The organism is Amycolatopsis echigonensis (genome assembly GCF_014174495.1).
Lineage (GTDB): Bacteria > Actinomycetota > Actinomycetes > Mycobacteriales > Pseudonocardiaceae > Amycolatopsis > Amycolatopsis echigonensis.
Genome location: NZ_JACJHR010000078.1, coordinates 1 through 43,004, shown reverse-complemented (window position 1 = coordinate 43,004; position 43,004 = coordinate 1). Strand labels below are relative to the sequence as shown.

At 70.6% G+C, this 43,004-nt stretch carries 37 protein-coding genes, 1 pseudogene and 1 riboswitch; of the genes and pseudogenes, 11 read left to right on the top strand and 27 right to left on the bottom strand.

Annotated elements, in window-relative coordinates:
- The 4 genes from H5411_RS36745 to H5411_RS36730 form a co-directional block, all read left to right on the top strand.
- Positions 1-1,123: carotenoid oxygenase family protein (locus H5411_RS36745; RefSeq protein WP_183126457.1), on the top strand; the 1,123-nt coding region annotated here is incomplete at its 5' end.
- Positions 1,124-1,352: 229 nt separating this feature from the next.
- The gene (locus H5411_RS36740) at positions 1,353-2,510 is read left to right on the top strand and encodes an ROK family transcriptional regulator (RefSeq protein WP_220817987.1); all 1,158 of its coding nucleotides are present in this window, start codon (positions 1,353-1,355) and stop codon (positions 2,508-2,510) included.
- Between the two features lie 325 nt (positions 2,511-2,835).
- On the top strand, positions 2,836-3,567 hold the full coding sequence (locus tag H5411_RS36735; RefSeq protein ID WP_101439133.1) for an HAD family hydrolase: 732 nt from the start codon (positions 2,836-2,838) through the stop codon (positions 3,565-3,567).
- Entirely contained in the window at positions 3,564-5,933 is a 2,370-nt protein-coding gene (locus H5411_RS36730; RefSeq protein WP_101439132.1) for a glycoside hydrolase family 65 protein, read from the top strand. The genes H5411_RS36735 and H5411_RS36730 overlap by 4 nt, the downstream gene beginning before the upstream one ends.
- A 39-nt stretch (positions 5,934-5,972) precedes the next feature.
- Here the strand turns inward: H5411_RS36730 and H5411_RS36725 are convergent, their stop codons facing one another.
- The 5 genes from H5411_RS36725 to H5411_RS48030 form a co-directional block, all read right to left on the bottom strand.
- Positions 5,973-6,176 carry a hypothetical protein gene (locus H5411_RS36725; RefSeq protein ID WP_101439131.1) on the bottom strand — a complete coding sequence of 68 codons (204 nt, stop codon included), beginning with the start codon at positions 6,174-6,176 and terminating at the stop codon, positions 5,973-5,975.
- Between the two features lie 41 nt (positions 6,177-6,217).
- The gene (locus tag H5411_RS36720) at positions 6,218-7,180 is read right to left on the bottom strand and encodes a Ppx/GppA phosphatase family protein (protein ID WP_101439130.1); all 963 of its coding nucleotides are present in this window, start codon (positions 7,178-7,180) and stop codon (positions 6,218-6,220) included.
- Between the two features lie 157 nt (positions 7,181-7,337).
- Positions 7,338-8,378, bottom strand: coding sequence for an LLM class F420-dependent oxidoreductase (locus H5411_RS36715; protein ID WP_101439129.1), 1,041 nt, complete (start codon positions 8,376-8,378; stop codon positions 7,338-7,340).
- Positions 8,379-8,462: 84 nt separating this feature from the next.
- A complete protein-coding gene (gene fahA, locus H5411_RS36710; protein ID WP_183126456.1) occupies positions 8,463-9,662 on the bottom strand; it encodes a fumarylacetoacetase in 1,200 nt (399 codons plus the stop codon).
- Positions 9,659-12,973: a DUF885 domain-containing protein gene (locus tag H5411_RS48030; protein WP_183126455.1), complete on the bottom strand. Its 3,315-nt coding sequence runs from the start codon at positions 12,971-12,973 to the stop codon at positions 9,659-9,661. Before H5411_RS48030 ends, fahA begins: the two co-directional genes overlap by 4 nt.
- 387 nt (positions 12,974-13,360) lie before the next feature.
- On the opposite strand from H5411_RS48030, the pseudogene H5411_RS49885 reads away from it, so the two are divergent.
- Together H5411_RS49885 and H5411_RS36700 are read left to right on the top strand one after the other, a co-directional pair.
- Positions 13,361-13,562, top strand: a pseudogene (locus H5411_RS49885) (AsnC family protein); the annotation flags it as partial.
- 269 nt (positions 13,563-13,831) lie between these two features.
- Positions 13,832-14,806 carry an AsnC family protein gene (locus tag H5411_RS36700; protein ID WP_376772271.1) on the top strand — a complete coding sequence of 325 codons (975 nt, stop codon included), beginning with the start codon at positions 13,832-13,834 and terminating at the stop codon, positions 14,804-14,806.
- Positions 14,807-14,859: 53 nt separating this feature from the next.
- Here H5411_RS36700 and H5411_RS36695 read toward each other — a convergent pair whose 3' ends face one another.
- Complete coding sequence (locus tag H5411_RS36695; protein WP_183126453.1) at positions 14,860-15,786, bottom strand: RluA family pseudouridine synthase; 927 nt, start codon at positions 15,784-15,786, stop codon at positions 14,860-14,862.
- Positions 15,783-16,400 carry a signal peptidase II gene (lspA, locus tag H5411_RS36690; protein ID WP_183126452.1) on the bottom strand — a complete coding sequence of 206 codons (618 nt, stop codon included), beginning with the start codon at positions 16,398-16,400 and terminating at the stop codon, positions 15,783-15,785. Before lspA ends, H5411_RS36695 begins: the two co-directional genes overlap by 4 nt.
- 260 nt (positions 16,401-16,660) lie before the next feature.
- Here lspA and H5411_RS36685 point away from each other — a divergent pair, with 260 nt between their 5' ends.
- Positions 16,661-16,972: a hypothetical protein gene (locus tag H5411_RS36685; RefSeq protein WP_183126451.1), complete on the top strand. Its 312-nt coding sequence runs from the start codon at positions 16,661-16,663 to the stop codon at positions 16,970-16,972.
- 125 nt (positions 16,973-17,097) lie between these two features.
- Here H5411_RS36685 and H5411_RS36680 read toward each other — a convergent pair whose 3' ends face one another.
- The 7 genes from H5411_RS36680 to H5411_RS36650 all read right to left on the bottom strand — a co-directional run bounded on the left by H5411_RS36680 (position 17,098) and on the right by H5411_RS36650 (position 29,111).
- Positions 17,098-18,444 carry an aminotransferase class V-fold PLP-dependent enzyme gene (locus H5411_RS36680; protein ID WP_183126450.1) on the bottom strand — a complete coding sequence of 449 codons (1,347 nt, stop codon included), beginning with the start codon at positions 18,442-18,444 and terminating at the stop codon, positions 17,098-17,100.
- A 40-nt stretch (positions 18,445-18,484) separates the two neighbouring features.
- Positions 18,485-18,599, bottom strand: a riboswitch (SAM riboswitch).
- Between the two features lie 97 nt (positions 18,600-18,696).
- The gene (locus H5411_RS36675) at positions 18,697-20,175 is read right to left on the bottom strand and encodes a potassium/proton antiporter (RefSeq protein ID WP_101439122.1); all 1,479 of its coding nucleotides are present in this window, start codon (positions 20,173-20,175) and stop codon (positions 18,697-18,699) included.
- A 99-nt stretch (positions 20,176-20,274) separates the two neighbouring features.
- Complete coding sequence (locus H5411_RS36670) at positions 20,275-20,970, bottom strand: ArsR/SmtB family transcription factor (RefSeq protein WP_101439121.1); 696 nt, start codon at positions 20,968-20,970, stop codon at positions 20,275-20,277.
- Positions 20,971-21,018: 48 nt separating this feature from the next.
- Positions 21,019-22,620 (bottom strand): penicillin-binding transpeptidase domain-containing protein, encoded by a 1,602-nt coding sequence (locus H5411_RS36665; protein WP_183126449.1) that lies wholly within the window; start codon positions 22,618-22,620, stop codon positions 21,019-21,021.
- A gap of 127 nt (positions 22,621-22,747) precedes the next feature.
- Positions 22,748-24,139 carry an amino acid permease gene (locus H5411_RS36660; protein ID WP_183126448.1) on the bottom strand — a complete coding sequence of 464 codons (1,392 nt, stop codon included), beginning with the start codon at positions 24,137-24,139 and terminating at the stop codon, positions 22,748-22,750.
- 230 nt (positions 24,140-24,369) lie between these two features.
- Positions 24,370-27,531, bottom strand: a complete 3,162-nt coding sequence (gene ileS, locus H5411_RS36655) for an isoleucine--tRNA ligase (protein WP_183126447.1) — start codon at positions 27,529-27,531, stop codon at positions 24,370-24,372.
- A gap of 230 nt (positions 27,532-27,761) precedes the next feature.
- A complete protein-coding gene (locus H5411_RS36650; protein ID WP_183126446.1) occupies positions 27,762-29,111 on the bottom strand; it encodes an MFS transporter in 1,350 nt (449 codons plus the stop codon).
- 64 nt (positions 29,112-29,175) lie between these two features.
- Here H5411_RS36650 and H5411_RS36645 point away from each other — a divergent pair, with 64 nt between their 5' ends.
- The gene (locus H5411_RS36645; RefSeq protein WP_183126445.1) at positions 29,176-29,964 is read left to right on the top strand and encodes an ArsR/SmtB family transcription factor; all 789 of its coding nucleotides are present in this window, start codon (positions 29,176-29,178) and stop codon (positions 29,962-29,964) included.
- Here H5411_RS36645 and H5411_RS36640 read toward each other — a convergent pair.
- From H5411_RS36640 to H5411_RS36590, 11 genes are all read right to left on the bottom strand, one after another.
- Positions 29,909-30,514 carry a hypothetical protein gene (locus tag H5411_RS36640; RefSeq protein ID WP_183126444.1) on the bottom strand — a complete coding sequence of 202 codons (606 nt, stop codon included), beginning with the start codon at positions 30,512-30,514 and terminating at the stop codon, positions 29,909-29,911. The genes H5411_RS36645 and H5411_RS36640 overlap by 56 nt on opposite strands.
- Before the next feature lie 152 nt (positions 30,515-30,666).
- Complete coding sequence (gene wag31, locus H5411_RS36635; protein WP_101439115.1) at positions 30,667-31,518, bottom strand: DivIVA-like cell division protein Wag31; 852 nt, start codon at positions 31,516-31,518, stop codon at positions 30,667-30,669.
- A gap of 53 nt (positions 31,519-31,571) precedes the next feature.
- On the bottom strand, positions 31,572-31,844 hold the full coding sequence (locus tag H5411_RS36630; RefSeq protein ID WP_037367937.1) for a YggT family protein: 273 nt from the start codon (positions 31,842-31,844) through the stop codon (positions 31,572-31,574).
- 115 nt (positions 31,845-31,959) lie between these two features.
- Positions 31,960-32,532, bottom strand: a complete 573-nt coding sequence (locus tag H5411_RS36625) for a cell division protein SepF (RefSeq protein WP_101439114.1) — start codon at positions 32,530-32,532, stop codon at positions 31,960-31,962.
- A gap of 80 nt (positions 32,533-32,612) precedes the next feature.
- Positions 32,613-33,356 (bottom strand): YggS family pyridoxal phosphate-dependent enzyme, encoded by a 744-nt coding sequence (locus tag H5411_RS36620; RefSeq protein ID WP_183126443.1) that lies wholly within the window; start codon positions 33,354-33,356, stop codon positions 32,613-32,615.
- Positions 33,353-34,066 carry a peptidoglycan editing factor PgeF gene (pgeF, locus tag H5411_RS36615; protein ID WP_101439112.1) on the bottom strand — a complete coding sequence of 238 codons (714 nt, stop codon included), beginning with the start codon at positions 34,064-34,066 and terminating at the stop codon, positions 33,353-33,355. Before pgeF ends, H5411_RS36620 begins: the two co-directional genes overlap by 4 nt.
- A gap of 139 nt (positions 34,067-34,205) precedes the next feature.
- A complete protein-coding gene (gene ftsZ / locus H5411_RS36610; protein ID WP_101439111.1) occupies positions 34,206-35,522 on the bottom strand; it encodes a cell division protein FtsZ in 1,317 nt (438 codons plus the stop codon).
- 228 nt (positions 35,523-35,750) lie between these two features.
- Positions 35,751-36,512 carry an anti-sigma factor gene (locus H5411_RS36605; protein WP_101439110.1) on the bottom strand — a complete coding sequence of 254 codons (762 nt, stop codon included), beginning with the start codon at positions 36,510-36,512 and terminating at the stop codon, positions 35,751-35,753.
- Positions 36,509-37,102 (bottom strand): ECF RNA polymerase sigma factor SigK, encoded by a 594-nt coding sequence (gene sigK, locus H5411_RS36600; protein ID WP_101439109.1) that lies wholly within the window; start codon positions 37,100-37,102, stop codon positions 36,509-36,511. The genes H5411_RS36605 and sigK overlap by 4 nt, the downstream gene beginning before the upstream one ends.
- Entirely contained in the window at positions 37,095-37,820 is a 726-nt protein-coding gene (locus H5411_RS36595) for a DUF1365 domain-containing protein (protein WP_167442052.1), read from the bottom strand. The genes sigK and H5411_RS36595 overlap by 8 nt, the downstream gene beginning before the upstream one ends.
- Positions 37,814-39,085 (bottom strand): NAD(P)/FAD-dependent oxidoreductase, encoded by a 1,272-nt coding sequence (locus tag H5411_RS36590; RefSeq protein WP_101441231.1) that lies wholly within the window; start codon positions 39,083-39,085, stop codon positions 37,814-37,816. Before H5411_RS36590 ends, H5411_RS36595 begins: the two co-directional genes overlap by 7 nt.
- Before the next feature lie 72 nt (positions 39,086-39,157).
- Between H5411_RS36590 and H5411_RS36585 the strand changes: the two genes are divergently transcribed.
- Both H5411_RS36585 and H5411_RS36580 read left to right on the top strand, forming a co-directional pair.
- Positions 39,158-40,396, top strand: a complete 1,239-nt coding sequence (locus H5411_RS36585) for an SAM-dependent methyltransferase (protein ID WP_183126442.1) — start codon at positions 39,158-39,160, stop codon at positions 40,394-40,396.
- A complete protein-coding gene (locus tag H5411_RS36580; RefSeq protein WP_183126441.1) occupies positions 40,393-41,172 on the top strand; it encodes a DUF1295 domain-containing protein in 780 nt (259 codons plus the stop codon). Before H5411_RS36585 ends, H5411_RS36580 begins: the two co-directional genes overlap by 4 nt.
- Here H5411_RS36580 and H5411_RS36575 read toward each other — a convergent pair.
- Complete coding sequence (locus H5411_RS36575) at positions 41,159-41,602, bottom strand: mycothiol transferase (RefSeq protein ID WP_101439105.1); 444 nt, start codon at positions 41,600-41,602, stop codon at positions 41,159-41,161. The genes H5411_RS36580 and H5411_RS36575 overlap by 14 nt on opposite strands.
- Positions 41,599-42,108 carry a DinB family protein gene (locus H5411_RS36570; RefSeq protein ID WP_101439104.1) on the bottom strand — a complete coding sequence of 170 codons (510 nt, stop codon included), beginning with the start codon at positions 42,106-42,108 and terminating at the stop codon, positions 41,599-41,601. Before H5411_RS36570 ends, H5411_RS36575 begins: the two co-directional genes overlap by 4 nt.
- A 114-nt stretch (positions 42,109-42,222) precedes the next feature.
- Between H5411_RS36570 and H5411_RS36565 the strand changes: the two genes are divergently transcribed.
- On the top strand, positions 42,223-42,657 hold the full coding sequence (locus H5411_RS36565) for an OsmC family peroxiredoxin (RefSeq protein WP_101439103.1): 435 nt from the start codon (positions 42,223-42,225) through the stop codon (positions 42,655-42,657).
- Positions 42,658-43,004 lie beyond the last annotated feature (347 nt).

Sequence of the window (43,004 nt, the reverse complement as noted above, 5' to 3'; positions counted from 1 at the left end):
CGTACGGCTCGAAAACGGCCGCGCGGCTTGGTATCGCAACCGGTGGGTGCGCACCGAAAGCTTCGACGTCCCGAATCCGGTGCTGTACAACGCCGACGGAAGCAGAAATCTCCGGTCCAGCGTCGCCAACACTCACGTCGTCAACCACGCGGGACGCACGCTCGCGCTCGTGGAATCCTCGCTGCCATACGAAATCACCACTGAGCTCGACACCGTCGGGGTCTACGATTTCGACGGCAAGCTCGCCGACGCGATGACCGCGCATCCCAAGATCTGCCCGGAAACCGGCGAGCTGCATTTCTTCGGCTACGGCAGCATCACCGCCCCGCACGTGAGCTACTACCGCGCGAACGCCGCCGGGGAACTCGTGCTGCGGCAACCGATCGACGTGCCCGGGCTGACAATGATGCACGACTTCGCGCTCACCCGGCAGCACGTGGTCTTCTTCGACCTGCCGGTGGTGTTCGACCACGGCACCGACGGCGGCATGCCGTACCGCTGGAGCGACACGTACGGCGCGCGGCTCGGCCTGCTCAGCCGTGACCGTCCCGAGGACGGCGTGCGCTGGTTCGAGCTCGACCCGTGCTACGTCTTCCACACGCTCAACGCACACGACACCGCCGACGGCCGGATCGTGGCGCACGTCGTGCGGTACGAGCACATGTTCCGGCCCGGCGTACCGGATCCGAAGGGCGCACTGTGGCGGTGGACGATCGACCCGCGCGCGGGCACGGTCGCCGAGGATCTGCTCGACGACCGCGACGGCGAGTTCCCCCGCATCGACGACCGGCTCGCCGGGCTCGACGCTCGCTTCGGGCACGTCACCGGACGACAAAGGGCGGACGGGCCGCTCGTGCTCCGCCGCTATGACCTCCACACGAACGTCGCGCGCGAGCATCTGTTCCCGGAAGGACATCTCCCGGGCGAGGCGGTGTTCGTTCCGGCGGACGACCGTCCGGACGGCGCGGGCTGGCTGCTCGCCTACGTCTACGACGGACCGAACGACCGCAGCGACCTGGTGGTGCTCGACGCGCAGGACATCGAAGCGGATCCGGTCGCGACCGTGCATCTGCCCGGCCGCGTGCCCGCGGGGTTCCACGGCAACTGGCTGCCCGACGCCTGAGCGACCTCGACTAGCGGACGGCAAACTCCGCGTGCCCTCCCCGGATCGGGTCCGCCGAGCCCGTATCGTCGGGCCGAGACCTCCGCCTGCCCCTCCGAGCCGGAAGAAAAGAAACTTTCCTGCCAAAGCGGGGCGAATCCGGTTACCGTGGCAGGACGGAAGTCCGAACGGGAAGGAAACTCAGCAGGTGGCAGGGTCGGGTACACCACCGGTCGGCACCCCGGCCGGGATGCGCATGATCAACCAGCGGGCGGTGCTCGACCTGCTGCGCCGCGGCGGGCCCGCGACGCGGCCGCAGGTGGCGAAGGACACCGGGCTGTCGAAGCCGACGGTGAGCCAGGCGCTGCTGGCGCTGGAGGCCGCCGGGCTCGCCCGCGCGACCGGGCACACGTCCACCGGCACCGGCCGTTCGGCGGTGCTCTACGAGGCGGACCCGACCGCGGGATACGTGCTGGGCCTGGACATCGGCCGCGAGCACATCCGGGTCGCGGTCGCCGACCTCGGCCGCACCACGGTCGCCCGGCGCGACGTGCGCAACACGGCCCGCTCCGGCAGCGCGCTGATCTCCGCGCTGGGCGAACTGGCGAAGGACATCGTGGCCGAGGCCGGGCTGACCGACGACGACATCGTGGTCCGCGTGCTCGGCTCCCCCGGCGTCGCGGACCCGGTGAAACGCTGCTTCCGGCACGCGCCGAACCTGCCCGGCTGGGGCCGCCCGGGCCTGCTCGACGACCTGGAGCAGGTGCTCGGGCCGGATCTGGTGGTGGAAAACGACGCGAACCTCACCGCGGTCGGCGAATGGGAAAGCGGCGCCGCGCGCGGAGCTTCGGTGGTCGGCTGCATAACCATCGGCACCGGCGTAGGCATGGGCCTGATGGTGGACGGCCGCGTCTTCCGCGGCGCCACCGGCGCGGCAGGCGAAATCGGCTACCTGCCTTACGGCCGCACACGCGTCACCGACGAACCCGGCGAACCGCCCGCGCGCGGACACCTGGAAGAGGCCACCGCCGCCCAGTCCGTGGTCCGCGGCGCACGCGAACTCGGCCTGGGCACAGCACGATCCGCCCGCGAAGTCTTCCGCCTCGCCCGTGAGGGTGACGAATTGGCCCAGCGCGCGGTATCCGCGGAAGCCGACCGCCTCGCCTACACAGTCGCTTCAGTGGCCGCGGTAATCGACCCCGAACTGATCGTCCTAGGCGGCGGTGTCGGAACAGCGGCAGACCTGCTGCTGGAACCGATCGACCGAGCGCTGCGCTCGTTCACCCCGCTCACCACCACCGTGGTACAAGGCGAACTAGGCGACGACGGCGTCCTCACCGGCGCGATCAGCGTCGGCCTGCGCGCCGCAGAACGCCTGGTCTTCGACCGCCGCGTAGGCGCCGCCTGACGTTCCGTGAAGGACCCCTTCACGGACCTAGATTCCCTCAAGGAGCCCTTCACGGACCACCCACCCGCCCACCCGACCGCACCAGCGCACCCAACAATCGAGGCACCCAGACCCACCCCCGCACCCCGATACGAAGCCTCCCTGCGGTCTGGGGGTGCTTGTCAAGGCATCTTTCCCGCCTTGACAAGCACCCCCAGACCGTCAGCACACTCCGGCTTCGGGGTGCCCCACGCAACCCCCACATGCAATGTCGCCGCCAGGCGACGAGCCGCCACACCCCCATCAACAGCCCGCAAACGACGCCCAAGACAGGTACGTTGCAGGCATGATCGGACTGCCCGACACCATCACCGCCTGCCTCTTCGACCTGGACGGCGTACTGACCGGGACGGCCGTGCTCCACCGCGAGGCGTGGAAACGGACGTTCGACGAATATTTGCGCGGCAAGGACGGCGACGGCTTCCAGGAATTCACCGACGCCGACTACGCGACCTACGTGGACGGCCGCCCGAGGGCCGACGGCGTCCGGGAATTCCTTCGCTCCCGCGGAATCGAACTCCCCGAAGGCAGCCCGGACGACCCCGTGGACGCGCCGACCGTGAACGGCATCGGCAACCGCAAGAACGAACTCGTCCTGAAAATCATCGACGAGCGCGGCGTAAACCCCTACCCGGGTTCCGTGCGCTACCTCGAAGCAGCCAAGCAAGCCGGGCTCAAGATCGCCGTGGTGACCTCGTCGGCTAACGGGGCCAAGGTCCTCGACGCGGCAGACCTGTCCCGCTTCGTGGAAGCCCGCGTCGACGGCCTCGTCATCCGCCGCGACCACCTGAAAGGCAAGCCGGCGCCCGATTCGTTCCTGGCCGGGGCCAAGGCGCTCGGCGTGGACCCGAAGCAGGCCGCGGTGTTCGAGGACGCGCAATCCGGCGTGCAGGCGGGCAAAGCCGGCGGTTTCGGTTTCGTCGTGGGCGTGAACCGGGAAAACCAGGCCGCCGAACTGCGCGAGCACGGTGCCGACGTCGTGGTGGACGACCTCGCCGACCTGCTGGAGGACAAGTGACGGAATCCGGTTACGAATGCGCGCCGTGGGAGCTGCGCTGGCGCGGCCTCGACGTGGATGCGTTGCAGCGCACCGAATCCGCCTTCGCGGTGTCGAACGGGCACATCGGACTGCGCGGCACGCTCGAGGAAGGCGAGCCGCGCGGCCTGCCCGGCACGTACCTCAACGGCTTTTACGAACAGCACGAACTCCCCTACGCCGAAGGCGGTTACGGCTACCCGGAGGAGGGCCAGACCGTCGTCAACGTGACTGACGGCAAGATCATCCGGCTGCTGGTCGAGGACGAGCCGCTGGACATGCGCTACGGCATCGCCACCGCGCACGACCGCGTGCTCGACTTCCGCCGCGGCACCCTGCGCCGTGTCACCGAGTGGTCCTCCCCCACCGGCAGGCGCGTGCGGGTGACCACCGAACGGCTGGTGTCGTTCACCCAGCGCGCGGTCGCCGCGATCCGCTACGAGGTCGAACCGCTCGACGAGGACCTTCAGCTCGTCGTGCAATCCGACCTGCTGGCCAACGAACCGGTCGAGTCCGACACGCACGATCCGCGCGTCGCCGCCGCGCTCGACGCGCCGCTGGTCGGCGAGTTCTGCCACGCCGCGGGCTACCAGGCCGTGCTGGTGCACCAGACCCGGATGTCCGGGCTGCGGGTCGCCGCCGCGATGGACCACAAAATCGAGGTGGACGACGGCCTGCGCACCCGCATCCACGCCGAGGAGGACCTCGCCCGGCTCACCGCGGCGGTCGACGTGCCCAAGGGCGGACGCCTGCGGGTCACCAAATTCCTCGCTTACGGCTGGTCCGCGCAACGGTCCGCCCCGGCTCTGCGCGCGCAGGTCGAGGCCGCGCTCGCGGGCGCCCGGCAGACCGGGTGGAAGGGCCTCGCGGCCGAGCAACGCCAGTTCCTGGACGACTTCTGGGCCACTTCGGACATCGAAATCGACGGCGATCCGGAACTCCAGCAGGCCGTCCGGTTCGCGCTCTTCCACCTGCTGCAGGCCGGTGCCCGCGGCGAAACCCGGGCTATCGCGGGGAAAGGCCTCACCGGTCCGGGATACGACGGGCACGCGTTCTGGGACACCGAGACGTTCGTGCTGCCGGTACTGACCTACACGATGCCGGACGCCGCCCGCGACGCGCTCGGCTGGCGACACTCCACAATAGACAAAGCGAAAGAACGCGCGACCCAGCTCGGCTTGCGCGGCGCGGCTTTCCCGTGGCGGTCCATCAACGGCGCCGAATGCTCCGCGTACTGGCCGGCCGGCACCGCCGCGTTCCACGTCAGCGCGGACATCGCGGACGCCGTCGTGCGGTACGTGAACGCCACTCAGGACAAGCATTTCGAGCGCACCTGCGGCGCGGAACTCCTGCTGGAAACCGCGCGGCTCTGGGCTTCTCTCGGGCATTTCGACCACCACGGGCACTTCCGCATCGACGGCGTCACCGGGCCCGACGAGTACTCCGCGGTGGCGGACAACAACGTCTACACGAACCTGATGGCGCGCAAGAACTTGCTCGCCGCGGCGGACGTGTGCCAGCGGCATCCTGACGTCGCCGAACAGTTCGAAGTGGACACTGCCGAGATCGATTCCTGGCGGGCCGCGGCCGACGCGATGGCGCTGCCGTACGACCAGGAACTCGGCGTGCACCCGCAGTCGGAAGGCTTCCTGGAGCACGACGAGTGGGATTTCGCCGCCACCGACGAGGATTTCTACCCGCTGCTGCTGAACTACCCGTACTTCGACCTCTACCGCAAACAGGTCGTCAAGCAGGCCGACCTCGTGCTCGCCCTGCACCTCTGCGGCGATTCGTTCAGCCCCGAGGAAAAAGCCCGCGACTTCGCCTATTACGAAGCACGGACCGTCCGCGACTCCTCGCTGTCCGCGGGCACGCAGGCCGTCATCGCGGCCGAGGTCGGACACCTTCAGCTGGCGTACGACTATCTCGCCGAAGCCGCGCTGACCGACCTGCACGACGTGCACAACAACGTCCGCAACGGCCTGCACATGGCGTCGCTGGCCGGTGCCTGGCAGGCCACTGTGGCCGGATTCGGCGGGTTCCGCGACTTCGGCGGCCAGCTGTCGTTCGCGCCGCGGCTGCCGGACGAACTCGGCGGCCTCACCTTCCGCCTCGCCTTCCGCGAAACGCGGTTCCAGGTGTCGGTCCAGCACGACGCGGCGACGTACCGGGTGCTCAACGGTCCGCCGCTGGACCTGATCCACCACGGCGAGCGGTTCACCGTGAGCGAGGAGCCGGTGGAGCTGCCGATCCCGAAGCTGGACCCGGGCCCCGCGCCGGTCCAGCCGATCGGCCGGGCCCCCGCGCGACGGGACGCGTCGAAGGTGCGGCAGTTCGACCGAAGCTGACTCGTGCGCGGCGATCCCGGTAAAAACCGGGATTGCCGCTCACGACGGCGTTTCGTCCGTGCCCGGCACCTTCGGCACTTCGTCGGTCCGGGAAGGGCTCAGATCCGGCCCCGGCACGTTCGCCACCTCGCCCGGCAGTTCGTCCGGCTCGGGCAGCTCGCGTTTCCGGCGCGCGGGGAACGGCGTTTCCTCGTCGTCGTCCTCGGACCGGTCACGGGGACGGAACTCGCTGCGCGGGGTCATGTCTCCGGGATACCCGGTTTACCGCCCTCGCACCAGGGAGTTCACGCGGCCGGACGCGAGCGGTGCTTGCCGGTCGCGTCCGTGAGCTGGTCCAGCAGCGTCAGCAGCAGCCCGTCCCGGGTCGACCACGGGCAGATCGTCATCTTCCCGCCCGCGACCGTCAGCAGCGCTTCCGCGACGACCGCGCCGCCGAGCGCCTGCTGTGCCCGCTGCCGCGAAATCCCCGGCAACTGCGCCCGCCGCGCGAACGGCATCGCCGACAGCCGCGGAATCCACGCGCGCACGTCGTCCAGGTGCAGCTCGCGGGCCTTGCCCGGACGGTCGCCCGCCAGCCGGGCCAGCTGCCGCAGCACCTTGGAACAGCCGACCACGCGGTGCTCGGCCAGTTCCGCCTTCACATCGCCCAAGGCCGAGGCGACTTCCTCCAGCACGTGGTCACGCAGCGCACTCACGTGCTTGCTGCGCACCGGCGGTTCGGCGGGCAGCCAGTCGCGCGTGACCGACCGGGCGCCCAGAGGCAGCGAACGCGCGAAAGTGGCCTGTTCGCCGGCCCCGGCGGACAGCTCGACCGTGCCGCCGCCGATGTCGAGCACCAGCAGCGGACCGCCGGCCGCGCCGTACCAGCGGCGCGCGCCGACGTAGGTCAGCTCCGCCTCCCGGCGGCCGGACAAAAACCGCAGTTCGACCCCGGTTTCCCGGGCGACCTCGCGGACCGCTTCCCGCGAGTTCACCGCGTCCCGGATCGACGACGTGGCCAGCGGAAACACGTCCTTGACGCCGTGTTCGCGAGCGCAGTCCATCCCGTTCGCGACGGCCTTCGCGATGGCCGCGATGCCGCATTTGCTGAGCCGTCCGTCGGCGTCGAGTTCGCGGTCGAGCCGCAGCCGGGTCTGGTGCGTGAGGGCCGGGTCGATCGGGGATCCGCCGGGTTCGAGCACGACCAGCCGGGCGCTGAACGACCCTACGTCCAGCACCGCAGCAGCGGGTCCTTCGATTCTGTGCACAGTCCGGCCTACCTCGCTTTCGCCCCGCCTGGATTCCCCGTTGAACCCGTTCTTACTCCCGAATTCGCGTCCCGCGCGGGGAGTTGACGGCATTTCGACGGCGGCATCGACCCGAAGTGCGACTTTTTCACACTCAGTGGTCCGCATCATAGCGGACCTATCCGAGCAGCTCCTTCAGCTTGGCGACGGCGGCCACCCGGGCCTCGCGTCCGGGCTGCAGCGGGTTGACCGCCAGCGTCGTCGCCCCGGCCTCCTTGAACGCCGCCAGCCGCTCCTTGACGTAGCCCGCCGGACCGACCAGCGACGTGGCGCGCAGCAGCTCCGTCGGGACCGCCGCGGCGGCTTCTTCCTTCTTGCCGTCGAGGTACAGGTCCTGGATCTTCTTGGCCTCGGCCTCGTAGCCGTAGTTGCACGCCAGCGTGTTGTAGAAGTTCTTGCCGCGCGCGCCCATCCCGCCGATGTACAGCGCGAACACCGGGCGCACCCAGTCGAGCAGGTGGTCGACGTCGTCGCCGATGGCCAGCGGCGGCGCGGCGAACACGTCCAGTTCGCCCAGCGCCGGGTCGCGCTTGGCCTTGCCCTCGGCCAGCGAGGCGCCCCAGACGTCGGCGGCCTTCTCCGGGTGGAAGAAGATCGGCTGCCAGCCCTCGGCCATCTCGGCGGCGAGCGCCACGTTCTTCGGCCCGAGCGCGGCGAGCACGACCGGGATCCGCTCGCGCACCGGGTGGTTGATCAGCTTGAGCGGTTTGCCGAGACCGGTGCCCTGGTCGGCGGGCAGCGGGATCGTGTAGTGCTTGCCGTCGTGCACGACGCGCTCGCGCCGCCACACCTGGCGGCAGATCTCGATGATCTCGCGCGTGCGGCCGATCGGCGCGTCGTACTTCACGCCGTGGAAACCCTCGATGACCTGCGGTCCGGACGCGCCGAGGCCGAGGGTGAACCGGCCGTCGGACACGAAGTCCAGCCCGGCCGCGGTCATCGCGGTAAGGCTCGGGGTGCGGGTGTAGATCTGGAAAATCCCCGACATCAGGCCGACGCGCTCGGTCTTCGCGGCGAGGAAGCCGAGCTGGCTCACCGCGTCGAAGCTGTAGGCCTCGGGGACGAACACGATGTCGAGCCCGACCCGTTCCAGCTCCACGATGTCCGCGACGCTTTCGGCGAACCCGCCCGAGTAGCTGACGCCGGTGCCGATCCTCATCGATCCCTCATTCCCGTGCCGGTCGACTGTGACTAAGCGTTTGCTCATTATGCGGCCGCTCGGGTGACCACGCTACGGCGTGGGTCACACCACAGCGGGCGCCACCGTGCCGCGCACCTCGCCGAACCCGATCCGGGTACCGCCCGGACCTGGCGCGGAGGCGCTGATGACGACCTCGTCGCCGTCCTCCAGGAACGCCCTGGTCTCTTCGCCAACCGCGAGCGGTTCGCGACCGCCCCAGCTCAGCTCCAGCAGCGAACCGCGCTGGTACTTCGCCGGACCGGTCACCGTGCCGGACGCGTACAGGTCGCCGGTACGCAGGCTCGCACCGTTCACAGTGAGGTGCGCGAGCTGCTGCGCGCCTGTCCAGTACTGCGTCGCGAACGGCGGGCTGGACACGAGATGGCCGTTGATCCGGATCTCCAGCGCCAAGTCCAGGCTCCACGATTCGGCCGAGCGCAAGTACTCGAACGGCTCCGGGTCCTGCACGGGCTGCGGCACGCGAGCGTGCTCCAGCGCGGCGAGCGGGACGAGCCAGGGCGACATCGACGTGGCGAACGATTTGCCGAGGAACGGGCCGAGCGGCTGCGATTCCCAGCCCTGCAGGTCGCGCGCCGACCAGTCGTTGACCAGGCAGACGCCGAAGACGTGGCGCGGGAACTCGTCGATCGGCACCGGCTTGCCCAGTTCGGACGGTACGCCGACGACGAAACCGACCTCGGCCTCGAAGTCGAGCCGCTTGGCCGCCCCGAACGACGGTTCCGTCGCGCGGCGCGGTTTCCGTTGCCCCGCCGGACGAACCACGGGAGTGCCGGACGCGACGACCGTGCCGGCCCGGCCGTGGTAGCCGATCGGCAGGTGTTTCCAGTTCACCGGCACCAGATCGTCCCCGCCGGTGAAGATCCGGCTGGCGTTGATCGCGTGCTGTTCGCTGGAGTAGAAGTCGACGTAGTCCGCGACCTCCACCGGAAGATGGCTCGTGATTTCGTTGCGGGGCACCAGATGTGGCCGGATCCGGTCGGCGTGCCGCGGTTCGGCGAGCCATTCGCGGACCGTCGCCCGCACCTCGGCCCAGGTGTCCGGGCCCGCGGCGAGCAACGGGTTCAGCACACCCGCGCCGAGCAGGCGGCCGAAGGACTCCCCCTCGGCCGCCGCGGTCAGGTCGAGCACCTGGTCTCCGACCGCGACACCGGCCCGGCGGGTCCGCTCGCCGTGCGAGAAGACGCCGCAGGGCAGGTTGTCGAGGCCGAAGAGGGTGTCCTCCGGAAGGTCGAGCCAGGTCACGCGGACGCCTCCGCGATCCACGCGCCGACCACGGTGTCCAATGCGGACAGCGGGAGAATTCCGTTGCCCAGCACGACGTCGTGGAACGCGCGGATGTCGAACCGGTCGCCCAGCGCCTGTTCCGCCTCGGCGCGAACGCGCTGGATTTCCAGCCGCCCCACCAGGTAGCTCAGCGCCTGGCCCGGATTCGCGACGTACCGGTCGATCTCCGCCTCGATCTCCATCTTCGCCATCGGCGTGTGCTCGACCAGGTAGTCGACCGCCTGCTGGCGGGTCCACCCCAGCGCGTGCAGCCCGGTGTCGACCACGAGCCGTCCCGCCCGCATCGAGTCCTGGACGAGCATGCCGAACCGGGCGACGTCGTCGGAGTACAGGCCCATCTCGTCGGCGAGGCGCTCCGCGTACAGGCCCCAGCCTTCGATGTAGGCGTTGAACGGCGCGATCCGGCGCAGCAGCGGCAGATCGGCGAGTTCCTGCGCGAACGTGAGCTGGAAGTGATGTCCCGGAACGGCTTCGTGGAACGCGATCGCCTCGCTGGTGAACCGCGGCCGCGAACTCGCCTCGTAGGTGTTCGCGTAGTACGTGCCGGGCCGGGAACCGTCGAACGCGGCCTGCAGGTAGTAGGCGATGGTGCCGCTCGCCGCGTCCGCCTCCGGCACCGGCTCGACCGCGCACTTCGCGTCCGGCACCCGCGAAAACCAGTGCGGGGCGACGGTTTCCGCCCGGGCGATGGCCGTGCGAGCGCCTTCCAGCAGTTCCTCGCCGTCGCGCCAGCGCAGCTCCGGGTCGTTGCGGAGGCGGTCGAAGATCTCCCGCAGATCTCCGGTGCCGAACACGCGGGAGCCCAGTTCGCGGTACTCCTCGGCGAGTTTTTCGCCCATCCGCAGCCCGGTGTCGTGCAGCTCCTGCGCGGTGCGGTCGGTGGTGGTGTGCGCGCGGATCAGGCCCTGGTACTTCTCCAGCCCGCCCGGCAGGTGGCTGATGCCCGGCTGGCTGTCCGTCTTCGCGACCGGCAGCACCTCCTCGGCGAGGAAGTTTCGGTAGCGCCGGTACGCGGGCCGCACGACCTCGGCGAGCAGCCGGTCGCGCTCCGCGGCGAAGCCCTCGACCTCCACCGCCGGCGTGACGCGGAACGGGTCGCCCTCCTCGTTCGCGAGGTACCGCTCGACGTACTGGATCCCGATGCGCACCAGGAAGTCCGGCGGCGCGAATCCGTCCGCGACGGTCGTCCGCTGCGCCTCGATCACCGCGTCGAGATAGCCGCCGATCGCCGCCAGCCTCGCGAGGTAGTCGCGCGCCTTCTCGGCGTGGTCCGGGGTCAGCGCGGGAAGGATGGTCAGCAGGTTCAGGGCGGGCGAGCTGAACCCGTCGCTCACCGCGAAGCCGGACAGCCGCGAGTCGATCGTGTCGATCGCGCCGCGGGCGTGCGTGCGCACCACTTCGCGGGTGATGACCTCGGACGCGGTCAGCCCGGACGGGTCGATCGCGTCGGCACGCTCGGCGATCGCGGCGTACCGGGCCCGGTCGCGCTCCGCGGCGGCGAGACTCGGGTCGGCGAGTTTGGTGTGGTCCCCGGGGAGGCCGAGGACGGTGCGCTCCAGCGGTTCCCGCTCGAAGTCCAGTTCGACGAGCTCGTCCGCCAAGCCGGCCACGGTGTCGCCGTGGCCAGCGACCCACTCGGTGACCACGGCGTCCAGCACCGACAACGGCAGGGAGCCGCCGGTGAGGACCGTGTCGTGGAACGCCTTGATGTCGAAGCGGCTGCCGAGCCGCTGTTCGGCCTGCTTGCGCAGCCGCTCGATCTCCAGCCGCCCCACCAGGTATGCCAGCGCCTGCCCGGGGTAGCCGAGGTACCGGTCCACCTCGGACTCGATTTCGACCCGCGCCATCGGCGTGTGCTCCAGCAGGTAGTCGACCGCCTGCTGCCGGCTCCAGCCCAGCGCGTGCAGGCCGGTGTCGACGACCAGCCGTCCGGCCCGCATCGACTCCATCGTCAGCATGCCGAGCAGCGACACGTCGTCGGAGTACAGGCCCATCTCGTCGGCGAGGCGCTCGGTGTAGAGGCCCCAGCCCTCGGCGTACGCGGTGAAGTTGCCGACGCGGCGCAGCAGCGGCAGGTCGGCGAGGTCGAGCGCGGCGCTGAGCTGGAAGTGGTGGCCCGGGATCGCCTCGTGGAACGCGATGACCTCGGCGGTGTGCCGGAACCGCTCGGTGGCCTGGTAGGTGTTCGCGAAGTAGACGCCCGGCCGGGACCCGTCCGCGGCGGGCGGCATGTAGTACGCCGGGGGCGCGCCGGGCGCGGAATCCTCCGGCACCGCCTCGACGGTCCACGGATGCTGCGGGATGCGGCCGAACCAGTTCGGCGCCTCGGCCGCGGCGCGGGAGATGGCCGTGCGGGCGGTCTCGAGGAGGTCCTCGGCGCTCGTCCAGCGGAGCTTCGGGTCGGTGCGCAGCCGCTCGAAGATCTCCGGCAGCTCGCGCGTGCCGAACACGCGCTCGCCGAGGGCCTGGTACTGCTCGACCTGGCCGGCGATCACCGCGAGACCGGTGTCGTGCAGTTCCTGCGGGGTCCGGTCGCTGGTGGTGTGGGCGCGGGCGAGGCGGGCGTAGATCTCGTCGCCGCCGGGGAGCCAGGAGACGCCGGCCTTGTCGTCCGGGCGGCCGTGCGGGAGGACTTCGGCCTCGAGGAAGTCGCGGTACTCGCGGAAACCGGGCCGGACGACGTCGCGGAGGATCTGCTCGCGACGGGCGGCGAAGTCGTCGTCCGGGGCGGGCTGGCGCAGCAGCGGGTCGTTCTCGGGCTCGGCCAGGTAGCGGTCGAGGTGCGCGATCGCGGCCTTGACCAGGCGTTCGATCGGCAGGAGCCCGGCGGCGATGCCGTCGCGGTGCCGTTGCGCGACGACACGGAGGTACTCGGGGATCTCGCTGAGCCTGCCGAGATGCACCTCCGCGGTTTCCGCGGTGACCGTGACCATCGGCAGCGCGGACAGCAGCCCGGAGGCGGGTCCGACGAACAGGTCGGTGACGGTGAAGTCGACGACCCGGCTGTCGATCCGGTCGAGGTGGCCGTCGACGGAGCTGAGCACGACATCGCGGGTTACGCGGTCGACCGCATCGAGCCCGGCCGGGTCGACCGCCTTGGCACGCTCCTTGAGCGCGACTAGCTTCTCGCGGAACGCCGCCTCCGCCGCGGCCGACGGATCGCCGAGCCCCGGCGCGTCCGGCCGGATGCCGAGAATGGCGGCGTCGAGCGGCTCGTGGTCGAACGAAACCTCGACGAGTTCGTCGGCGAGATCGGAAACGACGGTCATCGGCGTGGACCCCCGGGGTAGGTGGAGACGGTGCTGATGCCGACCCTAATCGAGACGGGGGTGCCGACGCCCGTGCCCGGGCCGGCCGGTCCCTCGGCAGGCGTACCGGCGTGCCGTGGGCGGAACTTGCCGGCGCCTCGGCGTCCGGTGCCGGTGCGGCGTTCGGCCTGGCGAGTACCGGCCACCCATCTCCTGGCTGCGGCGGTCTTCCTTGGATTTCGCCGCGGTAAAGCGAGGCGTGGGTGGCGCGAGACGCGCAGGCTGGGGCTGAAAAATCTTCCCGACACCGGCTGGCCACCGGTGTTTCCCTGACGTCGCGACGGCGCGGGGCACGCCGGGCGCGGTGGTGCGGCCGGGACGGGCGGGCAAGGCGGTAGCGTTGCGGGAGTGGCCGTGACCGATCCCGCCGACATCCGCCTGCTCGCCGCGCTCGCCGAGCTGGGCAAGGGGGCTGTGCACGAGCTGGCGGCGAAGGTCGGGATGGATCCGCGGGAGGTCGCGTACCGGCTGGTCGCGTTGTCCGGGAGCGGGTTGCCGCTGCTGGTCGGGGTCGAAAGCGACCCCCATGGTCTTCGCGCGGCGATTTCCGGGGCTCCGGCTTCGTGGCAGCGTCCGCAGGCTCCGGGGAGCGGGTATCCGGGCGGGCCCGGATCGGTGCCGTTCCCCGCGGCGGGCGGGCAGAATCCGGGCGGGATGCCCGGGGCGATGCCGTCGGGGCCACCGGGGTCGATGCCCGCTGGCCCGGGCTCAACACCGGGGTCGGCGCCGAACGGCCCGGCTTCGGCGGGAGTGCCCGTCCGGGGCGGAGCTCAGGCTCCCGGGATGCCGGGCGGGATGTCCGGCGCACCCGGCTCCGGGATGCCCGGCACGTCCGGTCCGCATTCGCCCGGACAGTCCGGGATCCCCGGTCCCGAATCGGCCGGGATGCCGGGGCACTCCGGACCGCACCCGCCTGGGCAGCACGGCATGCCCGGACCCGGAACCTCCGGCGCGTATCCGCCTGGACAGACCGGGCTCCCCGCGGGCCCGGGGCAGCACGGCATGCCTGGGCCGGGGACTTCCGGCGCGTACCCGCCCGCGCAGACCGGGATTCCGGCCACCGGACCGGGCGGGCCCGGACCCTCTGCCCCCTACGGTATTCCCGCCGCCGGTCCGGGGATGTCCGGCGCGTACGCATCCGGACCGGCCGGGATTTCAGGTGCCTATCCCCCTGGCCCGAACGGGAACCCCGCGGTCTCCGGTGCGTACTCCCCCGGACAGACCGGGATGCCGCACCAGGCACCCGCCGCCGCTAATGTCCACAATGGACCGTCCGGGCCGTACCCGGCTCCGGATCCCGCCATCAGCACGTGGGGCGTCCCGCAGACCGCTTCGTGGGCGCGCGGCGACGAACCCCGGCCCGCCGCCGCGCCTGCCAAGCAGGGGCGGATCGGCGAGACGATGCAGTCCCAGGGGCTCGAAGGGGAACAGCTTTCGGTGCAGCTGCTGGAAGTCCAGGATCCCGCCGACTTCCTCTTCGGCGCGGCCGGTTACCGGCTCGAGGAGGGCGAACGCGCGGTCGTCGTGCACACCGAGATCACCAATCGCGGGCCGATCCCGTTCGCGTCGCTGCCCGACAACTACCTCGAACTCGTCACCGACAGCGGCGAGACCATCGCGAAAGCCCCGGTTTCGCTGACGTCCCGGCCGCCGCACAAGATCGGCGTGCAGCCGGGCGAAACGCTCGGCGGGCACACCGTGTACGTCCTTCCCACCGCGACCCGGGTGGTCGCGGTGCGCTGGAGCCCGCGACCCGAGCCGGACGAGCGCACCCTGACCTGGGCGGTCGACTAGCCGACTCGTGAGTGTTTATGCCGGTTAGAACCGGCATAAACACTCACGAGGCGCTAGTTCCCGTCCCGCAGGATTTCCAGCGCACCCGCCAGGTCGTCCGGATACTCCGCTTCGAACTCAACCCACCGGCCGTCCGCCGGATGCGCGAAACCGAGCGTCCGGGCGTGCAGCCACTGCCGCGTCAGGCCGAGTTTCCGCGCCAGGACCGGGTCCGCTCCGTAGGTCAAGTCGCCCGCGCACGGATGCCGCAGCGCGGAGAAGTGCACCCGGATCTGATGGGTTCGCCCGGTTTCCAGCTTCACGTGCGCCAGCGAAGCCGCCCGGAAAGCCTCGACCACCTCGTAGTGCGTCACGCTCGGCCGTCCGCCCGCGACGACCGCGAACTTGTAGTCGTGCCGCGGATGGCGGTCGATCGGGGCGTCGATGGTGCCGCGCGTCGGGTCGGGATGGCCTTGCACGACGGCGTGGTAGCCCTTCTCGACGGTCCGCTCCTTGAACGCCCGCTTCAGCACGGTGTACGCGTGCTCGCTCTTCGCCACCACCATCACGCCGGTGGTGCCCGCGTCGAGCCGGTGCACGACGCCCTGGCGTTCGGCCGCGCCGGACGTCGAAATGCGCAGCCCGGCCGCGGCGAGGCCGCCGACGACCGTCGGTCCGGCCCAGCCCGGGCTGGGGTGCACGGCGACGCCGACCGGTTTCGAAATCACCACGATGTCGTCGTCATCGTGCAGGATCTTCATGCCTTCGACCGGCTCCGCGACGATTTCCGCCGGACGTTCCGGTTCCGGCAGCGTCACCTCGAGCAGCCCGCCCGCGGACAGCCGGTCCGATTTGCCCGCCGGACGGCCGTCGAGGAGCACGTCGCCCGCCGCGGCGAGGTCCGCGACGGCGGTGCGGGACAGGCCGAGCAGTTTGGCCAGTCCGGCGTCGACGCGCATCCCGTCGAGCCCGTCCGGGACGGGCAGCATGCGCGCGCTCACTCGGATTCCTTTTTCTTGCCGCGGGTGGAGGTGCCGTCGTAGTCCTTGCCGAGCAGGGACAGCAGCACGATGAGCGCGCCGCCGACGCAGATCGCGGAGTCGGCGATGTTGAAGATCGCGAAGCCCTGCCCGTTGGGCGCGAACGCGGAGATGAAGTCGACGACGTGGCCGCGCAGCGGCCCGGGCTCGCGGAAGAACCGGTCGGTCAGGTTGCCGAGCGCGCCGGCGAGCACGAGCCCGAGGCCGATCGCCCAGCCGACCGAGCGCAGCCTGCGCGAGATCCACACGATCGCGATCACGACGCCGATCGCGACCAGCGCGAGCACCCACGTCATGCCGGTCGCCATCGAGAACGCGGCACCCGGATTGCGGATGACCTGCAGGTAGATCAGCCCGCCCAGGATCGGCTTGGGCTCCTTGCCCTCGAGGTTGGCGACCGCGAGGTTCTTCGTGAGCAGGTCGATCGCCCACAGCAGCGCCGCGACCGCGAACACCACCCAGACCCGCCGCTTGGGCAGCGGAGCGTCGGCCGCGCCCTCCTCGACGGCCCCCCGCTCAGGCGGTTCCGCAGACGGCTCGACCTCGGATTCGGACGGCGAAGGATCGGTGCTCACACCCCCATTGTCCACACCCGCGCCCGAGCAGGTCACAGCGGCAGTGTTTGATGGCGTCGGCTCCGCCGCCGCGTGCGGGATCGCCGTTAAGCCGACGTTTGGGATGAGCGGCGCGAGGGGCCTTCGGCGTGTCACGCCGCTCACCCCAAACGTCGGCGCGATCCCGCGTTGTGGTCAACAATCCTGCCCCGCCGGTCCTCCAAGACCGGGGCCGTCAACCGACCCCGGCAGCATCAAGCGCAAACCCCGGCAGCTCGCGAGTGTCCCCCACCGGTGCCCCGGAAATCCACGACGTGCAGCGAGCGGCCCTGGCCGACTGCCGCACCCCGATCCCCACCGCGACCGACGCGGCCTTCACCCACCTGGCCCGAATGCTCCTCAACGGCCACCTCACGGAACGCAACCTCCTGGCCGCCGTGCACACAATTGTCCTCCGCACCGGCTACGCCGACAGCGCCATGAACCTGCCGCTGGCCCAAATCTGGCTACTGGAGGAAGAGTGGGGCCAGAGTTTGATGGCGTCGGCTCCGCCGCCGCGTGCGGGATCGCCGTTAAGCCGACGTTTGGGGTGAGCGGCGCGAGGGGCCTTCGGCCTGTCACGCCGCTCACCCCAAACGTCGGCGCGATCCCGCGTTGTGGTCAACAATTCTGCCGCGCCGGTCCTCCAAGACCACGCATCGTCAACAAAGCCGCATCATCAAGCGCAAAAGTCCGGCAGTTCTCGCGGGTCCCCCACCGGCGCCCACCGGCCGTCGGCCTTGGTGTATTCCCACCGGGCTCCCCGGGCCACGATCTGCCGCAGGGCCAGCAGCAGCCGGTCCACGTGTTCCTCGGTGCTGCCCAGCCCGAGGCTCACCCGAACCGCCTGCTGGCCTTCGCTTCCGGCCTCTCGGATCAACCGCCGGGCGGCCACGTGGGCACAGAACGCGCCGTCGCGGACCCCGATTCCGTACTCGGCCGACAGCACCGCCGCCAGCCAGCCCGGTTCGAACCCGTCGACCACGAAGCTCACCGTGCCGACCCGGTCCACCGGCGCGTCGAAGAACCGCAGCTCAGCGCACCCGGGCAGGCTAGCGAGCCCCTTGCGCAGCCGCTCCAGCAACGCGGCCTCGTGCGAACCCACGGCGTCCCAGTGAGCCGCCAACTGCTCGCAGGCCACCCCGAGCACATACACGCCAACGGTGTTCGGCGACCCTGCCTCGTGCCGCTCTTCGCCGCTGTTCCACACCACGGCTTCCTCGGTCACCAGCTTCGTGGCGCCACCGCCGGCCAGATACGGCTCGGCGGCGCGCAACCAGTCGCTGCGACCGATCAGCGCCCCGGCGCCAAACGGCGCGTACAGCTTGTGCCCGGACAGCGCGACGTAGTCAACGTCCAGCTCCCGCAACGAAATCCGCCGATGCGGAGCGAGCTGAGCAGCGTCGAGCGCCACCCGGGCGCCGTGTTTCCGGGCCACCGCAGCGATCTCCGCCACCGGCAGCAGCTCGCCAGTCACATTGGACGCCCCGGCAACGACCACCAACCGGGGCCCCTGCGGGCATTCGGCAAGCGCTTCGTCCACAACGGACACCGCGGCGAGCCGAGTCCGCGGCAACTGCACGCGCCGCACGTTCGGCCCGCGCCACGGCAACAGCGCGGCATGGTGCTCGCTGTCGAACACAACAACAGAAGTCTTGCGCGGCAACGCCTTCGCGAGCAGATTGAACGCGTCAGTCGTGTTGCGGGTGAAGATCACCGAGTCGCCGTTACGAGCGTCCACGAAGCGACGCAGCACATCCCGGGTTCGCTCGTACAAGCGCGTCGAGACCTGAGAAGCGAAGCCCGCACCGCGATGCACGCTGGCGTACCATGGAAGAAACTCGTCGACCGCCGAACGCACGGCGTCCAGACAGGGCGCGCTCGCCGCGTGGTCGAGGTTGGCGTAGCCGATGTCGCCGCCCGTCACCAGCGGCACCCGCAGCGTCGCACCAGCGACAGCGGGAACGGCGGGACCAGCAGAAACAGCGGCGCCAGTGTCCGTGGACCGGTCGAGTGCGAGAGTCATGACGGTGCCTCCTCGGCGTTCCGGGGGACCCCCGGCGAGGGGCCCGCGCTTGCCCGTCGCACTGCGCGACCGGCCTGGTCCTCACCCGGGGCACCCCACCGCGGTAGGAGGGTTGCCGGCCAGCAAGCCGGGGCTTCGCGCTGGCACTCATGACCTGGAGCCGACGATAGCGGAAACCCGGCGGCCGAAACCAGCCCCGTCTCGTGATCTGAGACGGCAGTCACAAGAATTGTCCACAAAGGACGGAACGGGTCAGGCTCCGGATTCGCCGTGCCAGCGCGCCAGACGGCCGGCCCGGTCGACGGCTCGGATGCGCCGTTCGGTCGCGTCGCGGTCGGTGGCGGTCGTGACCACCAGAAGCTGGTCCTCGACCTGCAAGCGGCTGGTTTTCTGCGGCGTGAAGCCCGTCCCGCCGCGGACCACGAGGCTGACCGTCGCCCCGGCGGGCAGGCGCAGTTCCGAGAGGTACACGCCGTGCAGCTTCGACCCCTCCTGGATGCGCACCTGCAGCAGTTCCGCGCCGAGTTCGTCGAGCGGCGCGGAGTCGACCTCGATCTCGTGCGCCTGCGCCGCCTTCGTCAGCCCGAGGATCCGCGCGAGCGGGCTGAGCGTCGCCCCCTGCAGCACGGTGAGCACGATGACGAGCACGAAAACGGCGTCCACGAGCCGCTGCGCACCGGGCACGCCTTCGGACAGCGGGATCATCGCGAGCACGATCGGCACCGCACCGCGCAACCCGGCCCAGGACAGGAACGTCTGCTCTCGCCAGGGCAACCGGAACGGCAGCAGCGACAGGACCACCGAGAGCGGACGGGCGAGCAGCAGCACCACCGCGCCCGCGACCAGACCCGGGATGAGCGCTTCGAGCAACCGGGTCGGCGACGCGAAGAGGCCGAGCAGCACGAACAGCCCGATCTGCGCGAGCCAGCCGAGCCCTTCGGCGAACGACAGGGTGTCCGACCGGTGCGGCAGCTGGGAGTTCCCCAGCACCAGACCGGCAACATAGGTGGCCAGCAGACCGGAAGCGTGCGCCAGCTGTCCCGAGGAGTACGCGAGAACGCACACCGCGACCGTGGCGAGCGGGTACAGACCGGTCGCCGGGAGCGCGGCCCGGCGCAGCGCCTGTGCGCCCAGCCAGCCGAACGCGAGGCCGAGCGCGAGACCGGTCAGCAGTTCGTAGACCACCAGCAGCGGCAGCGACCAGTCGACCGCCTCGCCGGACGCGAGCACGACGACCGCGATGTAGGCGGGCGCGTCGTTGATGCCGGATTCCAGTTCCAGCGCGCCGACGAGCCGTTTGCCGACCCCGGCCGTGCGCAGGACGGAGAACACCGCCGCGGCGTCGGTGGACGCCAGGACCGCGCCCCACAGCAGCGCGAGCCGCCAGTCGAGGCCGAGCAGCCAGTGCAGGGCCGCGCCGGTGACCGCGATGCTGATCACCACGGCCACTGTGGACAGCAGGATTCCGGGCCCCAGCGAGGGTTTCACCGCGGACCAGCGCGTGGTGAGCCCGCCCTCGGTGAGGATCAGGACGAGCGCGGCGAGCCCGAGGGCCTGGGTGAGCGCCGGATTGTCGAAGCGGATGCCGAACCCGGCTTCGCCGAGCACGACGCCGATCCCGAGATACAGCAGCAGCGACGGGAATCCGAGCCGGATGGACACCCGCACCGCGACGACCGAGACGACCAGAACCAGCGCTCCGACGCCCAGCAGCACGGGAAGCTCGTCCACCTTCCGCCTCCCTCCCGGTCGCCCGCAGGCGTCCAGAATAGTGAGGCAGTGCCCGGTTCCCCTGCGCGCACCACCGGTCCGGGGGACCACGCAGGTGTGTTACGACGCCTTCGCGGCACTCACCGTCGCGAGATCGACACCCAACGCCGCGAACGGACCCCTCGCGCCCGGCAGCACCCGGACCGCGCGGTGCTCGTCCCGGGTCAGCCATCCCGCTTCGAGCGCCCGCTCCAGCACCGCCGCCGGGACCGCGCCGGCCAGGTGCTCGCGCCGCTCTGTCCAATCCAGACAGTCGCGGAGCAACGGCCGCCGCGGCCGATCCGGCACCGCGACGCCGAGATCGGCCAGCACGTCGCGTCCGGTGCCGGTGAGCGCGAGCCCGTCGGACACGTCGATCAGCCCGCGGTCGGCCATTCCGTCCCGCAGGGCGACCCCGAGCGTCCCGGCCAGATGGTCGTAGCAACTGCGCGCGAACGACAATCGCCGCGCCCGCAACGAAGTCCGCAGCCCGGACGGCGTTTTCAGCTCGGCATGCTGCGCCAGATGCTCGATCAGCTCCGCGACCCGCGGATTCGCGAGCCGCACGTAAGCGTGCCGTCCCTGCTTCACCCGGGCGACGAACCCGGCCTCGGCCAGTCGCGTCACGTGCTCGCTGGCCGTCGACACCGCGATCCGCGCCGCGGCGGCCAGTTCGCCGACGGTCCAGGCGCGCCCGTCGAGCAGGGCGAGGCACATGGTCGCGCGGCTCGGATCGGCGAGCACCGCGGCGACTTCGGCCAGTGCGACGGTTTCCATGACCCCACGGTAGAGCGGGGACGCTTCGGCGGCGGCCGAAACGAGACGCTACAGCGCGTCGAGGAACTTCGCGCCCAGCGAGACGGCCGGTTTGGAGTCGTTGGCCCCCTCCAGGAACACCGCGAACGCCAGGTCGCCTCGGTAGCCGACGAACCAGCCGTGCGCCTCCGCGCCGTCGCCGAACTGCGCGGTGCCGGTTTTGCCGAACACCGAGCCCGAGTGCGACAGCCCGGTCGCCGTGCCGCCGGTCACGACCTCGCGCATCATCCCGCGCAACGCCGACAGCACCGAGGCCGACGGCGGCTGGTAGCCGGTGTTGACCTTGGTGCCGTCCGCCCACAGCCGCGGCACGACCGCGCGCCCGGACGCCGCGGTCGCCGCCATCACCGCCGCTCCCATCGGGCTGACCTGCACCTTTCCCTGGCCGATGCCGTCCTCGACCTGCTCGTCCGCGCTGGCCGCCGGGTCGACGCGGCCCATCTCGGTGGACAGGCCCTCGATCGAGAAATCGGCGTTGAGGCCGAACTGGGTGGCCGCCTTCGCCAGCCCGTCGGCGGGCAGCTGCGACGCGAGCCGGCCGAACGTGGTGTTGCAGGACTTCGCGAACGCCTGGTGCACGGTGGTCGTGCCGAGGTCGAATCCTTCGTTGGAGAGCGTGCGGGTGCCGATCCGGTCGGTCAGCGGGCACGGCACCGAGGAATCCGGCGTGACCAGCCCGGCTTCCAGCGCCGCGGTCGCGGTGACGATCTTGAACGTCGACCCCGGCGCGTACTGGCCGCTGAACGCCGACGAAGCATTGGTCACACTGCTGTTCTGCGCCACCGCGAGCAAGTCGCCGGAAGACGGCTGGATCGCGACGAGGACGGCCTTGCCGCGGTACCCGTCGACGGCGGCCTGGGCGGCGTTCTGGGTCGCGACGCTGAGCCCGGTGGCGGCCGGTTTGTGGTCGCTTTCGGCCTTGCCGAACAGCGTCTCGAGGTTCTTGCCCGAACTGTCCACGCGCTCGACCGCGAACGCCTCGGACGCCTGCCCGTGCCCGGTGAGCGCCGAACGGAGCAGCGGGAACGCCTTGTCGTCAGCCGGCTTCAGCCCGCCGCCGGCCGAGACCACCAGCGGTTTGCCGTCGCGGTCGACCACCGCCGGAACGTCCGAGGACGCGATCGCCAGCCGCTGCCCCGCTTCGAGCTTGGGGTGCAGCACCGTCGGCGCCCAGTGGACCCGCCACGTGCCCTGCGCCCGGACGAGGCCGAGAGTGCCGGAGTACGTCCAGGTGCGGCCGGGGCCGAGGTTCCACGTGACGGTGTAGGCCGCCGTGGCCTTGTCGCCCTGCGCCGGGCCGACCTCGCCGAGCTTGGCGGTCAGCTCCGTGGGCCGGAGCGCCGCCCACGTGTTCAGCAGCGCGGAAGAGGCCTCCGCCGGTGCGTCGGTGGCCTTGCTGGCGGCGTCGGCGTCCTTGGCCCCGAAGGCGAGCAGGTATTCGCGGGCCGCCGACAACGGGTAGTTCGAGTCCTCGGCGGTCGACGCTGTGTCCGAATCCGGCGAGGCCGCCGTCGATCCCCCTCCGCTCAGCAGCACGACCGCCGCCGCCACGATCGCGACCACGGCCAGTGCGGCCCCGATCAGCACGCCCTTCTTGCCGGCAGGACTCACCGTCGCATCCCCCTCGCCCACGCGGTCCGCCCGCGTCCCTGGCTCAGCTTGCCCATCGCTGCGCGGGACCGGGCGTTACCTCGGGGAACGCGACAGATTCGTGATCAACGCCGTGCCGTATAGGCCGTTATACATCCTGTTCGGCCGAACGACGCGCGCGTTGCCACCAGATCCCGGCCACGACCAGCACCGCGACGAGCACGCCCGAGCTGATCAGCTGAGTCCTCGCGCTGGCGTCGCCCGCCATCACCGCCAGGATCGCTACCATCGCGGCGAGCGTCGCCCAGGTCAGATACGGGAAGCCCCACATGCGCACGGTGAGGCTGTCCGGCGCGGTGCGCTCCAGCTGCCGACGCACCCGCAGCTGAGTGCAGGCGACCAGGATCCACACGATCAGCAGCACCGAGCCGACCGCGTTGAGCAGGTACTGGAAGACGGTGTCCGGCCACAGCGCGTTGAGCGCCACGGCGACGAATCCGAAGAGCACCGAAGCCGCGACAGCGAAAACCGGCACGCCGTTCCGGTCCACTTTGGTCAGTGCGCGAGGGGCGTGGCCGCGCCGCGCCAGCGAATACACCATCCGGGCCGCGCCGTACATGTTGGTGTTCAAAGTGGACAGCAAGGCGAACAGCACGACCACGTTCATGATCTGCCCGGTCGCCGGGATCCCGATCCGATCGAGCACCGCGGCGAACGGGCTCTGTCCGGTGTGGACACTCGACCACGGCAGCAGCGAGACGATGACCAGCATGGAACCGATGTAGAACACCGAAATCCGCACGACCGCGTTGCGGACCGCCTTGCCGACGGCGTGCGCGGGATCGTCGGATTCCGCGGCCGCGATGGTCACCACTTCCAGGCCGCCGAAGGTGAAGACCACCGCGAGCAAGCCGGTGCCGACGCCTTGCCATCCATGCGGCAGAAGTCCGCCGTGGCCGAGGAGATTGGCCGTGCCGACGAAGGACGTGCCCGGGAGCACGCCGAGGAACGCGAGCACGCCGAGCACCAGGAAGGCCACGACCGCGACGACCTTGACCAGCGCCAGCCAGAACTCGAGTTCGCCGAAGCGGGACACCGCCGTGAAGTTGACCGCGGTCAGCACGGCCATGAAGAGCAAGACCAGCGCCCACTGCGGAATGCCGGGCAGCCAGCCGTTGACGATGATGGCGGCCGCGGTGGCCTCGACGGCGAGCACGACGACCAGCGCCGCCCAGTACAGCCAGCCGATCGCGAACCCGGCCCACGGCCCGAAAGCGCGCTCGGCGTGCACGGAAAAGGACCCGCTGGACGGGATCGCGGCGGCCATCTCCGCCATCATGCGCATGACCAGCATCGCGAGCGCCCCCGCGAGCACGAAGGACAGCACGATGCCGGGCCCGGCGAGCTTGATCCCGACGCCGGAGCTGACGAACAATCCCGAACCGATCACGCCGCCCATCGCGAGCATGGCGAGGTGCCGCTGGCGCAAGCCGGCGGCGAGCCCCTCGACAGCCGGTTCGGCGGCGGCTTCTGAAGTCATGGGGAAATCCCTAGCAGACGCTTCCCGCGGCGGAGCAGCTCGGTCGGCCGAGCGGCCCACAGACAGGCGGCCGGGTGGAGACGTTCGCCTCCGCGGGCCGAGGATCCGGCGAGTTCGTCAAACGACGCCCGATCAGCCTGGGCGGCCGGTGGTCTCGCTCGGGCGCCCACGGAATTATGCGGAAACAGTCTTGTTCCGGGCACCCACGCCCGGAGCAAGACCGCCGCACCTCACGCCTTCGCGACCGCCACGCGCACCTTCACGCCCTCGCCGACCGTGCCGTCGAAGCCCTCGGCCACCTCGCCGTAGGACACCGACGTCGCGAGCGTTTCGGACGCCACGAACTCCTCGTGCTTGCGCGCCGCGGCCGTCACCTCGCCGGTGGCGTCCACGGTCAGCGAGATCCGGTCGCCGACGTCGAGACCGGCCTCGCGGCGGGCCTGCTGCACGACGCGGACCAGGTCGCGGGCCAGGCCCTCGGCCGCCAGGTCCTCGGTGACCTCGGTGTCCAGCACGACCAGGCCGGCCCCGCCGGGCAGTTCGGCCGCCGCGCCGCCGCCGGAGGCGACCAGGCGCCGGTCGTACTCGCCCTCGACGAGTTCGACGCCCGCCGCCACGACCGCGCCGGACGCGTTCGTCGTCCAGTCGCCCGCCTTGACCGCCTTGATCACCTGCTGCACGGCCTTGCCCAGCCGCGGCCCGGCCGCCCGCGCGTTCACCGCGACCTCGAACGTGCCGTGCGCGGCGACGTCAGCGGTCAGCTCCACCGACTTCACGTTGACCTCGTCCCGCAGGATCTCGGTGAACCCGCGCAGCGCTTCGACGTCCTCGGCCGCGACCACGAGCTTCGCCAGCGGCAGCCGCACCCGCAGCTTGTTCGCCTTGCGCAGCGCCAGCGCCGACGACGCCACCTGCCGCACCTTGTCCATCGCGGTCACCAGCGCCGCGTCGGCGGGCAGGTCGAGCGCGTTCGGCCAGTCGGTCAGGTGCACCGAACGGCCGCCGGTCAGCCCGCGCCACACGGTTTCGGTGGTGAGCGGCAGCAGCGGCGCGACGACCCGGCAGGTCACCTCGAGCACCGTGTGCAGCGTGTCGATCGCGTCCTGCTCGCCCGCCCAGAAGCGGTCGCGCGACCGGCGGACGTACCAGTTCGTGAGGACCTCGAGGAAGTCCCGCACGGTCTGGCACGCGTCCGCGATGTCGTAGCTGTCCATCGCGGACTCGACGTCGGTGACGAGTTCGTGCGTCTTCGCCAGCACGTACCGGTCGAGCAGATGCGGGGAATCCGTGCGCCACTGCCCCTGCTTGCCTTCGGCATTCGCGTACAGGGCAAGGAAGTAGTACGAGTTCCACAGCGGCAGCACGGCCTGGCGCACCGCGTCGCGGATCCCCCGGTCGGTCACGATCAGGTTGCCGCCGCGCAGGATCGGGCTCGCCATGAGGTACCACCGCATGGCGTCCGACCCGTCGCGGTCGAAGACCTCGTTGACGTCCGGGTAGTTCCGCAGCGACTTCGACATCTTCTGGCCGTCGGAGCCGAGCACGATGCCGTGCGACACGCAGGTGCGGAACGCCGGCCGGTCGAACAGCGCGGTCGCGAGCACGTGCAGCAGGTAGAACCAGCCGCGGGTCTGCCCGATGTACTCGACGATGAAGTCGCTCGGGTAGTGGTGCTCGAACCATTCGCGGTTCTCGAACGGGTAGTGCACCTGGGCGTACGGCATCGACCCGGAGTCGAACCACACGTCGAGCACGTCCGGCACGCGGCGCATGGTCGACTTGCCGGTCGGGTCGTCCGGGTTCGGCCGGGTCAGCTCGTCGATGTAGGGCCGGTGCAGGTTGTCCAGCCGCACGCCGAAGTCGGCCTCCAGCTCGTCCAGCGAGCCGTAGACGTCGATCCGGGGGTAGGCCGGGTCGTCCGAGCGCCACACCGGGATCGGCGTGCCGAAGTACCGGTTGCGGGAGATCGACCAGTCGATGGCGTTCTCCAGCCACTTGCCGAACTGGCCGTCCTTGACGTTCTCCGGGTACCAGGTGATCTGCTGGTTCAGCTCGACCATCCGGTCCTTGAACTGCGTCACCGCGACGAACCACGACGACACCGCGCGGTAGATCAGCGGGTTCCGGCAGCGCCAGCAGTGCGGGTACGAGTGGTCGTAGGTCTCGTGCCGCAGCAGCACCGCGCCCTGGCGTTCCGCGCCGCCGGTGCCGTTCTTGAGGTCCCGCACGATGTTCGGGTTCGCGTCGAACACCTGCTGCCCGGCGTAGTCCGGCACGGTGGCGTCGAACTTGCCGTGGTCGTCCACCGGCGTCACCGGGGAGATCCCGGCCGCGTCGGTGACCACCTTGTCCTCGGCGCCGTAAGCGGGAGCGATGTGCACGATGCCGGTGCCGTCGTCGGTGGTGACGTAGTCGGCGGACAGCACGCGGTGCGCGTTCTCCGTGCCCACGAAGTACGGGAACGGCGGCGCGTAACGGGAGCCGAGCAGCTGCTCGCCGGTGTAGCGGGCGACCACGGTCGGCTCCTCGCCGAGCTCGCGGGCGTACGCGGCGACGCGCGCCTCGGCGAGCAGGAACCGCTTCCCGTCGCTTTCCACCACGACGTACTCGACCTCGGGGTGCACCGCGGTGGCGAGGTTGGACGGCAGCGTCCACGGCGTCGTGGTCCAGATCAGCAGGTACGTGCCGTCGAGCTCGTTGTCGTTGCCCTCCAGGCGGAACCCGACCGTGACGGCCGGGTCCTGCCGGTTGCGGTAGACGTCGGCGTCCATGCCCAGCTCATGGTTGGACAGCGGCGTCGCGTCGCGCCAGCAGTAAGGCAGGACGCGGTAGCCCTCGTAGACGAGTCCCTTGTCCCACAACCGCTTGAACGCCCAGAGCACCGACTCCATGTAGGTGACGTCGAGCGTTTTGTAGTCGTTGTCGAAGTCGACCCAGCGGGCCTGGCGCGTCACGTACTCGCGCCATTCGTCGGTGTAGCGCAGCACGGACTCGCGCGAGGCCTCGTTGAACTTCGCGATGCCCATCTCTTCGATCTCGGTCGTCTCGGTGATCCCGAGCTGCCGCATCGCTTCGAGTTCGGCGGGCAGGCCGTGGGTGTCCCAGCCGAACCGCCGGTCGACGTGCTTGCCCTTCATCGTCTGGTAGCGCGGGACGATGTCCTTGACGTACCCGGTGAGCAGGTGCCCGTAGTGCGGGAGGCCGTTGGCGAAGGGCGGGCCGTCGTAGAAGACGTACTCGTTGTCGCCGTTCGTGCCCTCGGGACGGGCGTCGATGGTCGCCTGGAAGGTCCGGTCGCTCTCCCAGTACGCGAGGACGCTCTCCTCCAGCGCGGGGAACGACGGCTGGGACGGGACCGTGGTCTCTCCGCCCGGCGAAGCCTGGGGGTACATCCGGGTGCTCCTTGCGTTCGTCGCTCTCGTACGGGCGACCGGCGGCCGCCCACACGGGGACGAGACGCTCGCGCGTCACGCGGTACCACCCCGCTTGCCCGGCGCACTGCTCCCGGGCCACTCGTTGCACGGCTGTCACGGGCCGCACCCGTCCGGTTCTACTAGGGGCGGCGAACGCCCGGTTCTTCCGGAGGCTCCCCGGTGATGGCCGGATCGACGCCTTGCTGACATCAGATTAACTCGTCGCCGCAACTCGCTTTCTCCCTGCCCCGGCTGTGCACCGTCGCCGCCGCGAGCGCCGCGGCCGCCAGCCACAGCCCGGCCGAGACGAAGCCGAGCAGGTGCAGGCCGTGCACGAACGACGCGTGCGCCGCCGGTTCTCCCGCCACTGCACCGAAAACCGCCACGCCGAGTGCTCCGCCCGCCTGCCGTGCCGCGTTGTTGATCCCGCCCGCGATGCCCGCGCGCTCCCCCGGCGCGTCGGACACGGCCGCGGTCACCACAGCCGCGGTCAGCAGGCCCATCCCGACGCTGAGCACGAGCAGCGTCGGCAGCAGCGTGCCGTATCCGCTGCCGGGTCCGATCCGCAGCAGGTTCAGCATCGCCGCCGCGCCGAGCACGAGCCCGGCCAGGATCTGCGGACGCGGGCCGAACTTCGCGGTCAGCCGTCCGGTGACCGGGCCGAGCAGCACCAGCGGGACGAACATCGGCAGCAGCGCGACACCGGCCGTGATCGGGCCCGCTTTGAGCACGTCCTGCAGGTAAAGGGTGAACACCAGCACCGAACCGAGGCCGACGAAGTTCATCGCCGCGGACACCAGGTTCGCGCCCGCCGTCTGCCGGGGCCGCAGCAGCGACAGCGGCAGCATCGGTTCGGCAGAGCGCTGTTCCACCGCCACGAACGCTACTGCCGCCGCTACCGCGAGCACCCCGACCCATGGCGTCTTCGCGATCACCGCGTACACGCCGGACCCGAGCGCCAACGCGGCGGTCGCCGCCCCGGGAATGTCCACGCGGCCCGGTTTCCGGACGTCCGGCGGCACCAGCCGGCGAGTCGCGACGGCCGCCGCCGCGACGATCGGGACGTTCAGCCAGAACACCGGCCGCCACCCGGCGGCCTGCACGAGAATCCCGCCCAGCAGGGGCCCGGCGGGCAGCGCGAGCGCCGAAATCCCCGCCCAGACCCCGAGTGCCCGGGCGCGTTCCGTCCGGCCGGGGAACGTCCCGGTGATGACCGCCATCGTGCCCGGCAGCAACAACGCCGCGCCGACGCCCTGCACCGCGCGGCCCGCGACGAGCCAGCCCGCCGACTGGGCCAGCCCGCACGCGGCGGACGCGGCCCCGAACACGGCGAGCCCGGTCAGCACCACGCCGCGGTGCCCGAGGACGTCGCCGAGCGCTCCCCCGGTCAGCAGCAACGCGGCGAGCACGACCGAATAGCCGACCACCACCCACTGCAACTGCGGGACGTCCGCGCGCAGTTCGCTGCCGAGGGTCGGGAGGGCGACGTTGACGACGGTGACGTCGAGCTGCACCAGGAACATCCCGGCGCACATGGTGAACAAGATCGCGGTGCGCATGCGCCCAGCAGACACCGGGAACGCTTCCGTCGCGGTGGAAGTGTGGCGGGGGCATGCTGGAGGCATGGAAGGAGACGCCGACATCGCGCGCACCGCCGCCCTGTTCGCCGATCCGGCGCGGGTCCGCGTGCTGATGGCCCTCGCGGACGGACGGTCGCTGGCCGCGTCCGTGCTGGCCGGCGAAGCGGGTCTGACCGCGCAGGGCGTCAGCGCGCACCTGTCGAAACTGCTGGCCGCGGGGCTGGTGACCGCGGAAAAGTCCGGCCGGCACCGGTTCTACCGCATCGCCGGCGCGGCCCCGGAGTTGCTGGAAGCGCTCGCCCGCCACTCCCCCGCGCGCCCGGTCCGCTCGCTGCGGGAAGGCACGCGCGCGGAAGCCTTGCGCACCGCGAGATTGTGCTACGACCACGTCGCCGGACGGCTCGGCGTGACCGTCACGGCGGCGTTGCTCGATCGCGGCGCACTGGCCACTGTGGACGGCGATCCGACCACCCAGCGGCGTCCCGGGGACCGGATTTCCTCGCAGCTGCAAGAACATCCGTACGTGCTGGGACCTGCCGCCGACGAGGTGTTCGCCGCGTTAGGCGTGGAGGTCGAGGCAGCCGCGAAGAGCCGTCGTCCGCTGCTGCGCTTCTGTCTGGATTGGACTGAGCAGCGCCATCACCTGGCCGGGGCGCTGGGCGCGGCGGTCACCCGGCGGTTCATGGACGCGGGCTGGCTTCGCTCGCGAGCGAAGGCGCATCGAGCGGTCCAGCTCACCGAAACCGGCGCGGCTGTGCTTGAAGAGGTGCTGGGCGTCAGCGGTGAGCAGCTGCCAGCACCGCGTCCGGACCGCACCGCGCGCACGGCGTGAAGCCGAGCTGCCGCGCCTCGCCGACGCCGATCGGGATCGTGTCGCGGCCGGACAGCCAGCCGCAGTCCACCAGGTGGTAGCGCGGGTACTCGTCGACGACCACGACCTCGTCCTCGAGGTCCTTGACCACCTCGAGGTCTTCCGGCGAGGTCTCCTCCACGCCGGGCGGCGTGTCGCGCACCGCTTTCGCCTCGGACTGCGGCTCGCTTTCCGAGACGGGCTTCTCGACGTCCGGCTCCGGCACGTCCGCCGGATCGCCCAGTTCGCCCGTCGCCGGGAGCAGCGTGGTCTGTTCGGCGTCCGCCTCGGCCGGGGCTGCCTTGTCCTTCTCCTCCGGCTCGGGCTTCTCCTCGTCGGAGTCCGCCTCGGCGCCGGTGTCCGCGTCGCGGTCCGCGCTCTTGCGCCGGCGCAGCCAGTCGACGAGCAGAAGAAGCCCGGCGAGCACGGACAGGCCGATCGAAACCCAGGCCCACAGCGAGCTGCCCGTGATGAGCGCCGTGACGAGCAGCCCGAGAGCCGCCAGCACCAGAACGAGGACGATGTAGAGCACGCTGAATTACAACACGGGCCGTCCGGTTTCCCGACGCGACCCGCCCACGCGGCGTACCCCGCCGGTTCCCCACCGTGGCGGCACCGAATCCGGACACGCCGAAACCCCGCCGGGTCGGAAGGCATCCGGCGGGGTGTGCGTACGGCGGTGGGTCAGCCGGCCTCGGCGCGCGGGCCGAACGAGTAGCCCTGGCCGCTGCTTCCGGTCGAGGACTGGCTCGAACCGGAGGACGCCGACGCCGGGGCCGCGGAGCCTCGGTCGTCGAGCTCGCGCAGCTGGGACTCGAGGAAGCCGCGCAGCCGGGTGCGGTATTCGCGCTCGATCGTGCGGAGTTCTTCGATCTTCTTGCCCAGAGCGCCCTTCTCGGCGTTCAGGTTGTTCATCGTCTCGGTGTACTTGCGCTGCGACTCGCGTTCCATGGTGGTCGCCTTGTCGCGCGCCTGGCGCTCCAGCGTCTCGGCGCGCGTGCGCGCGTCGTTCAGCATCGTCTCGGCGCGGGTGCGCGCCTCGTTCACCATCGAGTCGGACTTCGCCCGGGCGTCGGACAGCAGCTGCTCGGACTTGGTCCGCGCCTCCGCCAGCATCCCGTCGGACTCGGTCTTGGCCTCGGCGGTGAGCCGGTCGGCCATTTCCTGCGCCAGGCCGAGGACCTTGGCGGCCTGGACGTTCGGCTCGCCGCTGTCGGGGACCATCGAGTGCGCCTGGGTCTGCTCCATCGCCGACGCGGGCGGCGGAACCGGGGCGAGCCGCCGCGACGGCTCGGGGTCGCGGCCCGGCGGCGGGCCGGCGACCTTCGCGTTCTCGAGCTCGGAGCGGGTCGACTCGAGCTCGTTGTCGAGCTGCTCCACCTGCTGCCGCAGCTCGTTGTTGTCCTCGATCAACCGGGCAAGCTCGGTCTCCACCAGGTCGAGGAACGCGTCCACCTCGTCCTCGTTGTAGCCCCTCTTGCCGATGGGCGGCTTGCTGAACGCGACGTTATGCACGTCAGCGGGGGTCAACGACATCAGATCACCTCACGCACTCCATGGCCTGCAGGACACACCCGGGTTTTCCCCGATCACCTGGGTGTCAGTTGCATCGCGAAGAACACAACCAACAGCAGCACCATAATCGACAAGTCCAGTCCTACGCCGCCGATGCGGACCATCGGAATGATCCTGCGGAACAACCGCACCGGCGGGTCGGTCACTGTGTAGATGGTCTCGAGCGTCACCGCAACCCCTCCGGCGGGACGCCATTCCCGTGCGAAAGTCCGCACGAGCTCGACCACGATCCGGGCCGTGAGCAGCAGCCAGAAGGCAAACAGCACGTACCAGATCGCAAGCCACACAGCATTCACGGCGACCACTCTAGCGGGGGACGGCCGGATTGGGCGCTACCAGCCGCCCCGAGGGCGGCATAGTCGACAAAATCACGTCTGGCTGCGCCCAGCGGTCCGGTCGTGTTCACCCGCGCAGGAACAATCCGCCCTCGGCGATCCGCCGGCGGTCCTCGGCGGTCACGTCCACGTCGGGCGGTGAGAGAAGGAACACCTTGTTGGTGACCTTGTCCATCGAGCCCCGCACGGCGAACGCCAGACCCGCCGCGAAGTCGACGATCCGCTTGGCGTCCGCGTTGTCCATCTCGGTGAGGTTGATGATCACCGGGATGCCCTCGCGGTAGTGCTCGCCGATCGCCCGCGCCTCGATGTAGCTCGTCGGGTGCAGCGTGGTGATCCGGCTGAGCGGGTCCCGCGCCGGCGCGGGGGCCGGTTCGGCGACCGGGCGCAGCCGGGCGACCGGCTCCGGCTGGCGGTCCACGGCGAGCGCGCCGTGGGTGGCCGGCTCGGCCGCCATCGCCCGCGACCGGACGCGCGCGGCGGGCTCGTCGTAGCTCTCTTCGACGTCGCGGTAGCGGGCCCGGGACCGGGCAGGCGGCTGGTCGTAGCCGTCGTCGTACTCGTCGTAACCGTCGTCGTAGCCGTCTTCGTCCGCGGGCACCATCCCGAAGTAGGCCTTCAGCTTCTGCAGCGCGCTCATGCCTCTCCCTAGCCCTTGCCGCTCCCGCACCGTTGTGCCCCGCCCGGCCGGACACGAAACGTGACCACCGGGCGGACTCCCTACGGCGAGGCTAAACCGCGCCCGCCGAGCAACGCGGTTCCGACACGCACACACGTCGAGCCGTGCCGGATCGCCTGGTCCAGATCATGACTCATTCCGGCGGACACGTCAGCCGCTTCGGGATGCCGGGCGCGGACTCTTTCCGCAGCGTGGGCCAGCCGGGCGAAAGCTGTGCCCGGGTCCTCCCCCAACGGGGCCACGGCCATCACGCCGCGCAGTCGCAGCTCCCCCGTGTGGGCGATGCGGTCGGCGAGGGCGTCGACCTCCTCGAGCGGGGTCCCGCCGCGGGCGACGTCGCCGTCGAGGCTCACCTGGACCAGAACGTCGAGCGGTCCGGTCCGCTCGCCGGCCTCCCGCGCGGTGGCGACCGCGCGGGCGAGCGCGTCGGCGAGCCGCGCCGAGTCGACCGACTGGACCTCGGCCGCCCAGCGCACGACCGAGCGCGCCTTGTTCCGCTGCAGCCGCCCGACCATGTGCCACCGCGGCGCGGCCTCCGGGCGCAGCCGCGCGACCTCGGCCGCCTTCGGACCGGCTTCCTGGTCGCGGTTTTCGGCGAGGTCGAGCAGCCCGAGGTCGGTCAGCAGGGCGGCGTCGGCCGCCGGGAAGGTCTTGGTGACGCCCAGCAACCGCACCTCGTCGCGGGCACGACCGGCGGCCGCGCAGGCGTTCGCGATGCGCTCCTCGAGCGCGGCCAGCGACGCCGCCAGCTCCGCCCGCCGCTTCTCTGCCGGGTCCTCGGTCACGCCTTCTCCTCTTCCAGCCAGGTGATGCCGGCGATCCGGCCGGTGGTGCCGTCGCGGCGGAAGCTGAACAGCGTCTTGTCTTCCGCCGTGCACCGCGGATCCGCGCCGACGCGCCCGACGCCCAGATCGGCCAGCTGCTGCCAGAGCCCGGCGCGCAGGTCCAGACCAGCCGTGCCCTTGCGCGTTTTGCAGGCGCTGCCGGGCAGGTGTTTGTCGACGTCCGCGGCCATCGCGGCGGGGACCTCGTAGCAGTCGCCGCAGATCGCCGGGCCCAGCAACGCCTCGACGCGACCCGGTTCGGCACCGAGTTCGCGCATCGCCTCCAGCGCGGCGGGCACGACGCCGACCCGCGCGCCGACTCGCCCGGCGTGCACCGCGGCGACGACGCCTGCTTCGGGGTCCGCCATGAGCACCGGAACGCAGTCGGCGACGAGCACCACGAGCGCGACGCCCGGCCGGTCGGTCACCAGCGCGTCGGTGGCTTCGGCGGCGGAGGTTTCGGTGCCGTCCACGACCGTCACGGTGCGGCCGTGCACCTGCTCCATCCAGGCCAGCTTGTCCTCGGCGAGGCCGAGCTCGGACGCCAGCCGCTTGCGGTTGGCGTAGACGTCGCCCGCGTCGTCGCCGACGTGGTCGCCGAGGTTGAAACTCTCGTACGGCGGCCGGGAAGCCCCGCCCGCCCTGGTCGTGACCACTCGTCGTACTCGCACCCCGCCATCCTGCCAAAAACGGCGGCGGCTGCCCTGCCCGAGCCTCGTGCGCGGCAATCCCGGTTAGAACCGGCATGAACACTCACGACGAACGGCCGCCCCGAACGTGTCGGGACGGCCGTTGCTCGTAGGTCCGTGCTTACCGCCGCATGAAGGGCGGCACGTCGACGTCGTCGTCGGTCGGGTCGTCGTGCACCGTCGTCGGACGGCTCGGCAGACCGCCCGTCGCCGAATTCGAACCGATCGGCGAATACCCCCGCGAGCCGCCGCCCGGCTGCGGGAGGCCGCCCGGCGGGGTGCCGGCGCCCGGCTGCGCCAGGCCGGAAGGCGGAGTCCGCGGCGGGGCCACCGGGTAGCCGGAGCTGCCCGCCGGAGGCACCGGGGTGGCCCCGGTCTGCTGCGGGGGCTGCGGGGCCGAACCGCCGCCGACCTGGCCCGCCGAGGCGGACGCGGTGCCGTTGCCCTGTTTGCCGCCGAACGCGGGCGGGTCGAGTTTCTTGTGGGTGGGCGCGCCGGCGTCGAATCCGGCCGCGATCACCGTGACGCGGACCTCGTCGCCGAGGGAGTCGTCGATGATCGTCCCGAAGATGATGTTCGCGTCCGGGTGCGCCGATTCCTGCACGAGCGACGCGGCCTCGTTGATCTCGAACAGCCCGAGGTCCGATCCGCCCGCGATGGACAGCAGCGCGCCGTGCGCCCCGTCCATCGACGCTTCCAGCAGCGGCGAGTTGATCGCCTTCTCCGCGGCCTGTATCGCCCGTCCCTCCCCGCGCGCGGAGCCGATGCCCATCAGCGCGGAGCCCGCGCCGGACATGACGCTCTTGACGTCGGCGAAGTCCAGGTTGATCAGGCCGGGGGTGGTGATCAGGTCGGTGATGCCCTGGACACCGGAGAGGAGCACCTCGTCGGCGGAGCGGAACGCGTCCATCAGGGACACGCCGATGTCGCCGAGCTGCAGCAGCCGGTCGTTCGGGATCACGATCAGCGTGTCGCACTCGTTGCGCAGCTGCTGGATCCCGTCCTCGGCCTGCTTGCCGCGGCGTTTGCCCTCGAAGGTGAACGGCCGGGTCACCACGCCGATCGTGAGCGCGCCGAGCTTGCGGGCGATCTGCGCGACGACCGGCGCGCCGCCGGTGCCGGTGCCGCCGCCCTCGCCCGCGGTCACGAACACCATGTCGGCGCCCTTGATGACCTCTTCGATCTCTTCGCGGTGGTCCTCGGCCGCCTTCTGCCCCACCTCGGGGGCGGCGCCGGCGCCGAGGCCGCGGGTCAGTTCCCGGCCGATGTCGAGCTTGACGTCGGCGTCGGACATGAGCAGTGCCTGCGCGTCGGTGTTCACCGCGATGAACTCGACACCCTTGAGGCCGACCTCGATCATCCGGTTCACGGCGTTCACGCCGCCGCCGCCGATGCCGACGACCTTGATCACCGCAAGGTAGTTGTGCGGGGGCGTCATCGGGTCCGCCTTCCTGATCGTGATGTGCACATGCCGCCCGCCGGGGCCGGAAACCCTCAACCTCAACCCGAGAGTGAGAGTTATGTCAACCACCGGCGTCAAGGCAGGACGGTAGGCGCCGCGCAAGCTCTAATCCAGTAGCCACGCCGTGAGCGGCAAAGGTGTTTTGCCACAAGGCGAAGCCGCCCGCAAGGCCGGAACCCGCCGCGAGACCCCGCGCGGGGTCTGCTATGCGGGCATCGGAGTCACCAGAACGACGTCGTTCGACGGCTTCCCCGACGGCGACCCGCCGGCCTGCTCCACGCTGACCGCGAACTGCTCCGCACCAGCCAATCCGTGCGCCACCACCAGCGAACCCGACGGCCCGCCCGGCAGCAGCCCCGCCGGACGCGGAGCCAGGTCCGGGCCCATCAGCCACGCCTCGTAGACCTGCCCGGACCGGACCGGCGGCAGCCCGGACTGCAGGAACATCACGCGGTCCAGCTTCCGCGAAGCGACCACCGTGCCCCCGCCCCCGCGCGGCGACGCGACGTGCTCGGTCCGCACGTCGGGCGCGGTGAGCAGTTCGGCCACCGGCAGGTAGCGGGCGCGTGCGGCGTCCAATTCGGACTGTGCGGTCGTCAGCTGGCTGCTCGTGTGCAGCGCGATCCCGCCGAACACGCCGGCCAGGGCGAGGCCGATTACGGCGGCCGCGGCGGCGATCAGCATCGGCCAGCGCCGGGGGCCGCGCGGGCGCGGTTCCGCGGAATCGGTCCGCGGCGGCAGCTGGCGGGTCGTGCGCATGTCCGCCAGCACGCGGTCCTTGAGACCGGACGGCGGCTGCTCGTCCATCGCCGCGCCGAGCCGGGCCGCGGTCTCGCGCAGTTCGCGCACTTCTTGTGCACACGAGTCGCACTGGTCGAGGTGGCGGCGGAATTGGGCCCGCTCGACCTCCGACAGCGCGTCGAGCGCGTACGCGCCGGCCAACGTGTGCATGTCGGGACTGCTCACGCCATCACCCCCAGGCAGTCGCGCAGCCGGATCAACCCGTCGCGCAGTCTGGTCTTGACGGTCCCTTGCGGCGTCTCCAGCACGTCGGCGACCTCGCGATAGGTATAGCCCTGGTAGTACGCCAGCAGAACGGACTCCCGCTGCAGTTCAGTGAGCGTCTTCAGGCAGCGCCGCACCTGCGAGCGTTCCAGCCGGGTCGCGACGGATTCGGCGACCTCGTCGAACGGCCGCCCGCGTGCCGCCTCGAAGGTCGCTTTCCGTTCGCGTTCGGTGCTCGCTCGCGCGGACCGGACCCGGTCGACCGCGCGGCGGTGCGCCAGCGTCATCGCCCAGTTCAGGACGCTGCCTTTCCCCGGCGAGTAGCGCGTGGCGGTCTTCCACAGCTCCACAAGCACCTCCTGCGCGACCTCTTCGGACTGCGCGGGGTCCCGCACGATGCGGCGGACGAGCCCGTAGACGGGACCGGCGAGCTGATCGTAGAGCCGTTCGAAGGCGCGTTCGTCCCCCTTGGCGACCAACGCCATCAGGTCCTCGGCACTCGTCGGCGGCACCGCCGAGAGCCGGTCGGCCGGGCGTGCACTCTCATCCATGGAGGGCTCCTGCCGTGTTCTGTCCGGTCCGGGCGGCGAGCGGGGCCTTGCGCCGCCACAGCGCGAGCCCGTGGCGGCGGATCAGTGCGGCGACGCGCTGCGGTTGCAGCGGCCTGCCCAGCAGGAAGCGCGCGAGCGTGCGGATCCCGACCGGACGGCGGACTCCTCGCAGCGTAGCGGTCAGGGCGGCGTCACCGTCGTGGTGCAGGACGACGGTCAGCGCGAGCAGCGCGTCCGGCCGCGGCAGGTGCATCCGGTACTCCCCCGCCATCTCCTGGAACGGCGACACGGAGAACTCCTTGTCGGCCCGCAGGTCGTCTCCTGGCCGGAGCAGATAGGCGTGCCGGCCGCCATAGGTGTTGTGCACCTCGGCGACCACGCAGGCGAGCGCGCCGTCTGGCAGGTGGCACCAGTAGACGGTGATCGGATTGAACACGTACCCGAGAACGCGCGCTGACGCGAGCATCGTCACCGGCCCGCCGCGCAAGTCCACTCCGCGGTGCGCGAGCCAAGCGTCCAGTTTGGACCGGATGTCGCCGGGTTCGTCGCGGTTGAAGTGGTCGCGGCCGTCGAAACGCGCGAACGGCCGGAGCCACCACGGCAGGCGCGGCAGATGGTCCAGGTCGGTCCGCCACAGGTACATCCGGTGCGCGAAGGAGTACGGCGGATCGGCCCGACGGACGTGTGCGACGGTGGCGTCGTAGAGCGCGGTCACCACGTCACCCCGAAACTGGCCGCGGCGCGGACCCCCGACGAACAACCGTCCTCGTGGAATCCCCAGCCTTGATAAGCACCGGCGTAGGCGAGGACGCCGTCGTTCAATTCCGCAATGCGTCTCTGCGCGGCAACGGATTCCGGCGTGTAGACCGGATGCTCGTAAGACATTTTCGCGACCACTGCCTTCGAATCGAGGCTGACGCTCGGGTTGAGGGTGACGGCGTACGTCGTCGCTTCGTCGAGGCCCATCAAGCGATTCAGGTCATAAGTGACTTGGACGGCACGCAGCTCCGCCCCACAGCCAGGTGTCCGGTAATTCCACGAGGACCGGGCAGCGGGCACGGTCGGCAGCACCGTGTGATCGGTGTGCAGCCAGGCTTCGTTGCGCGAGTAACGGAAGGAACCGAGCAGTTTTTCTTCCGCCGCAGTGGGATCCGCCAACAGCCGGAGCGCTTGATCCGCATGCGTCGCGACTACGACCCGGTCGACCCGATGCGCGGTGTCGGCGTCATCGCGCACCTCGACGCCGCGCGCGGTCCGCTGCACCGCGCGGACCGGAGTGGAGAGATGCACCGCGGTCAGCTGTTTGGCCGCCCGCTCGACGTACTCCCGCGAACCGCCGACGACTGTCCGCCAAGTCGGCGAATCACGCACCGAGAGCATTCCGTGGTTGCGCAGGAATTCGAACAGATAGCGCGCCGGATACTGCATGGTGTCACTGCGGTCGGCCGACCACACCGTGGACACGAGCGGCAGCACGAAATGGTCCACGAAGTACCGTGAATACCCGCCGATCGCCAGGAACGCGGCGAGCGGAACGTCGCCGGCGTCGGCGCGGGCCAGCAGCCTTCCGGCGTGCCGATGGAACCGCTTCACCTCGGCCAGCATGAGCAGGTAGCGCGTGGACGCCGCGTTGCTCCGTTGCGCGAACAGGCCGCGCAGGCCTTTCGCCCCGGCGTACTGCAGCCCGCAGCCGTCGCAGCGGATGCTCATCGACATCTCGGTCGCGCGGGTGCGGACGCCGAGTTCGCCGAACAGCCGGAGCAGGGTCGGGTAAGTGCGCTCGTTGTGGACGAGGAACCCGGAGTCGACGGCGACCGTCCCGCCGCGCGCGCTCGGCACGTCGTGGGTGTGGGCGTGGCCGCCGAGCCGGTCGTCGGCCTCGAACAGCAGAACCTCGTAGCGGCGCTGCAGCAGGTACACGGCGGTGAGGCCGGCGACCCCGCTGCCGATGACAGCGATGCGTTGTCCCGTGGTGTGGTGCACGGAGAGGATTCGGAGCCGCGGCCGGAACGGATGGGCGCCAATCCGCGCGGCCTTCCGCTCCGAAGCCCAGGTATGCCGATATCCGCAGCTCACCGACTCGCCGACTTCGCCGAACGTCTCCTCGGCGGCGCGCTGCCGGTCGCCGTCCGCACCTGGGACGGGCACCAGGCCGGACCGGCCGGGCCGACCGTCGTCCTGAAAAACCGCCGCGCGCTCCGCTGGCTCCTGTACTCCCCCGGCGAGCTCGGCTTGGCCCGGGCTTACGTCTCGGGCGACCTGGACGTCGAAGGCGATCTCACCGAGGCCTTCCGGCGGGCCTGGGCTTACCGGCCGCAACTGTCCGCACGAGACTTCGGCGAGGCAGTCCGCCTCGCTGCCCGGCTCGGAGTGTTCGGCCTGCCGCTGAAGCCGCCCGCCGAAGAAGCCCGGCTGCGCGGAAAGCCGCATAGCCTCGGCCGGGACCGTTCGGCCATCTCGCACCACTACGACCTGTCGAACGCCTTCTACCAGCTGCTGCTGGACGATTCGATGGCGTACTCCTCGGGCTACTGGTCCGAATCCGCTGGTCTTGCTCGCGCCCAGCACGACAAGCTCGAGCTGATCTGCCGGAAGCTCGGCCTGCGACCGGGTATGCGGCTCCTCGACGTCGGATGCGGCTGGGGTTCCCTGCTCGTGCACGCGGCGAAGCACCACGGCGTCCAGGCCGTCGGCGTCACGATCTCCGCCGAGCAGGTGCAGCACGTCAAAACCCGGCTGGCGCAGCACAATCTGGACGACCGTGTCGAGGTCCGGAGACAGGACTACCGGGAACTCGCCGGAGAGTCCTTCGACGCTGTCGCGTCGGTCGAGATGGGGGAACACGTCGGCGAGGAGAACTACCCGGCCTACGCCGCCACCTTGTACCGGATGCTCAACCCGACCGGACGGCTGCTAGTGCAGCAAATGTCGCGCGGAGCGGTCGCGCCCGGCGGCGGCGCGTTCATCGAGCGCTACATCGCCCCCGACATGACCATGCGTCCGCTCAGCCGCACGCTCGGCCACCTCGAAACCGCCGGCTTCGAAATCCGCGACGTGCACGCGTTGCGCGAGCACTACGTCCCGACCGTGCGAGCCTGGGCAGACACCCTGGAACAACACTGGGACGAGGCTGTCGCGTTGATCGGCGAGGCAGGCGCCCGGGTCTGGCGGCTCTATCTGGCGGGTGGCGCACTCGCCTTCGAGGAGAACCGCATGGGCGTGGACCAGATCCTCGCCGTGCGACCGGACGCGAACGGCCGCTCCGGCTTCCCGTGGACAAGGGAGTGGGCATGATCGCGCTGCTCGGCCTCACCACCGGAGTCACCCTGGCCGCAGTGACGCTGACGTTCGGCATAGCCCGCCTGCGCCGCCGCTACGACACCATCGACACCTTCTGGGGCCTGGGTTTCGCCCTCGTCGCCGCGGTCTCGTTCCCCTTCGGCACCGGCCCGCTCGCCCTGCGCCTGACTACCGCCGCACTCACCGTCGTCTGGGGTGTCCGCCTGGCCGTCCACCTGCACCTGCGCAACCGCGGCAAGCCGGAAGACCCGCGCTACCAACAGATAGTCGACCGCGCCGGCGCGAACCCAGGCGTCCGGATCTTCGTGCGGACGTACCTGATGCAAGCCGTGGTCCTGTGGTTCGTCTCGCTGCCCGTGCAATTCGCGATGTCCGGCACGGGTTTCGGCGTCACCGCCTGGCTAGGCGTCGCGGTCTGGCTGGTCGGCTTCGCCATCGAAACTCTCGGCGACGAGCAACTCCGCCGCTTCCGCGCGAACCCGGCGAACCAAGGCCGAGTCCTCGACACCGGCCTCTGGCGCTACACCCGCCACCCGAACTACTTCGGCGACGCCTGCGTCTGGTGGGGCCTCTACCTGCTGGCCTGCTCGACGTGGCCTGGCGCGGCGACGATCCTGTCCCCCGTCGCGATGACCTTCACCCTCGCCCGCGGCACCGGCAAGCCCATGCTGGAGAAAAGCCTGCGGCGAACCCGCCCCGGCTACGCCGACTACATCGCCCGCACCAGCGGATTCTTCCCACTGCCGCCGAAAAAGCTCACTCCCCGATGAGCCCGCGCAGCAACTCGAGATGCCGCGAGGTCTCCTTCACTAAGTACTCGACCACCGATCCCACCGTCACCAACCGATCGCCCTCAAATCCCACCGGATCGTCGAGAGACCGTTCCGCGATGACCTCACGGCACAGCTCCACGTTGTCCCGATAAGCGCCGCGCACGTCCTCGATCGGCAGGTCGAGACCCACCTCGAACGCAGCGTCCCGCCCCGCCTCCAGCCGCTCGGCCCAGCGCTCCGGCTGCCCGGTGACGACGACGTCGTGCAGGGTGTTCTCCACCAACGCGAGGTGCCACAAAATCCCGGCGGCGGTCATCCTCTCTCCGGGCCAGCGAGCCTGTTCGTCGGTGAGCCCGGAGCATTTCCACGCCACGGTCGCGCGCAGCAGTTCGAGGTCGTCGACCAGCTGCGCGCGCTCGAGGCTCACTCCCCGGTGAGACCGTCGGTCAGCTCGCGCAGCAGGTCAAGATGCCCGAGATGGCGCGCGGTCTCCTCGATCATGTGCGTGAGGACCCAACGCACCGTGAGCGGTTTGTCCCCCTTGAACAGCACCGTGTCGTCGAACCCCCTCGCCGCGACGACCGCCCGGCACTTCTCGGCCTCAGCCTCGTAGTCGGCGATGAGCTGCGTCATCGGCAGCTCCAGCGCGAGCCGGAACTCGGCGTCCCGGTCGATTTCGAGCCGATCCGCCCACTCGTCCGGCTGCCCGTCCAGGACGACGCGGAACCAGTAGTTCTCTACGAGGGTGAGATGGCACAGCAGCCCGGCGATCGTGGTCAGCTCGCTGGGCACGTGCGTCCGGCGGGCTTGCTCGTCGGTGAGCCCGGAGCATTTCCACACGACGCTGGCGCGCAGGAAGTCGAGGAAGCCGGTGAGCTGGGTGCGCTCGTCCCCCGCCATGGGCGGGTCGGGACGTTCAGGAGCATCGGTCACCTCTCGCAGTCTGCCGCATCCGGCCACCCGTTTTCGCGATTTACCTTGCGCACAATGTAATTGCGCACTACTGTCATGAGGGACAGTGTTGCCAACCGTTTCAAGGAGACAGCGATGCCCAGCCGCGACGCGACCACCCACTGGACCGGCGGACTGCAGAAAGGCAAGGGCGAGGTCACCTTCGACTCGTCGAACCTGGGCACCTACGAGGTGTCCTTCCCGACCCGCGCCGGCGATCCGGACGGGCAGACCAGCCCCGAAGAACTCATCGCCGCCGCGCACTCGAGCTGCCTGGCGATGAACCTGTCGGGCGTGCTGGAATCCCAGAAACTGGAAGCCGAATACATCGACGTCTCCGCCGAAGTAACCCTCGGCCCAGCCGAAGGCGGCGGCTTCGAAATCAGCGGCATCGCCATCACCCTGCGCGCGAAATTGGACGGCGTCACCGCCGACCAATTCGCCGAACTGGCGGAAACCGCGGAAAAGACCTGCCCGGTCTCCAAGGCCCTCTCCGGCACCACCATCACCCTGGACGCCGCCCTGGCCTGACCCGGATCAGCGAGGGGAACTTTGAGGGAATCTGAGTCCCTCAAGGTTCCCCTCACGTACGACCGCCGTCCGAGACGGGAACCTTCACCGACTTAGATTCCGCCGAGATTCCTTTCGCGGACCACAATCCCGCCGCACGCACCCCAATGCGCCGTTCAGTGCATCCCGCACACCCAATGCGCCATTGAGTCGCGAAACCGAACCCGCGAACCCCACGCAACCACCCACCCCACCCGCGCACCACTCACCAAACCGCACCCGCGCACCCAACTCACCCAGCACCCACACCACCCCCGCACCCCCCCACCACTCCCACCCCACACCCCCCCCACCCCCCCACCCCCACA

Coding starts and splice junctions, on each gene's coding strand:
- H5411_RS36670 (WP_101439121.1), bottom strand. CDS start 20,970: ATGGAAACCGTCGCACTGGCCGAAGTCGCCGCGGTGCTCGCCGATCCG.
- H5411_RS36650 (WP_183126446.1), bottom strand. CDS start 29,111: ATGCGCACCGCGATCTTGTTCACCATGTGCGCCGGGATGTTCCTGGTG.
- H5411_RS36680 (WP_183126450.1), bottom strand. CDS start 18,444: ATGACTCTCGCACTCGACCGGTCCACGGACACTGGCGCCGCTGTTTCT.
- H5411_RS36715 (WP_101439129.1), bottom strand. CDS start 8,378: ATGAGGATCGGCACCGGCGTCAGCTACTCGGGCGGGTTCGCCGAAAGC.
- H5411_RS36700 (WP_376772271.1), top strand. CDS start 13,832: ATGCCCGGCACGTCCGGTCCGCATTCGCCCGGACAGTCCGGGATCCCC.
- H5411_RS36740 (WP_220817987.1), top strand. CDS start 1,353: ATGCGCATGATCAACCAGCGGGCGGTGCTCGACCTGCTGCGCCGCGGC.
- ileS (WP_183126447.1), bottom strand. CDS start 27,531: ATGTACCCCCAGGCTTCGCCGGGCGGAGAGACCACGGTCCCGTCCCAG.
- H5411_RS36660 (WP_183126448.1), bottom strand. CDS start 24,139: ATGACTTCAGAAGCCGCCGCCGAACCGGCTGTCGAGGGGCTCGCCGCC.
- H5411_RS36565 (WP_101439103.1), top strand. CDS start 42,223: ATGCCCAGCCGCGACGCGACCACCCACTGGACCGGCGGACTGCAGAAA.
- ftsZ (WP_101439111.1), bottom strand. CDS start 35,522: ATGACGCCCCCGCACAACTACCTTGCGGTGATCAAGGTCGTCGGCATC.
- H5411_RS36585 (WP_183126442.1), top strand. CDS start 39,158: ATGCCGATATCCGCAGCTCACCGACTCGCCGACTTCGCCGAACGTCTC.
- H5411_RS36725 (WP_101439131.1), bottom strand. CDS start 6,176: ATGACCCCGCGCAGCGAGTTCCGTCCCCGTGACCGGTCCGAGGACGAC.
- H5411_RS36735 (WP_101439133.1), top strand. CDS start 2,836: ATGATCGGACTGCCCGACACCATCACCGCCTGCCTCTTCGACCTGGAC.
- H5411_RS36645 (WP_183126445.1), top strand. CDS start 29,176: ATGGAAGGAGACGCCGACATCGCGCGCACCGCCGCCCTGTTCGCCGAT.
- wag31 (WP_101439115.1), bottom strand. CDS start 31,518: ATGTCGTTGACCCCCGCTGACGTGCATAACGTCGCGTTCAGCAAGCCG.
- sigK (WP_101439109.1), bottom strand. CDS start 37,102: ATGGATGAGAGTGCACGCCCGGCCGACCGGCTCTCGGCGGTGCCGCCG.
- H5411_RS36625 (WP_101439114.1), bottom strand. CDS start 32,532: ATGAGCGCGCTGCAGAAGCTGAAGGCCTACTTCGGGATGGTGCCCGCG.
- H5411_RS48030 (WP_183126455.1), bottom strand. CDS start 12,973: ATGACCGTCGTTTCCGATCTCGCCGACGAACTCGTCGAGGTTTCGTTC.
- H5411_RS36580 (WP_183126441.1), top strand. CDS start 40,393: ATGATCGCGCTGCTCGGCCTCACCACCGGAGTCACCCTGGCCGCAGTG.